Below are 42109 nucleotides of genomic sequence, written 5' to 3'. Positions count from 1 at the left end.
GCGGGCTTGCTCGCGAAGGCGGTGGGTCAGTGATGGATTTGGTGGCTGATACACCGCATTCGCGAGCAAGCCCGCTCCCACATGTGGATCTCCATTTGGGCTGGAGAATCGCGATCTGCTCTGGAAAAAACAGCGCTTTTGATTCAACCACTCAGGTCGGCTACTAGGCCGCCGTGCTTTAGATTTTGATCTTGATCTGAGGCGCCCTTTAACCACGATTAACCACGATGGCCGCACGCAGGCACACCGAGCCACAGCGAGTGCCGAGTGGTGGGGCGAGGACTTTTTGGTTACTTTTGGCTGGGCCGGCTTCCGGTCCTTCCAAAAGTGACCCGCTGTAAGAGCGGAACCCATCTCAGCCCTCACCCAACCAACGGATATACACCCAAAAACTCACCCCTTAACAGCCCCAGCCCCAGCCCCAGCCTGAGCCTTGGCCCGCATCTTATCCGCCATCAGCGCCATCTCGTCATACAACAACCCAGGATTCTTCTGCTTCAACCCCCAGGCCATCCGCCCCTGCTCATGGGGCAAAATCATAAACTCCCCCTCAGCCACCCGCTGATAGATGTAGTCAGCAATATCAGCCGCCGAAATCGGCGAACTCTCAAGCAACTTACCCACCTGCGCCTTCATCGCCGGCGTAGGCCCACGGAACGAGTCCAGCAAATTGGTCTGGAAAAACGAAGGGCACACCACATGCACCGCCACTTCCTGCTGCCTGAGTTCCACCAGCAAACTCTCCGACAACGCCACCACGCCCGCCTTGGCTACGTTGTAATTACTCATGGCCGGCCCCTGCATCAGCGCCGCCATCGAAGCAATGTTGATGATCCGGCCCTTGCTCTTCTCCAGCAACGGCAGGAACGCCTTGCACCCCTTGACCACGCCCATCAAGTTAATCGCAATTTGCCAGTCCCAATCCTCCAGCGACAACTCGGCAAAAAACCCACCCGACGCCACACCCGCGTTGTTGACGATCACATCAATGCCACCCAGCTTCACCTCACACGCCTGGGCAAACGCCGTAAGCTGGCTGTAGTCCCGCACATCACAGCGCTGCACAAACCCATCGCCGCCGGCCTCGCGCACCAACTTGAGGGTTTCGTGCAAGCCCGGCTCGCTGACGTCCGACAAGGCCAACTGCCAACCCTCGCGGGCCCAGCGCAGCGCGATTTCACGACCCAGGCCCGACCCGGCGCCGGTAATCATCATGCGATTTTGCATAGGAACATTGCCTTGTGGTTCACAGAAGAAGTGATCGGCAGTGTAGCGAAGGTTTTTCCCGCACCCACTCACCATCCAATTGATGAATGCCTCGGGCAAACCGTGAGCCGGGTGCGAGGCTGGCTTACAGCGTAAGTTCAATCTTTTTCAACTAAAGCCGGGTATTTTCGAACGCATTAAAAGAAATAAGCATGTTTGCGAAATGCTTTAAGGAATCATGGAATTTTTTACGAAGTGGCACAGTCGGAGTTGTTAAGGCGTCCGTATTTAAACCCACGGGCCTGTCGTTAAATAACCGGTCTCTACAGAAGGCCTACAAGGAAAAAACCATGAGCCTCATTCTGATCATCATCCTGATTCTGCTGCTGGTCGGCGGCCTGCCCGTATTCCCGCACTCGCGTAACTGGGGTTATGGCCCGTCGGGTATTCTGGGTGTTGTACTGGTCGTTCTGCTGGTACTGTTGTTGCTCGGCCGGATATAAACGCCGGACAAAAAAAGAGGCCTCCTGGAGGCCTCTTTTTTTATGCCCGACGACTAAGTTAGTCCGGCTTGCCGTTGATCACACCGGCGGTGTTATCCAACAGGCTCTTGGTCGCCGTCTGCAGGAACGACTCAAGCTTCTGCTTCAGCGCTGCTTCGTCCGGCGATTCAGGAATTACCTTACCGGTCGGGTTAGCACCCAGTTCGTATTCCCACAGTTTCGGTGGCATCTCCTTCGGCAATACCAGAATGCGGTCTGCGGTGACCAAGGCTACCGTCTGGTCGCTGCCCGAGGGCTTGATCACACCAAAGCCTTTGTCGCCTTCCGGCAGGTTCAGCAGGTCGCGGCCCCAGCATTGGTGCAGGGTATCGCCACCCAGGCGGCCCATGATGGTCGGCACGATGTCGATCTGGGTGCCCACGGTGTGGTCACGCTCGCCGAATTTTTCCTGCACGCCCGGTGCAATGATCAGCATCGGCACATTGAAGCGGCCCAGGTCCATTTCGGTAATTTGTTGCTCGTTACCGAAGCCGTGGTCACCCACGACCACAAACAGGGTTTCCTTGAAGTACGGCTCTTTGCGGGCCTTTTCAAAGAACTGGCCCAAGGCCCAGTCGGAGTAACGCATGGCCGTCAAATGCTCGTTGAGGCTGCCACGGTCGGTGACTTTCTCGACCGGCAATGGCGTCGGCAACGCGTACGGCGTGTGGTTGGACAGGGTTTGCAGCAGGGCGTAGAACGGCTTGCCGCCTTCGCGGGCTTTCAGCTCTTCCAGGCCACGGTTGAACATGTCCTGGTCGGACACGCCCCACGTCGGGTCGGAGAATACCGGGTTGACGAAGTCGTTACGCCCGATGAAGTTGGTCATGCCCTGGTTGCTGAAGAAGCCCGACTGGTTGTCCCAGGCGAAGTCGCCGTTGTAGACATACACGTCGTCAAAGTCGCGTGCGCTGAGTAGTTGCGGCAGGCCCGACAGCTTGTGGCTGCCTTCCGGCGTCTGCATCAGGTATTCAAAGCCCGGCAGGTTCGGGAAGCAGGCCATGGTGGCGAACATACCCTGGTGGGTGTGAGTGCCGTTGGAGAAGAAACGGTCGAACAGCAGGCCTTCCTTGGACAGCTTGTCGAAGTAAGGCGTGATGTTGCCCGGGCGACCCAGGGCGCCGACCGAGTGACCGGCGAAGCTTTCCATCAGGATGACGACGACGTTCTTGATCGGCAGGGTTTTCTCGGCCGGTGGCGTGTAGTCACGGCGCACAGCGGCGATGTCGGCATCTACCAGTTTTTCTTGCGGCAACACCAGCATGTCACGCACGGTCTGGGTCGCCAGCGGCTGCTCCAGGGTGGCTTTCCAGATGTTGGAACGCTCTTCGGAGAAGCGCGACTTGGCTGCTGCGATCAACGACAGGGTACCGTTCAAGCCCAACTGGTTGGCGAAGTTCGAGTCGGTGGTGTAGACATCGCCCCAACGCAGTGGCGGGCCCTGGCGCAGGGTGCCACGGATGGCGACGACAGCGATCAGCAGGCAGACCACAAACACGGCGGTGCGCGTGTACCACGGCGCCACCTGGCGTGTGCCGATGCTGCCGCCGCTGAACGGCCCGCGTGGGCGGGTTGCGCGGTCGGCGCCTTTGAACGCCATGCTCAGGATCAGCGTGCCGACGGCCCAGGCCAACAGGTAACGCACCACTGGGAAACCGTACCAGAGCATGCTCATCACGGTTTTCGGGTCTTCCTTTACATACTGGAAGACCAGGCCGTTGAGGCGCTGGTGGAACTCGCGGTAGAAGTCCATTTCCATCAGGCCCAGGAACAGGGCAATGCTGGACGCGACGGTCAGCCACAAACGGAAAAACCCGCGTGCCGCCATGGCCCGAACGCTGAACAACGCCAGCAGCAACGGGACCAGCAGGTACATCACCAGGCGGATATCCAGGCGCAGGCCGTTGGCGAACGCTTCAAGGAAGGTCGAGGCCGGCGTGTCGAGGATCATCTCGCGGTTGTAGACCAGCAGCGCCAGGCGCAGCAGGGAGAACATCACCATCATGACCAGTGCGCAGAGCGCCGTGTACGCCAGATGGGATTTGACGGTCGGTTGCAGCAGGCGATTAGAAGCTCGCTGCTGACTCAGGGCGTCCGGGTTTGCCATGTCGTTTCAGGACCCATTGGAAGTTTAAGTTGCGAAATAATGCAGTTGCGTCCGTCCCTCGCCCAGGCTTGCTGGGGTAGGCGGTTATCGCGGTGGCGCAAATGGTGCCCGATCAATGGCATCAACGCCATTAATTACTGAACGTGTGCGGTTGCGCAGCCTTTAACGGTACTCGAGTTAGAGCCTTGGCAGCGCTGTAAAAGCGGGCGAATTGTCTTGGAAAAGATGTGAAAATTCTGTGCAGCGAATATTTTCGAAACACAAATCTCATGGCTGCACTGAAACCAATGTGGGAGCGGGCTTGCCCGCGATAGCGTTCTTACAATCAGCATTGCTGTGACTGAAAGATCGCTATCGCGGGCAAGCCCGCTCCCACATTTAGTACGGTGCCCACTTCAAATTGAATGAAGTGTTTAGATCCGCACGTTACCCCGTGGCCCGGCAATTGCCCAAATGATCAGGCCCAATACTGGCAGCAACAGGATCAACAAAATCCACAGCACTTTGGCGCCTGTGCTGGCACCGCTTTTAAATACGTTGATGATCGCCCATATATCCAGCGCCAGAATGATCAAGCCAATAAGGCCGTTAAAGGTAGAACCCATGGTGTCGCTCCTAAGTGAGGTCATGCACTTGTAGGATAGCCAGCCCTGGCTGGGGTTCCGTTTTATTTCAGACGTGAATGGCGACGCGCAGGGCTTCCAGGGACGGCTCGGCCTTGATGCCCACTTCGGCGCACAATTCAAGCACACGCGGCAGGTCCTTGCCGTACACCAACACTGCTTGAATCTCATCGTCGAGCAACTGGCTGAAGTTCAACAACACGTAACCACCGTCTTGCGGGCTGAGGGCGCTCATCTGGATCTGGATGCGGTTCAGCGCCGTGAGGTCTTCAGTCTTGGCCAGTTGCTTGGGCTTGAGGTTGAACGCCACACCCGGGCCGAACGAGGCGACGATCTGTGCAAACAGTTCGCTGTAGGTGTCGGCCTGGAACAGCACGGTGTCTGGCAAGCTGCCGACCACGACCCACTCGCCCAATGGGATAGGGAACGTGTCGTCGTAGTTGATATCCGGGTTCGCTGCCAGAAAGGCCACAGGGTCCGCGTAGGCCTGGGCGGCTTCTTCAGCGATACGCGCCACCTCGTCTTCGCCCATGACGCCGGCGCTTATTTTGCTGATGAGTTCGACGAGGGCGGTTTTCATGGGGGAGATCCTGTCACGGGCTGGCTTTTGAGGGCGCGTAGCCTACACCAGTTTTTGCAATAGCGCCGTCGTATCCACTGCGCCCATGGTCTGTGCCGCCGCCAGCGCGGTTGCGCCCTGCGCGTCGGTGGCCTTCGGGTTGGCGCCCTGGCCGAGCAGGTAGTCGAGCATTTCGACGCGATTGAACATGGCAGCCATCATCAGCGCCGTACGGCCGTCAGAAGATGCAGCATCCACCGGCGTGCCACCTTCGATCATCGCTTTGACGACGGGCAGGTTGCCCTTGAACGCCGCACCGGCCATCGGCAGTTGGTTCTTGTCATTGGCGATCTGCGGGTCGGCCTTGAATTCGAGCAGCACTTTCACCGCTTCGACATGGCCGTGGTAGGCGGCGAGCATCAGCAAGGTGTCGCCATTATGGTTGCGCAGGTTGGGCGGCAGGCCCTTGGCCAGCAGCGCAGCGAGCATGGCCGCATCGCCTTTGCGGGCCACGTCGAAGACTTGCTCGGCAAATTCGGCAGCTTCATCGTCGGTCATCTGTTTGGGCTGGTCTGACATGTGGGGCTCCTTGTCTGGTGTGCCTTAATAGGCGCCCAGTGTCGCGATGGAGTTCCCCACTGTCATGCCTTTTTTGTGAAAAGTGGCCATAGGCAGAATCAATAGCGCTGCATTTCAGTAACGAAAGAACCCACCTTGTATCTGTGCCAACAACGGGCCGGTCACCGGTACGTAGCAATCCGAACCCGGTAGCCACGCGAAGACGGGATCGACACCGGCCTTGCCTGGGTCGAACGCCTCCTCCTTGAGCTTCACTTTCTGGTACTTGAAGGTGCCGGTGGTTTCCATCTTCACCTTGATGCGCAGAAACAACGGCACCGCATAGTGCGGCAACTGGGCGTGTGCGAACTGCAGCAGTTCGCGCATATCCAGGGCGGCCAGGGATTCACTCGGGGTGATGGCGACCATGCCGGCACGGCCATTGATGTTTTCGATCTCGACGCCGTAGGCCACCACCTCGGCGATCTGCGGGTGCTGCAGCAGCACGTTTTCGACTTCCGTGGTCGAGACGTTTTCGCCTTTCCAGCGATAGGTATCGCCCAAACGGTCGACGAATTGCGCATGACCGAAGCCAATGCTGCGCAACAAGTCGCCGGTGTTGAAATAACGGTCGCCTTTCTCGAACACGTCGGTGAGCACCACCTTGCGGTTTTTTTCCGGGTCGGTGTAGCCGTCAAACGGCGACTTGTCATCGATCCTGGCTAACAACAGCCCCTGCCCGCCCGTGCGTACCTTGCGCATGAACCCATCGCTGCCACGGACCGGCTCGCCCGTGTCATGGCTGTAGTCCACCAGCGCCCAGTGCTGCAGGCAAAAGCCGATGGTGTTGTCGAAATTCAGCACGTTGGTGAAGCCGATATTGCCGTCGCTGGCGGCGTAGAGTTCGCAGATGTGTTCAACGCCATAGCGTCGCTTGAACTGTGCCCAGACCCCAGGGCGCAGGCCATTGCCGACCATCTTGGTCACACGGTTATCGAGGTCTTGCGCACCTGCTGGCTGATCAAGCAGATAACGGCACAGCTCACCGACATACCCCAAGGTAGTCGCCTTGAACGTGCGCGCATCATCCCAGAACTGGCTCGCGCTGAATTTGCGCCGAATGGCAAACCCCGACGCACCGACAATTGCCGAGCCCCAACACACGCACAAGCCCGTGGCGTGGTAGAGCGGCAAGGTGCAATACAGAACGTCGGACGGCCCCATGTTCAGGGCGATGCTGCCGAAGCTGACGGCGGTTTTGGTCCAACGCCCGTGTTTCATGATGCCGGCCTTGGGCAGGCCGGTGGTGCCAGAGGTGTAGATATAGAAGCAGGGGTCGTTGAAATAGATCTGCGCGGTGCTGGCGGGGTTGCCCTCCTCGCATTCGGCGCTGGCGACCAGCAGGTCGATATAACCTTGCGGTGCCGGGCTGGTCTGTTGATCGGCCACCCACCAGGTTCTGTCCGCGCTGATCGCGACCTGGTCGCGCACCGCCGCGTAGGCGCTGACCAATTCCGCCCCCACCACAATCGCCACCGGGTTCACCAGAGTGAGGCTGTGCAGCAACGCCGCTTGGGTCTGTGAAGTATTGAGCATGGCGCAGATGCCGCCCAGCTTGCCCACGGCCAGCACGTTCAATAACAGTTCGGGGCGGTTTTCCATAAACAGTGCAACCACATCGCCTTTGCGAAGGCCCTGCGCCTGCAGGTGATGGGCAATGCGGTTGGCGCGCCGATTGGCTTCGCCGTAGCTCAGCACGCTGTCGCCGTACAACAGCGCTGCGCCTTGCGGGTTGCGCAGGGTCGCTTGCTCGAAGTGCCAACCCAGGCCGCAGGGTTGGCCGGGATCGGTGACATTCGCCGCGCGCATGCCGCGCACCACCCGAGGCAGGGCTCGAACAATGGAGGGCACCTTACGCAGCATCATGCCCCAGGTGATCATCTCGTCTCGCGGATGGCTCATTCAGGAACGTCCTTTTTCTTATTCTTCGTCTGATCCGAAAGCATCGGCGGCCCGGTCGGCAATACGCCGACTGCCTTGCAGGAAAATACGCCTGCGGTTCTTTGGCTGTACACGCAGGATTTGAAAAGTTTTGTATCCCGAGGCGAGCATCCTTACGTAACGGAATTTTGCAACGCCGCAGCGGTCATTATCTGTAACAACGATGTGAAAAGGCCGGCTTCGATAGCGCAAAATGCAGGATGCACGATGGCCATTCATGCAAATTGCACGAAAACGAAAAATCCTGAATTTTTTAACTCTTTGATTTATAACGATTTTTTTCGATAATCAATACTGGCACAATCACTGCACCTATCACTCCATGCTTGCCAACTTGAGCCAACGGAGCTGATAGACATGAGCCTGATCCAAGACAAATTCGCTTCTGTATTTTCCCAATACGATGTCACCACTCAGCCGCGTCCTGATGGCGGTATCCTGCTGACCCTGCGCAACAGCGAAGGCAAACAGGTAAAACGTTCGATCTCGTATCAACAACTGCACACGGCCGATCAACTGACCTGGGTCATCAGCGCCATTCGCCGCGACCTGGCCGAACAAGCCAGTGACCTGCCGCAAATTTCCATGCTGCAAAGCCAGAACCGCTTTGCGCTGCCGACCTACCACTCGGCCTAAATAACAGACCCAAAAAGGGCCGCGACACTACCCAGTGTCGCGGCCCTTTTTTATGCGTTCAGCACAGCCCTTGGCGGGATGCCTCATTCATTGCTTGCACCCGATTGGTCACTTCCAATTTGCCGTAGATATTGCGCAGATGGAACTTCACCGTGGCCTCGGAAATATCGCGAATCTGGCTGATTTCCCAGACGGTCTTGCCTTCTGAAGCCCATCGCAGAATTTCCAGCTCCGTGGGTGTCAAGGGTTTGCCGGACAAGCTCAGGCGCTGTCTTGGCAGCCTGGACCCGCTGACCGATTCGTTCGACGGTGGTCCCAACTCCTCTGTGCTGCTCATATCTCTCTCCCTTAGGGTGACTTCGCAATACCGACCTTCGGAGTTTTCCTATTGACAGTCGGTATAAACATTGAGGCCAGAGAGAGTTACATAACCTTGATAACCAGAATGTAAGGCTGATGATAAACAGCCAGGCCTTACATTAACTTAAGGCGCTTCCCACAATAAATTCCAACTTGCCGGGATTGAACAATTTCTATAGATGGATATCACCCCTTAATTAACCACTTCACTGCGAATCGCCTGGGTGACGATACGTGCCAGGCGCTCGGTCAGTTGGTCAGGGGCGGCCTGTCGCCGGTGCAGGGTCAGCGCGATACTGGGCAAAGGCGGCAACCCCCGCTCGGCGGCCGCCAGTACCGCTGTTCCCGCCTGCATACCCAGGGATGTCCTGATGGTGTAGCCCAGCCCCGCCTCGGTGGCCGCCGACAACCCGTTGAGGCTGGAACTGGTGAACGATAACAGCCACGGAATGCCCCTGTCGGTCAGGGCTTGCGTCGCCATTGAATGAAAGGGGCACGGCGCGTCAAAGGCAATGATCGGCAAGGGCTCGCCTGAATCGGCGGTCCAATTCAGGTATTCATGGGAGGAACCGATCCACTGCATAGGCAACTGCGCCACGCGTCCCTGGTACCCGCCTCTACGCTCGTCTCCCCACACCACGGCGAGGTCGAGTGAGCCATTGTCGATTCGACTGAGCAGGTCAGCGTTACGCGCGATCCTGGCTTCTACCCGAACCTGCGGATGGGCCCTGGCGAAGCGGCCCAATACCGTGGGCAGGAAACCACTCAAGTCTTCCTGCAGGCCGAGGCGCACCCAGCCCTTGAGCTTGAGCTCGGACACGGCAGTCACCGTTTCGTCATTAAGGCTTAACAAGCGCTTGGCGTAGTTAAGCAGCACCTCCCCCGTCTCCGTCAGCGCCAGCCCTCGACCGGCCTTGGTGAACAAGGGCGAACCCGCCTGTGCCTCAAGCTTTTTGAGTTGGGCGCTGATCGCCGAAGTCGAGCGGTCGAGCTTCTGCGCCGCCTTGGCAAAACTGCCCAGTTCAACGCCCGTGACGAAGCTGCGCATAACGTCCAAATCGAAATTCACCGGTCGCATGATCATCCTGATTTTCGGGACTATTGAGCTAAATAATTTGATATTCGGAACGATGCGCCCGTGAGAGCCTTTTGCCAACGAATTATTGGTCTTTTTTTGGAGTGTTTATGCCAGTCGATAACGGTCACCGCTGGAAAGTGCTTGGGGTCGGCGTTGCGGCCAATGCCAGCTTTTCCAGTGTCGTCGGGGGGCTGCCGGCAACCGCTATTTATATGCGCGCCACCTACCAACTCGACACGACGCAGTTGGGCCTGGTACTGGGCGTGCTGGGGCTGGGCATTGCCATCAGCGAAATTCCTTGGGGCCTGCTGACGGATCGTTGGGGCGATCGCCCGGTGTTGCTCACCGGCCTGCTGAGTTCAGGTATCGCCCTGGCACTGTTGGCGGTGCTGGCACTCTACACACCCACTCTGGCGTTGCTGGCTATCGGGCTGTTCATCGTCGGCCTGCTCGGCAGCAGCGTCAACGGAGCCAGCGGCCGAGCGATCATGGCGTGGTTCAAAGAAGGCGAACGGGGCCTGGCCATGAGTATCCGGCAAACGGCCGTCCCCGGCGGCTATGCGCTGGGGGCATTGATCCTGCCGTACCTGGCGCATACCTACGGCTTCGTTCAAGTGTTTGGCGCCAGCGCGCTGTTTTGCCTGGTGGCCAGCTTCTTTGCGTGGCTATGGCTATACGAGCCGGACTTCGACGGAGCAACCGCTAAAAAATCCGGCGCAACGCCCGGCAGCAGCCCGTTGAAAGACTCACGGGTGTGGCGCATCGTCCTGGCCATCGGCCTGCTGTGTGCCCCGCAGTTCGCGATTCTTACCTACGCAGCAGTGTTCTTCCACGACTTCAGCCACGTGGACATCACCCTGGTCTCGGCGACCCTGGCAGTTATCCAGATCGGCGCGATCGTCAGCCGTATCTGGAGCGGACGCTGGACCGACAAACACAAAAATCGCCGCAGCTACCTTAAAGCCTGTGCATGGCTCAGTGCCCTGACCTTCCTGCTGCTGGGCGCAACCGTATCAATCGCCAGCACTTATGGGATAAGCCAAACACCACTGGCCAGCACCCTGATCATCGCCGTGATGGTGATCGCCGGTATCAGCGTCTCCGCCTGGCATGGCGTGGCCTACACCGAACTGGCGACCCTGGCCGGTGCTAGCCGCGCGGGTACCGCACTGGCGATGGGCAATACCTGCGTGTTTGTGGTGCTGTTCGCTACGCCCATCGCAGCGTCAGCCCTGATGACGCATTTCTCCTGGGGCACGGTGTGGCTGGCCGCAGCCTTCTGTGCACTGCTGACCGTGCCGCTGTTTCCCCGTGTGGATAAAGCCGCAAGGGGCATGCGCCTCTTCGCGCGGGTCAGCCATCCAGCCCCGGAAACCCGGTGCCAGCCTCTCCCGTGAATTCAGGCAGTGGCCCTTGCGGTGTGCGGGACAGGCGCAAGGTCACGCAATGCGGGTTCTCACCGATATCAAAGCCATGCGCCAGACCCGCCGGAATCACCAGCAGATCGTTTTTCTCACAGCGTACGGCGTACACATAGTCGCCCACCCGCAGGTTGAACAACCCCTGCCCCGCGACGAAAAAGCACGCATGATCTTCAGCGTAGCGACGCTCGTCCCGGTACCTGGCACGCAATTCGTCTTTCTGAGGATGATCGGTACTGACACGCTGCACTTCAACCGCGCCGTAACCCAAAGCATCGATCTGCGCGCTGTAGGCCGCAATCATCTGCGCCTCAGTGGCGCCTTGCTCCAGCGCCATGGCCGGCTGCCATCGCTCGAAACGCACGCCCTGTGCCTCCAGGGTGGCGGCGATGTCGTCGAGGTGGGTCAAGACTTTGTTCGGCGTATCCGGTGAGGCGACGGGGTAGACAGCGACATAACTCATTGAACGGTTCCTTTGTGCTCCGGCAATCGAAGGCCGATGATAAGGGCGGCGACCAGCGCGGCGACGCTGGCGATACTGAACGTCAGCGTGGGGCCCAACAGGTTCCAACTGTAACCGGCGTACAACGCACCCAGTGCTCCGCCGGTTCCGGCGAGTGCGGCATACAGCGCCTGGCCCTGGCCTTGCTGGCGATCACCAAAACTGCGCTGCACAAAGGCAATCGCCGATGCGTGAAAGCTGCCAAAGGTGGCGGCGTGCATCACTTGCGCCAACAGCAGCACCCACAGGTATTCGGCAAATGAGCCCAGCAGCAGCCAGCGCAGCGCCGCCAACAGGAAACTGGCCAACAGCACGCGGCGTATCGAAAAGCGCATGAGGAGCCGGCTCATGGCCAGGAACATCAGCACTTCCGCAACTACGCCCACGGCCCAGAGCATGCCGATGACGCCGCGGCTGTAACCGAGGTGTTCAAGGTGCAGGGTCAGGAAGGTGTAATACGGGCCGTGGCTCAATTGCATCAGCGCCACACAGGCATAAAACGCGAGCACGCCGGGGCTGCGCAGTTGCTTGAGGAAACCGTCGGCGGCCAGGCGGTTGCCATGGGTGGCGGGTTGCGCATTCGGCACCCACAGGCTGGCGCCGATGATGCCGGCCATGATCATCACGACCACCACCGGGTAGATGTCCAGGCTCAGCCAGTCGAACAGGCGGCCCATGATGACCACGGTGAGGATGAAACCGATGGAGCCCCACAGGCGGATTTGGCTGTAGCGCGCGGTCTGTTTTTGCAGGTGGGCCAGGGTGATCACTTCAAATTGCGGCAGCACGGCGTGCCAGAAAAATGCATGCAGGGCCATGACCAGAGCCAGCCAGGCGTAGGTTTTACTGAAGAAAATCAGCGAAAAACTGGCCAGGGTGCACACCGCGCCGAAGCGCACGATGGCCAGGCGTCGGCCGGTGTAGTCGCCCAGCCAGCCCCACAGGTTGGGCGCCACGCAGCGCATCAACATGGGGATGGCGACCAGCTCGCCGATGCGCGCGCTGGAGAAGCCCAGGTGATCGAAGTACAGCGCCAGGAACGGCGCTGTCGCCCCCAGCAGGGCGAAGTAGAAGAGGTAGAAGCTGGAGAGGCGCCAATATGGGAGGGGGCTGGTCATTGGATTGTATGGGGCTGCTGCGCAGCCCAGCGGGAGCAAGCTCCCTCGCCACAGCAAGCTCGCTCGCCACAGGTCACAGCTGGCCCAGTACCGGCGTGCTCACACGCACATCGGCATTTTGCCCACGGTTGCGCAGCAGGTGGTCCATCAACACGACGGCCATCATGGCTTCTGCAATCGGCGTGGCGCGGATGCCGACGCATGGGTCGTGGCGGCCCTTGGTGATCACGTCCACCGGGTTGCCGTGCACATCGATCGAACGGCCCGGGGTGGTGATGCTCGACGTGGCTTTGAGCGCCAGGTGCGCAATGATCGGCTGGCCGGAAGAAATACCGCCGAGGATGCCGCCGGCGTTGTTGCTGAGGAAGCCTTCAGGGGTCAGCTCGTCACGGTGCTCGGTGCCGCGCTGGGAGACACACGCAAAGCCTGCGCCGATTTCAACGCCCTTCACTGCGTTGATGCTCATCAGCGCGTGGGCCAGTTCGGCGTCGAGGCGGTCGAAGATCGGCTCGCCCAGGCCGGGTTTCACGCCTTCGGCGACTACAGTGATCCTGGCGCCGACGGAGTCTTGATCGCGGCGCAACTGATCCATGTAGGCTTCAAGTTCCGGCACCTTGGCAGGATCAGGGCTGAAAAAGGCGTTGTCGTCGACGCTGTCCCAGGTCTTGAACGGGATTTCGATCGGGCCCAACTGGCTCATGTAGCCGCGCACCACGATGCCCTGGGTGGCCAGGTATTTCTTGGCGATGGCGCCGGCGGCCACGCGCATGGCGGTTTCGCGCGCCGAGCTGCGGCCACCGCCACGGTAGTCGCGCTCGCCGTATTTGTGGTGGTAGGTGTAGTCGGCGTGGGCCGGGCGGAACAGGTCCTTGATCGCCGAGTAGTCCTTGGACTTCTGGTCGGTGTTGCGGATCAGCAGGCCGATGGCGCAACCGGTGGTGCGGCCTTCGAACACGCCGGAGAGGATCTCGACTTCGTCGGGCTCCTGGCGCTGGGTGGTATGGCGGCTGGTGCCAGGCTTGCGGCGGTCGAGGTCACGCTGCAGGTCTTCCAGCGAGAGCTCAAGCCCGGGCGGGCAGCCGTCGACAATGGCGACCAACGCCGGGCCATGGCTTTCGCCCGCGGTGGTGACAGTGAACAGCTTGCCGAAGGTATTGCCGGACATGCAGGGCGCTCCGTGAAATCAGTTGAATCAACTCAACCGTAATAACTTAAGGCGGCCAGTATACGCAGGCTAACCGACTAGTTCATCCTCGAAACCTTACCGGCAGACATCTGTCCAACCGGCACCTTTCTAATGATGGCGCGATGATGCTGCGAGTTTTGCTTTTGACCCTCACCCTGTTTTCCAGCCTTGGCTTCGCCGCCTCCCCTGTCGTGCTGCAACGGCCCATCAGCCTGGACACCGGCAGCGGCGAGCTGTTTGGCTCGCTCCTGCTGCCCAAATCCGACAAGCCGGTGCCCGTGGTATTGATCATCGCCGGCTCCGGCCCCACCGACCGCAATGGCAACAGCGCCGACGGCGCGCGCAACGACAGCCTCAAGCGCCTGGCCTGGGTGCTGGCGCGCAACAACATCGCCAGCGTGCGCTACGACAAGCGCGGGGTTGCCGCCAGCCTCGCCGCCACGCCCGACGAACGCAACCTGACGCTGGACGCCTACGTGTCCGACGCGGTGGCGTGGGGCAAACTGCTCAAGGCCGACCCACGCATGGGCCCGCTGATCGTGCTGGGCCACAGCGAAGGTGCATTGGTCGCAGCGCTCGCTGCTCCGCAACTCGACCCGGCCGGGGTGATTTCCCTGTCCGGCAGTGCCCGGCCGGTGGACCAGGTGATCCGACAGCAACTGGCGGCCCACCTGCCACCAGCCCTGTTGTTGCGCAGCAATGAAATCCTTGACCACCTCAAGGCCGGCCAGGTGGATGCCGATGTGCCTGGCCCGCTGGAGGGAATTTTCCGGCCCACTGTGCAGCCTTATCTGATCAGCCTGTTTCGCGCTGACCCGTCGGCCGCTTTTGCCAGGCTGAATATGCCGGCACTGATTATTCAGGGCACTAACGATATTCAGGTCGGCGTCGCCGATGCTCAGCAATTGAAAAGGGCCAAGCCCGACGCGCAGTTGACTGTGATCGAAGGCATGAACCACGTGATGCGCATCGTGCCCAGGGATGTAAAGGAGCAACTGGCCTCCTACAACGATCCGAAACTGCCGCTGGCCGCCGAACTGGGCACGCGCATCGTGCGCTTTATAGACGGACTTCAACCCCGTTAAGCGACTATTTGCCTCCAGTCCCCCGGGAAGCGGCCGATAAGCCGAAAGTCGACAGCAAAAAGGCTGTCGACTCGCAGGGCTTGGACAGGATCGCGCCGCATGACTACCACCGAAGCAACATCAGAACCTACTGCCGACACCGCGGCTGAAAAACCCGAGGCCGTCGAGGCAGCGGCACTGCCGTGGGCGGACGTACAGGCCGAACATTTCAAGATGCTGCGCCTGGCCCCCCTCGCCACCGACCGTGCCACGGGCGTACGCCCGCTGCGGTTTGTGCAGTTCGGGTATACCGAGCGCAACGATAAACACCGCAGCCTGTTGCGCATGGTCATTCAGTTGCCGGGCCAGCGCGTGCGTCGCGAGCAGAATCACCTGGATATCTGGGTCGATCACGATACACACCGCGTGCACTTCGGCCCGGGTAACAGCCTGGAGATTGAACCGGCCAACCGTGGCATCGGGCGTTTCCTGGTGGCCCAGGGCGCCGCGTGGGCGAAAAAACGCTGGTCGCACTATCGCGTTGACGGCGCAGACCTGGCCAACAAGGACGCGCTCAACGAAGCCACACGCTTGCGCCGCGACCATTTCCTGCGCGTTCAAGGCTTCGATGTCGCTTACGCCGATGTGCAGCACCTGAAAGGCAATGTGCAGCCGGGCAAGGTCAGCGACGTGCTGGACAGCTGGAACACCGAGAAGGTGCAGTTTGTGGAAATCCTCGAAGCCGCGCAGATGCTGCAACAGGCTGAGCACAACCTGGCGGAGCAGGAAGTGAAGCTGCGCAAGGAAGAGGATAAGGTCACCAAGTTCAAGCGCGAGGACAGTGGGTTGCGCTTTACCATTACGTGCCTGGTGGCGTTTACGGTATTTCAGGCAGGGTTGTTGATCTGGATTGCGACACACCGCTAGTCGATTGGAATGCACCCTGAGTTGTGGGAGCTGGCTTGCCTGCGATAGCGGTGGGTCAGCATGCAGTTCTGCTACTGATACACCGCTATCGCAGGCAAGCCAGCTCCCACATTGACCGTGTCCCTGCTTTTAAACCCTGGCGGCAAAGACGGCCTGATGTGCCCGGCACTGCTCAGCGGTCAACATGAACACGCCGTGCCCACCGCGCTGGAAGTCCAGCCAGGCAAAGTCCACTTCCGGGTACAACGCCTCAACGTGCACCTGGCTGTTGCCCACTTCAACAATCAGCAAGCCCTTCTCGGTCAGGTGGTCTGCCGCTTCGGCCAGCATGCGCCGCACCAGGTTCAAGCCATCATCACCGCACGCCAGGCCCAGCTCCGGCTCATGCTGGTACTCGTCCGGCATGTCGGCGAAGTCTTCGGCGTCCACGTAAGGCGGGTTCGACACGATCAGGTCAAACCGCTGACCCGGCAGGCCGTCGAAGCCGTCGCCTTGCACGGTGTACACGCGCTCGTCGACGCCGAGGCGCTCGATGTTCTGGTTGGCCACTTCCAGCGCTTCAAAGGACAAGTCGCCCAGCACCACTTCGGCGTCCTGGAACTCGTAGGCGCAGGCAATGCCGATGCAACCGGAACCGGTGCACAGGTCAAGGATGCGTGCCGGCGGGTTGGCCAGCCAAGGTGCAAAGCGGCTTTCGATCAACTCACCGATCGGCGAGCGCGGAATCAACACACGTTCATCCACGATAAACGACATGCCGCAGAACCACGCCTCCTTCAACAGGTAAGCGGTGGGCACGCGTTCGTGGATACGCCGATGCAGCAAGCGCTGAACGTGGGAAATCTCCTCTTCTTCGAGGTTGCAGTCCAGGTAACTGTCGTTGATCTCCCAAGGCAAGTGCAGGGCACCGAGTACCAGTTGCCGGGCTTCATCCCAGGCGTTGTCGGTGCCATGCCCGAAAAACAGGTCTTCCCCATGGAAACGGCTGACAGCCCAACGGATATGGTCGCGCAGTGTGCGCAGGCGGGATGTGATCACGGGGGCAGAACTCCTGGAAAAAACGACTGGCAATTCTAACAGCGTTCGCCTGTCCGTTCGATGTACGAAATGCCCTCACCGTACGTCGGAATTCATCTAATTTGCCATCAATGCGATAAACAAGCCGCCCACTTGACATGGCTGCACGCCAACAACGGCGTACCTTACGATGGTAGCGATTCACAGAACCGCTCAGCCAGTGGACAATGTCACAAAAGCCCCCCTCACAGGAGCCCCAGAATGTCCGTTCCAAAGACGATGTTTCAACTCAGCGGTCGCGGTTACGCAGCAGCCAACCTGAACCACGCGACCCTTGTGATCATCGACGCCCAGAAGGAATACCTCAGCGGCCCACTCGCTCTGTCCGGCATGGACGCGGCGGTCGATAACATCCAGCAGCTCGTCGCAGCGGCCCGCAACGCCGGGCGCCCGATTGTGCATGTGCGTCACCTGGGCACTGTCGGCGGCCTGTTTGACCCACAGGGCGAGCGCGGCCAATTCATTCCTGGCCTGGAACCCCTGGGTGACGAAACCATCATCGGCAAGTTGCTCCCCAGCGCTTTCCACGGCACCGGCCTTGAAAAACACTTGCAGGACCTCGGCTCTCTGGACCTGATCGTCTGCGGCTTCATGAGCCACTCCAGCGTCAGCACCACCGTGCGCGCCGCCAAGAACCTGGGCTTTCGCTGCACCCTCGTGGAAGACGCCTGTGCCACCCGCGACCTGCCTCACAAAGGCGGCGTGCTGAGTGCCGAACACGTGCAGCAAACTGAAATGGCCATCATGGCGGATAACTTCGCGACCCTCGCCCTGACCAAAGATCTGATCTGATCGCCCCTCTGATGAGCGGCGCGTTTATAGCTCCGCTCATCTGCGAAGCCCTTTCATTTGGCGCATTTACCCCTCCACCCGGAACAACCTGTGTATCTTCCGGTCGAAGGGCCGATACCCTGGAGGAAAGGTCGGAATGAAGATATCCGATGGTTTTGATGCTCGTCGCTTGCGTCCCAAGGGCCCGAGCAACTGGCGTCTGCGCCTGGTAGCCGGCTTTGCCGCGCTGCTGGCAATCGTAGGTTTGTTGTTGGCCGGTGCTGGTGGTGCCGGCCTGTTAGGTCATTCACCCGCCCTCGGCGAACTGAACGCCAGCCCCGGCGGCTCGGCGATTTTACTGGTGAGCGGCCTGCTGGTGGTGTGGCTGGGCGTGTGGTTGTGGCGTCGCAGCCGTCGGCGCATGCGCCAGCCGCTGTCGCTGAACATCGCTTCGCACCTGATGAAAAAGCACGACTGATGGCGCCTGGATAGCGTTTCCTGCGCCCTGGCCGCCGCGATTAGGTAAACTGCCCGCCCTTCGCGGAGGCTGACATGCAAGACGACGATTTTTCCCTGTTCAAAAACGAGCTGCGCGGCGTCAAGCCGATCAAGCACGACCGCGCCGACACTGGCAAACCCAAGGCTGACCGGGCGCAGATCGCCAAATTGCGCCAGGCCGCGACCGTGCGCACCGATGCCACCACCGTGGATGGCCTGTCGGATCAGTTCGTGATCGATGTAGGCCCCGAAGACGAGTTGATGTGGGCCCGCGACGGCGTGCAGGAAAGCCAGATGCGCAAGCTCAAGATCGGCCAGATCCCATTCGAAGGCAGCCTTGACCTGCACGGCATGAACGTGGAAAAAGCCCGCGAAACCCTCTGGGCCTTTCTCGCCGAAGCCACCAAATTCGAAATTCGCTGCGTGCGTGTCACCCACGGCAAGGCTGTGCGGCTGGATGGCAAGCGCCCGATGATCAAGAGCCACGTCAACACCTGGCTGCGCCAGCATGCCCAGGTGTTGGGGTTTACCTCGTGCCAGGCCCGCCACGGCGGCGCCGGTGCGGTGTATGTGATGCTCAAGCGCACCATGATGGAAGGCCGCGACGAGTAACAAGTGCCATCGTCAGGCTTGCAGCGATGTGTCCGCCACCGTAACCTTGCGCTTTGCGAAAATCCCACAGGTAGTTTCATGTCCCTGGAACAGAATTACACGGCGATCCTCGGCCAACTCGGCGAGGACGTTTCCCGCGAGGGCCTGCTCGACACGCCAAAGCGTGCCGCCAAGGCAATGCAGTACCTTTGCCGCGGTTATGCCCAGACGCTGGAAGAAGTCACCAACGGTGCCTTGTTCAGCTCTGACAACAGCGAAATGGTGCTGGTCAAGGACATCGAGTTGTACTCGTTGTGCGAGCACCACCTGCTGCCGTTTATCGGCAAGGCTCACGTTGCGTATATCCCGAGCGGCAAAGTGCTGGGCCTGTCCAAGGTCGCACGCATCGTCGATATGTACGCGCGCCGCCTGCAGATCCAGGAAAACCTCAGCCGCCAGATCGCCGATGCGGTAATGCAGGTGACCGGTGCACTGGGTGTTGCGGTGGTGATCGAAGCCAAGCACATGTGCATGATGATGCGCGGTGTAGAAAAACAGAATTCGTCGATGATCACGTCGGTGATGCTGGGTGAGTTCCGCGAAAACGCGGCCACCCGCAGCGAGTTCCTCAGCCTGATCAAGTAAACAGGCTGCGCAGGAAAAAGCCGGCGTTCATCGCCGGTTTTTTTTCGTCCGCAAAATTCAGGTAAGCTGCGGCCCCTTCTGTATCGGGCAAGAGGTTTTAGCCATGTTCGTCAAAGCACTTCGAGTGGGCCTTGGCCACGTCATCATCGCGGGCGACTTTCTGACCCGTCCACGCAAAAAGCAGCGCCCTGCCGAGCAGCAAGCTCAGGTGAATGCCGCGGCCAAGGCATTGACGCTGTATCAGTTCCACGCCTGCCCGTTCTGCGTGAAGACCCGCCGCACCCTGCACCGCCTGAATGTACCGGTGGCGCTGAAGGACGCGAAGAACAACGAGCAGGACCGCCAGACCCTGCTGGAGCAAGGCGGCAAGATCAAAGTGCCGTGCCTGCGGATTGAAGAGAATGGCCAGACCACCTGGATGTATGACTCCAAGGTGATCATTGATTACCTGGACAAGCGGTTCGCTGCAGTCTGACCTGTGGGAGCTGGCTTGCCTGCGATTGCATCACCTTGGTGTGCCTGAAGCACTGAGTTGCCTGCATCGCAGGCAAGCCAGCTCCCACATTCAGTTCGGCATTATCAAATCAAGATCCAGTAACGCCGAACCCAGGCACTTGCCATGGGCATCCAGCGCCAGCGAGCGCGTCACCCCGCCGCGCAGGATGCCCGGCAGCACGAAGTTCAGCGCCTGCACATTCGGCAACTCATAGCGACGTACGGGCGCCGCGCCGGGCTCCAGCAAACCGGCAAAGAACTCGGCCACGCGCTCTGCGGTGAGCTGTTCGCACAACACCGCATAATCCTCAGCACGATAAGCAATGATCGAGATGTTCGACGTGTCGCCCTTATCCCCGGTCCGGGAATGGGCCAGCGAGTGCAGTTTCATGCTTCGATCCTCGGGTTGACCACGCCACGGGGCAGCAGTAACGACGCCACCGCCACCACCTGCCGCACGCTTTTACTGGCACCGCCGCCGCCGGACGGGCCGTTGGTGTAAAGGGTTTCCACCTCATTGCCAACGCGCACCGCCTCACTGCGATCCTCACAACGCGCCGCCACACGCAGGCGTACTTCCCAGGGTTCGACGCCACTGCGCGGGCCGTGCAACGAGTCCATGCCGATCAACTCGGCACGCACGTCCTGCATCTTCACGCCCATCAATTCGAGGCGCTTGAGCACGACATCCCGCGCTAACTGCGCCCGTGCGACAGCGCCCGGGCCGCCGTAGGACATCTGCCCCTCACCAATCCAACCGTCGAGATAACCGACGCTGACTTTCAACCGTTCAGGCCGTGCCCGGCCGCTGGCACCGCTGGCGCGAACGCGATCTACACCCTCCTCCACAAAACCCACCCGGGAAAAGTCTGCCGTCACGTCCGGCGTCAAATACGCCGCAGGGTCATGCACTTCGTAAAGCATTTGCTCAGTGCAGGTAGCGCGGCTGACTCGACCGCCAGAGCCTGCGACCTTGGTGATCACTGCCTCGCCGTGGGCATCAATTTCCGCCAGCGGAAAGCCCAGCCGCGCCAGGTCCTCCACATCCTTGAAACCCGGATCGGCAAAATACCCCCCGCTCACCTGCCCCGCGCATTCCAGCAAATGCCCCACCAACGTGCCGCGCCCCAAGCGCTGCCAATCGTCCGCCGCCCAGTTGAATTCAAACATCTGCGGCGCCAGGAACAGCGACGGGTCAGCCACGCGGCCGGTGATCACCACATCCGCCTCTGCGCGCAAGGCCTCGATAATGCCCTCGACACCCAGGTAGGCATTCGCGGAAATCAACCGCTCACCCAGTGAGCTGAGGGTCTGGCCGTTATCCAGCACCTGCTCGGGCTGCAAGACATCCAGCACGTCATCGCCCACCACGGCCACAACCTTGAGCTTCAGGCCCAACTCATCGGCGATGCGGCGCACTTCAATGGCCGCCGACACCGGATTGGCCGCGCCCATATTGGTGATCACCCGCAGGCGGCGACGGCCTTCCTGCCCCCCCACAAACGGCAACACACGGCGCATGCGCTCACTCAACAACGGGTCATAACCGCCCTGCGGATCGCTGATACGCGCCTGTTGCGCAAGGGCGATGGTGCGTTCGGCCAGGCATTCGAACACCAGGTAATCCAGGTCGCCCTGTTCGGCCAATTCCACGGCAGGTTCAATACGGTCGCCGGAATAGCCGGCGCCGGAACCGATGCGCAAGGTTTTCATCTCAAAACACTCCCAGGAGCAACGCGGTCAGGGTCATTAACACCGACGCGGCAAACAGAAAAGGAATGGTGAAGCGCTGGTGATCGGCCAGTTCGACCTTGCACAAACCCACCAACAGGAAGGTCGCGGGGGTCAGCGGGCTGACCGGGAAACCGGTGGTGTGCACGCCCAGCAAAGAGGCCTGGGCCACTTGCAGCGGGTCGACGCCCAGCGCCTTGCCGACTTCGGCGATCACCGGCATCACGCCGAAATAGTAGGAGTCGGGGTCAAACAGCAGGCTCAACGGCATGGAAATAAAGCCCACCACTGCCGGGATCAACTTGCCATGGCCCGCCGGGATCTGCGCCACCGCTACTTCGGCCATGGCCTTGAGCATGCCGGTGCCTTGCATGATGCCGGTGAACACCCCGGCAGCAAGCAGGATGCTGGCCATGGTCAGCGCGGTCTTGGCGTGGGCGTCGATGCGCGTACGCTGGGCGTCGACATTCGGGTAGTTGATGCACAGCGCCACCACGGTGCCGAGCATGAACATCACCACCGGATCCACCCAGCCGGCAATCATCACCACCATGACCACCACGGTGAGGAGCAGGTTGATCCAGAACAACCGAGGGCGACGCAGCGCCAGGTCATCGTCGCTGAGCACCCGTTGCGGCACCGCATCCACCGTGGAACCGGCGCCCAGGCCCAGGCGTTTTTCTTCGCGACGGCCCAGCCACCAGGCGCAGGCGAAGACAAACACCAGTCCGACGATTTGCACCGGGATCAGCGGCTGGAACAGCTCCGCCACCGGCACGTGCAACGCGGCAGACGAGCGCAACACCGGGCCGGTCCACGGCAGGAAGTTAACCCCGGCGGCCATGGCGCAGACGCAGGCGAGGATGCGTTTGTCGATGCCCAGCCGCGTGTACAGCGGCAACATCGCCGGCACCGTCACCAGAAAGGTCACCGCACCCGAACCGTCCAGGTGCACCAACAGCGCGAGGGTCGCGGTGCCGACGACAATTCGCGTAGGACGCGTACCCACCGTGCGCAGGATGCGGTCGATGATCGGGTCGAGCATGCCGGCGTCGGTCATGATCCCGAAAAACAGAATCGCGAACACAAACATGCCCACCACGGGGGCGACGTTCTTGATACCGGAAATGATGAAGGCACTGGTTTGCAGGCCGAAACCGCCGAGCAGCGCGGCAATGATCGGCAAGGCGATCAGGGCCACCAGCGGCGAGAGGCGTTTGCTCATGACGGCAGCGAGCAGGCACAGGATGGTGATGACACCCAGGGTTGCGAGCATGGGGTACTCCAGAGCGGCCTTGTTGGCCGGTTATTGTTTTCCCCCGAGTATTGGAACCGCGTTAGTCTTTGTAAATTGGAATATTCAGCCGATCACGTTCGGAAAAACAAAATGAAGAACAGTATCCAACATATTCAGGCGTTCCTTGCCGTCGCCCGCACCGGCAGCTTCACCAAAGCCGCCAACGAGCTGCACCTCTCGCCCTCGGCGCTGACCGTGCAGGTGCAGCAACTCGAAGACTGGCTCGGCGTCGCGCTGCTCGACCGCAGCCCGCGCCACGTGAGCATCACCGTCGCCGGCCAGGAGGCGCGTGGCCCCATGGAAAAACTGCTGCTGGACCTGGACAACATCGTCACCGGTTCGCGCGACCTGGCGCAGTTGCGCCGGGGCGTGGTCACCATTGCCGCCCTGCCCTCGGTGTGCGCCGGAGCCCTGCCCCCGGCGTTGCGCCTGTTTCGCGAACGCTTTGCCGGCATCGAAGTGCGCCTGCACGACCTGGTCGCCCACCGGATTCATGCCCAGGTGCGCTCCGGCGAAGTGGATTTCGGCATCGGCGTGCGTGCACGGCTGAGCCATGGCCTGGAGTTTTTGCCCGTGCTGAATGATCGGCTGTGCGCCTTCGTGCCGCTGGATCATCCCCTTACCCGGCACACTGCATTGACGCTGGAGCAACTGGCCGACCAGCCGATCATCCTCACCGGACGCGACAGCAGCGTGCGCGAACACGTGGAGGCGCTGTTTGATGAAACGCGGCTAACGATGAACGCCGGGATGGAGGCGAATTACATGTCGACGGTGCTGGCACTGGTGCGCCAGGGGTTGGGGATCAGTGTGCTGCCGGAGTCGGCGGCGGACAGTTTGGAGGGGTTGGTGCGCATCGCGATCGACCATCCAGGCGTCAACCGGGAGATTGGGTTGATCAGTCGCAGCGGGATGGGACTCAGCCCGGCGGCACAGCGCTGCTTCGACCTGCTCAGGGAAGAACTGTCTGACACAACACCAAGCTAAATGTGGGAGCGGGCTTGTGTGGGAGCCGGGCTTGCCCGCGATGCAGACACCTCGGTGTATCAGTTACACCGGGGTGATGCTATCGCAGGCAAGCCAGCTCCCACAGGTTTGACCGAGTGAGTCAGTCCAGCATCGCTATATGTTTTGGATGACTGGCCACTCGCGCCAACCAAGCCTGCACAGCCGGATACGGCGCCAGGTCAAACCCGCCCTCATGCGCCACGTGCGTGTAGGCATACAACGCAATGTCCGCAATCGAATACTGCTCGCCCACCAGATACGGCGTGGCTTGCAGCTGACGCTCCATGACCCTCAACGCCTTGTAACCGCCCTTGTGGGTGGTTTTGTATTCCTCAAGGCGATCTTCCGGCATGTTCAGGTAGAACTGGATAAACCGCGCCACGGCGATATACGGCTCGTGGCTGTATTGCTCGAAGAACTGCCACTGCAACACTTGTGTGCGCAGGCGCGGCTCGCCCGGCAGAAACTCGCTGCCATCGGCGAGGAAGTTCAGAATCGCGTTGGACTCCCACAGGCAGGTGCCGTCTTCCAGCTCCAGCACCGGGATCTTGCCGTTGGGGTTTTTGGCCAGGAATTCGGCGGTCTGCGTGTCACCCTTGAGGATGTCGACATCGATCCATTGATACGGGATGCCCAGCAGGTTGAGCATCAATTTGACCTTGTAGCAGTTGCCCGACTTGTAATCGCCATAAACCTTGTACATGGGGCTCCCCTTATGCCGCTCTCGCGTGCTGTGCTTGACGGACCACTGCGGCCAGGCGTTTGAGACCTTCGTCCAAACGGGCCGGGTCGATGTGGCTGAAATTCAGCCGGAACGAACCCAGGTGCCGGTCCGGCTCGGAAAAGAACGGTTCACCGGGCATGAACGCGACGTTCCTGTCGAGCGCTGGAGCCAACAAGGTGCGGGTATCCAGCGGCTGTTTCAAGGTCAGCCAGAAGAATAAACCGCCTTGGGGTGTCTGCCAGTCGGCCAGGTCGCCGAAATGAAGCTCCAGCGCGGACTGGAAGGCATCGCGACGCTCGCGGTAAAAACTGCGCAGCTCAACCAAATGATTCTGATAAGTCTCGGTGCCGATCCACTGCATGGCTTGCCACTGGCCCACGCGGTTGGTGTGCAGGTCGGCCGATTGCTTGAGTTTTAACAGGTGTGGATACAGGTCGGGGCTGGCAATCAGGTAACCGACCCGCAGGCCCGGCAGCAGGGTTTTGGACACCGTGCCGGTGTAGATCCAGCTGGCTTTTTTCAGGCGCCCGGCAATCGGCTGCGCACTGGCGCCGTCAAACGTCAGCTCGCGGTAGGGCTCGTCTTCGATCAGGGTCACCTCGAATTCATCGAGCAAGGCGGCGACGGCTGCACGCTTGGCTTCGCTGTAACGCACGGCTGACGGGTTCTGGAAGGTCGGGATCAAGTAGATGAAAGCCGGGCGATGGCGTTCGAGGCCGGTGCGCAAGGCTGCCAGGTTCGGGCCGTCGGCTTCCAGTTGCACGGTGAGGCAATCGGCGCCAAACAGCTGGAAGATCTGCAACGCCGCCAGGTAGGTCGGGCCTTCGAGCAGAATCTGCGTGCCTTTATCGATGTACAGCTTGGCCGCCAGGTCCAGGGTTTGCTGCGAGCCGCTGACCACCAGCACCTGGCTGGCCTGGCAGGGAATACCCAAGGCGCGCGCTTCGACGGCGAGCAGTTCACGCAGCTGCGGCTCGCCTTCGCTCATGCCGTATTGGCCGATGTTCGGCGGCATGCCATCCCAGTTGAGCGCGGGCAACATGGCTTCGGCCGGCAGGCCACCGGCGAACGACATCACTTCCGGACGCTGGGCCGCCGCGAGGATTTCACGGATCAAGGAGCTTTTGAGGCGCGTAACACGTTCTGAGAAGGCCATAAGGTCACCGGTAGCGAAGCCTGTGGGAAATACGTCAAACTGGTTGACCGAAATTACGACGACCTCAGGGGATACGTCAACATGCTTGACCTTAAAAACCCGACCAGCCAGCAGCAAGCCATGGAAGCGTTTTTCTTCGGCTACCAGGCGTTCACCGCCAAGGCCGACGAAATGCTCGAGCGCCGTGGCCTCAGCCGTGTGCACCAGCGCATCGTATTTTTCATCGCGCGTTACCCGGCCCTGAGCGTGAAGCAACTGCTGGAATTGCTCGGCGTGAGCAAGCAGGCACTGAACATGCCGTTACGCCAACTGCAGGAAATGCACTTGGTGAGCAGCGTTGCGTCCGAGACCGACAAGCGCAAACGCCTGCTGGAACTGAGCGACGAAGGCCTGCGTTTCGAGCAGTCACTGCGCCGTGAACAGGTGAAGTTGTTGCAGCGCGCCTTCGCAGACGCCGGGGAAGAGGCAGTGGCGGGATGGCTGGCGGTCAATCAGGCACTCGCCAACCCTTGATGGGTGCAGCGCTCGCTGTTGTGGCGAGCGGGCTTGTTGTGGCGAGCGGGCTTGCCCCGCGTTGGGGCGCGAAGCGGCCCTGATCCAGGCACTCCATTCTTTCAGTAAAAACTCGGTAGCAGGTTTTGGGGCTGCTTCGCAGCCCAACGCGGGGCAAGCCCGCTCGCCACAACACCTTTTGAATCAGCCTTTCATCCCCTTTCGCGCACATAATCGAAAACATTATTTGCTTTATTTGTATACAAAAGCATAATTCGCTTCGTGCGAGTTCCTGACCTTTTGGTCAACAAAACCCGCCAGTACCTCAAAGCGCTGTTGCCCACTGATGTGACCGGCGCTGGAAATAACAATAAAACTCCTGAGGAGTACTCGCTGTGGAAAGCCGCAAATCCGAAGCCCCTACGCTGGAAATCGCCCGGCCCAACAACAGTTGGCTGGAACGCCTGTTCAAACTCAGCTTGCATGGCACCACAGTGAAGACCGAGCTGATCGCTGGCCTCACGACTTTTATCACCATGGCCTACATCATCTTCGTCAACCCGAACATCATGGCCGACGCCGGCATTGATCACGGCGCGGCGTTTGTCGCCACCTGCATCGCGGCGGCACTGGGTTGCCTGCTGATGGGCCTGTACGCCAACTGGCCAGTCGGCCTGGCGCCGGGCATGGGCCTGAACGCTTTTTTTACTTACACCGTGGTCGGCACCATGGGTTACACCTGGGAAACCGCGCTGGGTGCAGTGTTCATTTCCGGCGTGCTGTTTATGGGCCTGACCCTGTCCCGCGTGCGTGAATGGCTGCTCAACAGCATTCCCGTGAGCCTGCGCCATGCCATGGGCGCAGGTGTCGGTTTGTTCCTCGGTGTGATCGGCCTGAAGACTGCGGGCATTATCGTTGACAGCCCGGCAACCCTGATCAAGCTCGGTTCGCTGCATGAACCGGCGCCCTTGCTCGCCGCCGTGTGCTTCCTGTTGATCGCCATCCTCAGCTACCACCGGGTGTTCGGCGCCATCCTGATCAGCATCATCGCCGTGACCCTCGCCGGTTGGGGCCTGGGCCTGGTGCATTACAACGGCATCCTCTCCGCCCCGCCGAGCCTGGCGCCCACATGGATGGCCATGGACGTTAAAGGTGTATTCAATGTCAGCATGATCAGCGTTGTGTTTGCCTTTCTTTTTGTACACATGTTCGACACCGCAGGTACACTGATGGGCGTCGCGCAGCGCGCCGGGCTGGTCAACGCTGACGGCAAAATCGATAACCTGTCGCGCGCGTTGAAAGCCGACAGTGCTTCCAGTGTGTTCGGTGCCATGGTGGGCGTGCCGCCGGTTACCAGCTACGTGGAAAGTGCTGCTGGCGTGGCCGCTGGCGGTCGCACCGGGCTCACGGCTGTCACCGTGGGCATTCTGTTTGTGGCCGCGATGTTCTTTGCACCGCTGGCGGGGATGATCCCGGCGTACGCCACAGCGGGTGCGCTGATTTACGTCGCCATGCTGATGATGGCGAGCATGGCGCATATCAACTGGGATGAAGCAACCGACAGCATTCCGGCGATTGTCACTGCGATCATGATGCCGCTGACGTTCTCGGTCGCCGACGGTATCGCCCTGGGTTTTATCACGTATGTGGCGCTCAAGGCCGGTACCGGCAAATACCGCGAAATTTCAGTCAGTTTGTGGGTGCTGTGCGCGATCTTTATCGCCAAATTCATATTTTTGTAGAAGGAGTAAGGCATGACGCTGGAAACCTGGTTGCTGTTCAGTGGCGCTGCATTGATCGTGATTCTGATCCCCGGCCCGCTGTCGTTGCTGATGATCAGCAACAGCCTCAATTTTGGGCTGCGCCGCGCCTATCCAGCGTTTCTCGGCGGGGTGTTTGCCTCGATCTGTTTGTTGAGCGCCTCGGCACTGGGTCTGGGCGCACTGTTGCTGGCCTCCGAACAGCTGTTCAGCGCGCTGAAGATTGTCGGCGCCCTCTACTTGTTTTACCTCGCATGGCAGAGTTGGCAGCAATCGCGTCAACCGTCTCAGGGCGCGGTGGTGCCTCAGGCCGCCGCCACGCCGCGTTTTCGGGCCTTGTTTGGCCGCGCCTTCGTACTGGGCGCGAGCAACCCCAAGGACATTCTGTTCTTTGCCGCCTTCCTGCCGCAGTTTCTCAGCAACGACCTGCCGTTCCTCCCGCAATTGTTGGTCATGATCGTGACCTGGACCCTGCTCGACCTGCTGTGCAAGCTCGCCTACGGCCTTGGCGCCCACGCTGCGGCGCGCTACCTGCGCACCGGCAAGGGCCAGAGTTGGTTCAACCGCGTCAGTGCCGGCTTGTTCGGCTGTGCTGGCCTGGTGTCGCTGATGAGGGCGAGAGCCTGATTTGACGTTGTAAAAGCGTGCAGCGTCGCCCTTCCCGCTCCGCCATTTCTCCCTATCCACCGCGCCGCGCAGTCTCTGACTGCGCGGATAAAGGCCGTCTGTGCCGCTGGCGCAAGGGACGGCCACGCGCGAACGACACGCAAAAAAAAGCCCGCAGTGTGGGCGGGCAAAAAACCAACGAAGAGCTTTGGGGGTGTGAAGCGAGGTGACGCTCAGCTACCGCGATAAGTGGAGTAGCTGTAAGGCGAAATCAGTAGCGGGACATGGTAATGATCCTGTTCGGCGCTGATGCCGAAGCGCAGTACCACCACATCCAGAAAAGCCGGTTCGGGCAATTGCACGCCACGGGCGCGGTAATAGTCGCCGGCGCTGAATTGCAGTTGGTACACACCGCTGCGGTAGTCATCGCCTTGCAGCAGTGGCGCGTCGCAACGGCCGTCGCTGTTGGTCACCGTGGCAGCAACCAGTTCGAGCTGCGCACCGTCGACGCGGTACAGCTCAACCTTGATTGCGCTGCCAGGGCAGCCGTGTGCGGCGTCCAAAACGTGTGTGGTCAAACGTCCCATGGCGTCTACGCGCCTCCCGAAGTCAGTAGATAAGAAGTCCGCACTTTTTCAGAGCATCAAAAAAGCCGGCGATGGCTGATTAAGACACTTTTTAAAAAAATTGTACACAATAAAAATTACAAAACTGTGGATCTGCTTTCCTGCGATGCTCCACAGAGCAAATGATGAGTAATCCTTGCTTTTAAAAGACCTTTTTTCCATTTACTGACCAGTCAGGCAAGTTTCTTGCTAGACCATTCACAGAGGGGTTTATGGAAAAAATCCAGAAATGCAGGCTTACAAAGTCGTCGATAAGTTGTATACAATCACTCATCGCTGTGACGCCACCCGGTCATTTCATCCCCTGGCCGCCACATGAATGATCACGAACAAGAAGGAAGACTGCAGTGAGCGCTGACTACCCACGCGACCTGATCGGTTACGGCAGTAACCCTCCTCACCCCCACTGGCCGGGCAAGGCACGCATCGCGCTGTCGTTCGTACTCAACTACGAAGAAGGCGGTGAGCGCAACATTTTGCACGGCGATAAAGAGTCCGAAGCCTTCCTCTCGGAAATGGTCTCGGCCCAGCCGCTGCAAGGCGCGCGCAACATGAGCATGGAGTCACTGTACGAATACGGCAGCCGTGCCGGCGTGTGGCGCATCCTCAAGTTGTTCAAGCAATTCGATATCCCGCTGACCGTCTTCGCCGTGGCCATGGCCGCCCAGCGCCACCCGGACGTGATCCGCGCCATGGTCGATGCGGGCCATGAGATCTGCAGCCACGGTTACCGCTGGATTGACTACCAGTACATGGACGAGGCCGAGGAACGCGAGCACATGCTCGAAGCCATCCGCATCCTCACCGAGCTGACCGGCGAACGCCCGTTGGGCTGGTACACCGGCCGCACCGGCCCCAACACGCGCCGGTTGGTGATGGAGGAAGGCGGCTTCCTGTATGACTGCGACACCTACGACGATGACCTGCCCTACTGGGAACCCAACAACCCCACCGGCAAGCCGCACCTGGTGATCCCCTACACCCTGGACACCAACGACATGCGCTTCACCCAGGTGCAGGGTTTCAACAAGGGTGATGACTTTTTCGACTACCTCAAGGACGCCTTTGACGTGCTCTACGCCGAAGGGGCCGAGGCGCCGAAAATGCTTTCCATCGGCCTGCATTGCCGCCTGATCGGCCGCCCTGCCCGCCTCGCCGCCTTGAAACGGTTTATCGAATACGCCAAAAGCTTTGAGCAGGTGTGGTTCACTCGCCGCGTCGACATTGCCCGTCACTGGCACCAAACCCACCCGTACACGGGAGCAGCGAAATGACTGCGTTTCACACCCTCAAGCCGTCGACCCTGAGCCGCGATGAATTCGTCGCAGCCTTCGCCGACATCTACGAACATTCTCCATGGGTGGCCGAAAAGGCCTTCGACCTGGGCCAGGACAGCTCGATCGATGAGATCGAAACCCTGCACCAGCGCATGAGCGACATCCTGTTGAGCGCCGATCATGCCAGCCAACTGGCCCTGATCAATGCTCACCCGGACCTGGCCGGCAAAGCTGCCGTCCAGGGCCAATTGACCCAAGCCAGCACCGATGAACAAGCCGGCGCGGGTATTCACCAATGCACGGCCGAAGAGTTCTCACGCTTCACCGAGCTGAACGATGCCTACAAAGCCAAGTTCAAGTTTCCCTTCATCATGGCGGTAAAAGGCAGCAACCGGCATCAGATCCTCGCCGCGTTCGAAACGCGCATCCACCACTCGGCAGACGCCGAGTTCAACTGCGCGCTGGCCGAGATCAACAAGATCGCGTTGTTCCGATTACTGACCCTCTGAATGACCATCCCCAGCCACTCTATCCAAGGCAGACAAGAAGAATGAAAGCTTACGCCGTACCTTTCGAGAAGTTCGTCAACCTGGCCGACGCCCGTCTGGGCACCAAGATCCTTTCGGTGACCGATGACTGGTTCGCTGACGCCAACCGCCTGTTCCAGCCGACCCCGGCCGTGTGGAAGGAGGGCGTTTTCGATGACAACGGCAAGTGGATGGACGGCTGGGAGTCGCGCCGCAAGCGCTTCGAAGGCTACGACAGCGCGGTGATCCGCCTGGGCGTACCGGGCTCGATCAAAGGCGTGGACATCGACACTTCATTCTTCACCGGCAACTACCCGCCGTCGGCCTCCCTGGAAGCCTGCTTCCTGGCCTCGGGCGACCCGGATGAAAACACCCAGTGGGTGGAAGTGCTGTCGGCCGTCGAGCTGCAGGGCAACAGCCATCATTACCACGAGATCAACAACGACCAGGCTTACAGCCACCTGCGTTTCAACATCTACCCGGATGGCGGCGTGGCGCGTTTGCGTGTGTACGGCGTGCCGTTCCGCGACTGGTCCTCAGTGGGCGACAACGAACAAGTCGACCTGGCCTCGGCCCTCAACGGTGGCCGCGCACTGGCCTGCTCCGATGAACACTTCGGCCGCATGAGCAACATTCTCAACCCGGGCCGTGGCATCAACATGGGCGACGGCTGGGAAACCGCGCGTCGTCGTACGCCGGGCAATGACTGGGTGATCGTCGCGCTGGGCCACCCTGGCGAGATCGAGAAGATCATCGTCGACACTCTGCACTTCAAGGGCAACTACCCGGACACATGCTCCATCCAGGGCGCGTTCGTGAAGGGCGGCACCGACAGCCAGATCGAAACCCAATCACTGTTCTGGCGCGAACTGCTGCCAGCGCAGAAACTGGAAATGCACGCCGAACACACCTTCGCCGAGCAGATCAAGGCGCTGGGGCCGATTACCCACATCCGCCTGAACGTGTTCCCGGATGGGGGTGTGAGTCGCCTGCGAGTGTTGGGCAAGGTCGTCAAGTAAGCGCTGAACCCGATCGCAGGCAAGCCAGCTCCCACAGGGGAATGCATTCCAGGGTGGGAGCTGGCTTGCCTGCGATGACAATAGTTCAAACAACACAGAATCCGGATAAGAGACAGCCATGCGCACACTGATGATCGAACCCCTGACCAAAGAAGCCTTCGCCCCTTTCGGAGACGTTATCGAAACCGATGGCAGCGATCACTTCATGATCAACAACGGGTCGACCATGCGTTTTCATAAACTGGCGACGGTCCAAACCGCCACGCCGGAAGACAACGCAATCATCAGCATCTTCCGCGCCGACGCGCAGGACATGCCGCTGACCGTGTGCATGCTGGAGCGACACCCGCTGGGCAGCCAGGCGTTTATACCGCTGCTCGGCAACCCCTTTCTGATCGTGGTCGCGCCCCTTGGCGATGCACCTGTATCAGGCTTGGTCCGCGCCTTCGTTACCAACGGCAGGCAGGGCATTAATTACCATCGCGGCGTTTGGCACCACCCGGTGCTGACGATCGAAAAGCGGGATGACTTCCTGGTGGTTGATCGCAGTGGCACAGGCAATAACTGCGATGAGCATTTTTTCAAAGAGGATGAGCGGTTGATCCTCGCCCCCCACCAATAAGAGAAGGCCGGATCACCCGACAACAAGGGTGACAGGCGAGAGGTAAAGACTGTGGAAGCACATCTGTTGGAATGGCTGAACCTGAGCGTACGCTGGGTTCACATGATCACTGGCGTCGCGTGGATCGGCGCTTCCTTCTATTTCGTCTGGCTGGAAAACAACCTCAACCGCGTCAACCCCAAAAACGGCCTGGCCGGTGACTTGTGGGCGATTCACGGTGGCGGTATCTACCACCTGGAAAAATACAAACTGGCCCCACCGACCATGCCGGACAACCTGCACTGGTTCAAATGGGAAGCCTATTTCACCTGGATGTCGGGCGTCGCGCTGCTGTGCGTGGTGTTCTACCTCAACCCCACGCTGTACCTGCTCGCCCCCGGCAGCACGCTCAGCGGCACCGAAGGCGTATTGCTGGGCATCGGCTCACTGTTTGCCGGCTGGTTCATCTACTCCTTCCTGTGCGACTCGGCCCTGGGCAAGCGCCCTGCCCTGCTCGGTTTGATCCTGTTTGTGCTGTTGATTGCGGCGGCTTATGGCTTCAGCAAGGTGTTCAGCGGCCGTGGCGCGTACCTGCACGTGGGTGCGGTGATCGGCACCATCATGGTCGGTAACGTGTTCCGCATCATCATGCCCGCCCAGCGCGCGCTGGTGGCGGCCATCGCGCAGAACCGCACGCCGGACCCGGCACTGCCGGCCAAAGGCTTGCTGCGTTCGCGTCACAACAACTACTTCACCTTGCCGGTGCTGTTCATCATGATCAGCAACCACTTTCCGAGCACCTACGGCAGCCAATACAACTGGCTGATCCTGGCGGGTATCGCGGTGGCGGCGGTGTTGGTGCGTCACTACTTCAACACCCGGCATAACAGCCAGAAGTATGCGTGGACCTTGCCGGTGGGCGCGTTGGCGATGATTTGCCTGGCGTATGTGACCGGCCCCAAGCCGGTGGCGGAAGTGGCCAAGGCACCTGCGGCCATCGAATATCAGCCGTTACCGGAAACCGCGTTGGGCGGTGGCTTGAAACCTGCCGCTCCGGCTGCGCCTGCTGCTGCACCAGCAGCGGCACCTGCCCAGGCGACGATTGATTTCGAGAAGGTGCATGGGGTTATCCAGGAACGCTGCGCGGTTTGCCATTCGGCCAAGCCGACCAGCCCGCTGTTCAGCACCGCGCCAGCTGGGGTGATGTTCGACACGCCCGTGCAGATCCAGCAGCAGGCCGCGCGCATTCAAGCGCAGGCCGTGGCCAGCCAGATCATGCCGCTGGGCAACATTACCCAGATGACCCAGCAGGAGCGGGATTTGATTGGTACCTGGATCAACCAGGGGGCGCGCACCAACTGACTGCTCCAGATCAAATGTGGGAGGTGCTTGTGTGGGAGCTGGCTTGCCTGCGATGGCGGTAAGTCAGCAACCCATCCGGTGGCTGACACACTGCTATCGCAGGCAAGCCAGCTCCCACACTTGAGACCTGCAGCGTTTTGAAGATTGCATTCCACACAACACAAAAATAAAAAGATCCGAGGTGTTGCATGTCCCCGTTAGAAACGCAGACTCCTGCCGCGCCCGCCATGGTGCGGCTGCCCCTCTTGCAACTGATTCTGGTAGGCCTGCAACACGTCTTGCTGATGTACGGCGGCGCCGTCGCCGTGCCGCTGATTATTGGCCAGGCCGCCGGCCTGAGCCGTGAAGAAATCGCCTTTCTCATCAACGCCGACCTACTGGTCGCCGGCATCGCCACCCTGGTGCAGTCATTCGGCATCGGCCCGGTGGGCATTCGCATGCCGGTGATGATGGGCGCCAGTTTCGCCGCCGTCGGCAGCATGGTCGCCATGGCCGGCATGCCCGGTATCGGCTTGCAGGGCATTTTCGGCGCGACCATCGCTGCCGGGTTCTTCGGCATGCTGATCGCGCCGTTCATGTCCAAGATCGTGCGCTTTTTCCCGCCGTTGGTAACCGGCACCGTGATCACCGCAATTGGCCTCTCGCTGTTTCCGGTCGCCGTAAACTGGGCCGGTGGCGGCAGTGCCGCTGCAACGTTTGGTTCGCCGATCTACCTGGCGATTGCCGCGCTGGTACTCGCCACCATCTTGCTGATCAACCGCTTCATGCGCGGCTTCTGGGTGAACATCTCGGTACTGGTCGGCATGGGCCTGGGTTACGCCTTGTGCGGCCTGCTTGGCATGGTCGACCTCAGCGGCCTGGCCCAGGCGCCGTGGCTGCAGGTGGTGACGCCGTTGCACTTCGGCATGCCCAGGTTCGAGTTGGCGCCAATCCTGTCGATGTGCCTGGTGGTGGTGATCATCTTTGTCGAATCCACCGGGATGTTCCTCGCGCTGGGCAAAATCACCGGCCAGGATGTCACGCCAAAGATGCTGCGCCGTGGTTTGTTGTGTGATGCCGGCGCGTCGTTCTTCGCCGGTTTTTTCAACACGTTTACCCACTCCTCCTTCGCGCAAAACATCGGCCTGGTGCAAATGACCGGCGTGCGCTGCCGCTCGGTGACGATCATGGCCGGGGCCTTTCTGATTGTGCTGAGCCTGCTGCCCAAAGCTGCGTACCTGGTGGCGTCGATTCCACCGGCGGTGCTGGGCGGTGCAGCGATTGCGATGTTCGGCATGGTGGCGGCCACCGGGATCAAGATCCTGCAGGAAGCCGATATCGCCGACCGGCGTAACCAGCTGCTGGTGGCGGTGAGCATCGGCATGGGCCTGATCCCGGTAGTGCGCCCGGAGTTCTTCGCGCAGCTACCGTTGTGGATGAGCCCGATTACCCACAGCGGCATCGCGATGGCCACCCTCAGCGCGTTGTCGCTGAATATCCTGTTCAACATTCTCGGCGGCTCTGAACGACCTGCCGTCGCTCCTACGCATTGATTCCTTCGTTCTTACAAAAACAATAACGAAACCGGGAACCACGACATGCACGCCATTCACCTGGGGCCGGCCACAAGCCGTGCCCCATTCTCGCCCCACGCGCTCTGTTACAGCGCACTTGAGCCCAGGCATAAGAGCCAGTATTCTCCGCGCCCGCTCGAATCGACTCAAAAAAAAACAGCGAATGTAAAAGCTGACTGCAAGGCCAACTTATCCCGGCCTTATGTCTGCGGCCAAAGTGCGCAAAAGTCCCCTGAATTCGACTGCATCCTATGCAGCCGACGGGGATTTTTTGGCTTTTTAAACACCTTGGCGCAGCTCTTGCTAAATGCACTAAAGCTGACCGAACAGACTATTTTTGCAGCTGACCAAAAGGCGCCACACCAGAGCGCCTGCGTAGAAGAAAAACCATAAAACTTTAACTCGGGAGCAACCGAATGAAACCTATGTTCAAAGGCCTGATGCTGGCGGGATCCCTGCTGGCCGGTGGCCAAGCCGTGGCCGGTGACTTGTTGCAATGGCAGAACAACAGCCTGACGTATCTGTGGGGCAAGAACTTCACCGTCAACCCGCAGATCCAGCAAACCGTCACCTTCGAACATGCTGACGCGTGGAAGTACGGCGACAACTTTTTCTTTGTCGACCGCATCTTTTATAACGGCAAAGAAGATGGCAACGTCGGCCCAAGCACTTACTACGGTGAGTTCAGCCCGCGCCTGTCGTTCGGCAAGATCTTCGACAAAGACCTTTCATTCGGCCCGATCAAAGATGTATTGCTGGCCTTCACTTACGAGTTCGGCGAGGGCGATAACGAGTCGTACCTGCTCGGCCCGGCCTTTGACTTGAACATCCCGGGGTTCGACTACTTCCAGTTGAACTTCTACCAGCGCCAGACCGAAGGCAATCGGCCGGGTGACGGCGTGTGGCAGATCACTCCGGTGTGGTCGTACACGATTCCGGTGGGCAATTCGAATGTGCTGATCGACGGCTTCATGGACTGGGTGGTGGACAACGACAAAAACGCTCGTGGTACTTACCACGCCAACTTGCACTTCAACCCACAGGTCAAATATGACTTGGGCAAGGCGCTGCATTGGGGCGACAAGCAGTTGTATGTGGGTATTGAATACGACTACTGGAAGAACAAGTATGGGATTCAGGACAGCGGTGCGTTTGAGACTAACCAGGACACGGCGAGCCTGTTGGTCAAATACCACTTCTAACTAACACTGCCGCTCTCTTGTGGGAGCTGGCTTGCCTGCGATAGCGATCTGCCTATGACTCATAGGTTGGCTGACACACCGCTATCGCAGGCAAGCCAGCTCCCACATTCAGTTCGGTGTGAGCCCCAGGAATTTCGACAATTCCTCACGCTTGGCCATCGCATCACGCCGCCCCAACTCGATCAACTCGCTGCAATACCCCGCCTCGAACAGCAGGTAGCTCAACACCCCCGCCCCGCTCGTTTTGGTAGCCCCCGGCCCGCGCAGAAACACGCGCAACGCCGCCGGCAATTCCTGACGATGCCGCGCTGCGATTTCATCAATCGGCTGGCTCGGCGCAATCACCAGCACGTCCACCGGTGCCAGGCCCTGAATGGCCGCATCGGCCGGCAGCACGTGGCTGAAGTGGTTCAAGCGCTCCAACAGCTCGATATCACTCTCTAGGCTGTCAATGAACGTGCTGTTGAGCATATGCCCACCGATCTGCGCCAGCGTCGGCTGCTGGCCGGTGTAGGTGCGCTGGGTCAACGGCTCGTTACCTCGTGGGTTGCCACTGACGCCCACCACCAGCACCCGACTCGCGCCCAGGTGCAACGCAGGGCTGATCGGCGCCGACTGACGCACGGCCCCGTCGCCGAAATATTCCTGGCCAAGTTTGACCGGGGCAAACAGCAAAGGAATCGCCGAACTGGCCAGCAGGTGCTCAACCGTCAGCTGCGTGGGCACCCCGATACGCCGATGGCGCAGCCAGGGTTCAAGGGTGCCGCCGCCCTGATAAAAGGTCACCGCTTGCCCTGACTCATAACCGAACGCCGTGACTGCCACCGCGTGCAGACGGTTCTGGCGAATGGCCTCGTCGATGCCTTCCAGATGCAGTTTGTCGTGGAGTAAATCGCGCAAGGGCGAGCTGTTCAGCAGCGCCACCGGCAGTTGCGTGCCAAAGCCCAACAGGCTGTGGGTTAAAAAGCGGCTCGCCTGGCGCACCACGCCGGGCCAATCGCTGCGCAACACCAAGTGACTGCGAAAGCCTTGCCAGAACGCAGTTAGCCGTTCGATGGACGCGGTGAAATCCAGTGCGCCACTGGCCAGGCTCACCGCGTTGATCGCACCGGCCGAGGTGCCGACGATTACCGGAAACGGATTCGGCGCCCCCGGCGGCAACAGCTCGGCAATCGCCGCCAACACGCCCACCTGATACGCCGCCCGCGCCCCGCCGCCGGAAAGAATCAAGCCTGTGACCGGTTCAGCTGGGCGCATTGCGTCACTCCATGTAGTGAAAACAGGTGTTATCGACGGCGTTTTTCGTACAACTTGGGCTCACCCGGTGGGCGGCTCTTGAAGCGGCGGTGCGTCCACAGGTATTGCTCGGGGCAGTCGCGTACCGAGGCTTCAACCCATTGATTGATGCGCAGGCAATCGATCTCATCGGTTTCGCCCGGGAAGTCAGTCAGCGGCGGGTGGATCACCAGGCGGTAACCGCTGCCATCGGCCAGGCGCTGTTGAGTAAACGGCACGACCAGCGCCTTGCCCAGCTTGGCAAACTTACTGGTGGCGGGCACAGTCGCGGCCTGGATGCCAAACAGTGGCACAAAAATACTTTGCTTGGCGCCGTAGTCCTGGTCCGGTGCGTACCAGATAGCGCGACCGGCGCGCAGCAGCTTGAGCATGCCTCGCACGTCGTCACGCTCAACCGCCAGGGAGTCCAGGTTATGCCGCTCGCGGCCACGGCGCTGGATGAAGTCGAACAACGGGTTGCCGTGCTCGCGGTACATGCCATCGATGGTATGTTTTTGCCCAAGCAGGGCGGCGCCGATTTCCAGGGTGGTGAAATGCAGGGCCATCAGGATCACGCCCTTGCCATCCAGCTGCGCCTGCTTGAGATGTTCCAGGCCTTCCACATGGGCCAGACGCGCCAGGCGCTGACGTGACCACCACCAGCTCATGGCCATTTCAAAAAAGGCGATGCCGGTGGACGCGAAGTTTTCCTTGAGCAGGCGTTTACGCTCGTTGGCGGATTTTTCCGGGAAGCACAGCTCCAGGTTGCGCGCGGCGATGCGGCGGCGCTCGCCGGCCACTTGGTACATCCCGACACCGAGTAATCGACCAATGGTCAACAGCGCCCGATACGGCAACTGAGTAACCAGCCACAGGAGGCCGAGCCCCAGCCATAGCAGCCAAAAACGCGGGTGAAGAAATGCAGCACGAAAACGCGGGCGATCCATTACAGATTCCGGTAAAGACAAGGGCCGCGCATTCTACAACGGATCGACTCGGCTTGCGGCCCGGGGATGTTCTCGTTATAAGTCTCGACACTTTTCGTGACAAGCCGCTTTTGCCGACCATGAGCCAAACCGAACCGCTAGACCAAGATCCCGTGTTCCAGCTGAAAGGCAGCATGCTCGCCATCACCGTGCTGGAGCTGGCCCGCAATGACCTCGAGGCCCTGGACCGCCAACTGGCCGCCAAGGTCGCCCTGGCGCCGAACTTTTTCAACAATGCCCCGCTGGTGCTGGCCCTGGACAAACTCCCGGCCGGCCAGGGCGCGATTGATTTGCCCGGTTTGATGCGCGTCTGCCGTTCCCACGGTTTGCGCACCCTGGCGATTCGCGCCAGCCGCATTGAAGATATCGCCGCAGCCATCGCTATTGAACTGCCAGTACTGCCGCCGTCCGGAGCCCGCGAGCGTCCGCTCGAGCCGATGGAAGGTGAACTGAAGAAAAAACCGGAAAAACCGCCGGAACCGACGATCAAGCCTACAAAGGTCATCACCTCCCCCGTACGCGGCGGGCAGCAAATTTACGCCCAGGGCGGCGACCTTGTGGTGATCGCTTCGGTAAGCCCGGGCGCGGAACTTCTCGCCGATGGAAACATCCATGTATACGGCCCGATGCGCGGACGTGCCCTCGCCGGCATCAAGGGTGATACCAGGGCCCGTATTTTTTGCCAGCAGTTGACCGCTGAGCTAGTGTCCATCGCAGGCCAGTACAAGGTTTCAGAAGATTTGCGCCGTGATCCGCTGTGGGGGGCCGGGGTCCAAGTCAGCCTGTCGGGCGATGTGTTGAACATCACCCGTCTTTAACGGATACTGCCGCATTTTCCAAGCATCTCTAGACTCTGATAGCACAGCGAAACCGGCAAGACTTGCGTAGGAATAATTGGAAGTTGGCGTTTTTCTCGCGCAAACCAGATTCTTTCCTACAAAGGCTGTCCGCCTGCAGCGAGTTTCAAGAGATGTTTTTCAGGGACCGAAAAGTCCTTTTTCCTTAGGGGTGAAACACCTTGGCCAAGATTCTCGTGGTTACATCCGGCAAGGGTGGTGTGGGTAAGACCACCACCAGCGCCGCTATCGGTACCGGCCTCGCACTGCGCGGCCACAAAACAGTTATCGTCGACTTCGACGTTGGTTTGCGTAACCTCGATTTGATCATGGGCTGCGAACGCCGCGTGGTGTATGACTTCGTCAACGTGGTAAACGGCGAAGCCAACCTGCAACAGGCCCTGATCAAGGACAAGCGCCTTGAGAACCTGTACGTGCTGGCCGCCAGCCAGACCCGTGACAAAGACGCGCTGACCAAAGAAGGCGTGGGCAAAGTTCTCGCCGAGCTGAAAGAAACGTTCGAATACGTGGTGTGCGACTCCCCGGCCGGTATCGAAACCGGTGCTCACCTGGCGATGTACTTCGCCGACGAAGCCATCGTCGTGACCAACCCGGAAGTCTCCTCGGTACGTGACTCGGACCGCATGCTCGGCCTGCTGGCCAGCAAGTCCCAGCGCGCCGAAAAAGGCGAAGATCCGATCAAGGAGCACTTGCTGCTCACCCGTTACAACCCTGAGCGCGTCAGCAATGGCGAAATGCTCGGCGTTGAAGACGTCAAAGACATCCTCGCAGTGACCCTGCTGGGTGTGATCCCGGAATCCCAGGCTGTACTGAAGGCTTCCAACCAGGGCGTCCCGGTAATTCTTGACGACCAGAGCGACGCCGGCCAAGCGTACAGCGATGCAGTTGATCGCTTGCTGGGCAAGACCGTGGAACATCGCTTCCTCGATGTTAAGAAGAAGGGATTCTTCGAGCGTATCTTTGGGGGCAACTAAACAATGAAATTTCTCGACTTCTTTCGCGCCAACAAAAAACCAAGTACCGCGTCGGTAGCGAAAGAGCGTCTACAGATCATCGTGGCGCACGAACGCGGCCAACGCAGCACGCCGGACTACCTGCCAGCCTTGCAGAAGGAACTGGTCGAGGTGATCCGCAAGTACGTCAATATCGGTAACGACGACGTACATGTCGCCCTCGAAAACGACGGCAGCTGCTCGATTCTGGAACTCAATATCACACTGCCTGATCGTTAATCGAAAAGGCGGTTGCCACGGCGGCTCGGCCACCTTGATCCCTTATCGGGAACCGGGTGAGCGAGCCGCCGTTGGCGTTTGTTACGAGGCTGTTTAATGCCGCTGTCCAATATCCATATCCTGCATGAGGACGCCGCCGTCCTGGTGGTGAACAAGCCGACCCTGCTGCTCTCGGTGCCTGGCCGCGCCGATGACAACAAGGACTGCCTGATCACCCGCCTGCAGGAAAACGGCTACCCCGAAGCCCGCATCGTCCATCGCCTGGATTGGGAAACCTCCGGGATCATCCTGCTTGCCCGCGACGCCGATTCCCACCGCGAACTGTCGCGTCAGTTTCATGACCGTGAAACGGAAAAGGCTTATACCGCCCTGGCTTGGGGTCAACCTGAGCTGGACAGCGGCAGTATCGACTTGCCCCTGCGTTACGACCCGCCGACCAAGCCGCGTCATGTGGTCGACTATGAGTTTGGCAAACATGCCCTGACCTTCTGGAAGGTGCTGGAGCGGTGTGGCGATTGGTGTCGTGTGGAGCTGACGCCGATTACCGGGCGCTCGCACCAGCTGCGGGTGCATATGCTGTCGATCGGGCATCCGCTGTTGGGGGATGGGTTGTATGCGCATGAGCAGGCTTTGGCTGCGTGGCCACGGTTGTGCCTGCATGCGAGTATGTTGAGTTTTACGCATCCGCAGAGTGGGGAGCGGTTGCGGTTTGAGTGTTCGGCGCCGTTTTAGGGGGTTGGGTTGGGTACATATCCGTTGGTGCGGTAACGGCTGAAATCGGTTCCGCTCTTACAGCGGGTCACTTTTGGCAAACGCCCCAAAAGTAACCAAAAGGTCTGTGCCCCACCACTCG

At 60.1% G+C, this 42109-nt stretch carries 46 protein-coding genes; 26 read left to right on the top strand and 20 right to left on the bottom strand.

Annotated elements, in window-relative coordinates:
* Positions 1-393: 393 nt before the first annotated feature.
* On the bottom strand, positions 394-1227 hold the full coding sequence (locus ACP7A2_RS07755) for an SDR family oxidoreductase (protein WP_426133743.1): 834 nt from the start codon (positions 1225-1227) through the stop codon (positions 394-396).
* A 329-nt stretch (positions 1228-1556) separates the two neighbouring features.
* Here ACP7A2_RS07755 and ACP7A2_RS07750 point away from each other — a divergent pair, with 329 nt between their 5' ends.
* Positions 1557-1709, top strand: a complete 153-nt coding sequence (locus ACP7A2_RS07750; RefSeq protein WP_015885095.1) for a DUF3309 family protein — start codon at positions 1557-1559, stop codon at positions 1707-1709.
* Positions 1710-1767: 58 nt separating this feature from the next.
* Here ACP7A2_RS07750 and ACP7A2_RS07745 read toward each other — a convergent pair whose 3' ends face one another.
* The 5 genes from ACP7A2_RS07745 to ACP7A2_RS07725 all read right to left on the bottom strand — a co-directional run bounded on the left by ACP7A2_RS07745 (position 1768) and on the right by ACP7A2_RS07725 (position 7557).
* Positions 1768-3855, bottom strand: coding sequence for an LTA synthase family protein (locus ACP7A2_RS07745; RefSeq protein WP_375070788.1), 2088 nt, complete (start codon positions 3853-3855; stop codon positions 1768-1770).
* Between the two features lie 413 nt (positions 3856-4268).
* Complete coding sequence (locus ACP7A2_RS07740; protein WP_003172956.1) at positions 4269-4460, bottom strand: PLDc N-terminal domain-containing protein; 192 nt, start codon at positions 4458-4460, stop codon at positions 4269-4271.
* Positions 4461-4527: 67 nt separating this feature from the next.
* Positions 4528-5058 (bottom strand): hypothetical protein, encoded by a 531-nt coding sequence (locus ACP7A2_RS07735; RefSeq protein ID WP_426133742.1) that lies wholly within the window; start codon positions 5056-5058, stop codon positions 4528-4530.
* 42 nt (positions 5059-5100) lie between these two features.
* A complete protein-coding gene (locus tag ACP7A2_RS07730; RefSeq protein WP_426133741.1) occupies positions 5101-5616 on the bottom strand; it encodes an ankyrin repeat domain-containing protein in 516 nt (171 codons plus the stop codon).
* 114 nt (positions 5617-5730) lie between these two features.
* A complete protein-coding gene (locus ACP7A2_RS07725) occupies positions 5731-7557 on the bottom strand; it encodes a long-chain-acyl-CoA synthetase (protein ID WP_426133740.1) in 1827 nt (608 codons plus the stop codon).
* A gap of 396 nt (positions 7558-7953) precedes the next feature.
* Here ACP7A2_RS07725 and ACP7A2_RS07720 point away from each other — a divergent pair, with 396 nt between their 5' ends.
* The gene (locus ACP7A2_RS07720; RefSeq protein ID WP_048721059.1) at positions 7954-8232 is read left to right on the top strand and encodes a DUF3509 domain-containing protein; all 279 of its coding nucleotides are present in this window, start codon (positions 7954-7956) and stop codon (positions 8230-8232) included.
* A gap of 58 nt (positions 8233-8290) precedes the next feature.
* Here the strand turns inward: ACP7A2_RS07720 and ACP7A2_RS07715 are convergent, their stop codons facing one another.
* Both ACP7A2_RS07715 and ACP7A2_RS07710 read right to left on the bottom strand, forming a co-directional pair.
* Positions 8291-8569: a response regulator transcription factor gene (locus tag ACP7A2_RS07715; RefSeq protein ID WP_426133739.1), complete on the bottom strand. Its 279-nt coding sequence runs from the start codon at positions 8567-8569 to the stop codon at positions 8291-8293.
* 216 nt (positions 8570-8785) lie between these two features.
* Entirely contained in the window at positions 8786-9670 is an 885-nt protein-coding gene (locus ACP7A2_RS07710) for a LysR substrate-binding domain-containing protein (protein ID WP_426133738.1), read from the bottom strand.
* A gap of 107 nt (positions 9671-9777) precedes the next feature.
* On the opposite strand from ACP7A2_RS07710, the gene ACP7A2_RS07705 reads away from it, so the two are divergent.
* Positions 9778-11067 (top strand): MFS transporter, encoded by a 1290-nt coding sequence (locus tag ACP7A2_RS07705; RefSeq protein WP_426133737.1) that lies wholly within the window; start codon positions 9778-9780, stop codon positions 11065-11067.
* Here ACP7A2_RS07705 and ACP7A2_RS07700 read toward each other — a convergent pair.
* The 3 genes from ACP7A2_RS07700 to aroC form a co-directional block, all read right to left on the bottom strand.
* Positions 11024-11554: an acireductone dioxygenase gene (locus tag ACP7A2_RS07700; protein WP_426133736.1), complete on the bottom strand. Its 531-nt coding sequence runs from the start codon at positions 11552-11554 to the stop codon at positions 11024-11026. The two genes, ACP7A2_RS07705 and ACP7A2_RS07700, sit on opposite strands and share 44 nt — an antisense overlap.
* The gene (locus ACP7A2_RS07695; RefSeq protein WP_426133735.1) at positions 11551-12711 is read right to left on the bottom strand and encodes an MFS transporter; all 1161 of its coding nucleotides are present in this window, start codon (positions 12709-12711) and stop codon (positions 11551-11553) included. The genes ACP7A2_RS07700 and ACP7A2_RS07695 overlap by 4 nt, the downstream gene beginning before the upstream one ends.
* A gap of 73 nt (positions 12712-12784) precedes the next feature.
* Positions 12785-13876: a chorismate synthase gene (aroC, locus tag ACP7A2_RS07690; protein WP_426133734.1), complete on the bottom strand. Its 1092-nt coding sequence runs from the start codon at positions 13874-13876 to the stop codon at positions 12785-12787.
* Between the two features lie 143 nt (positions 13877-14019).
* Between aroC and ACP7A2_RS07685 the strand changes: the two genes are divergently transcribed.
* Positions 14020-14982 carry an alpha/beta hydrolase gene (locus ACP7A2_RS07685; RefSeq protein ID WP_426133733.1) on the top strand — a complete coding sequence of 321 codons (963 nt, stop codon included), beginning with the start codon at positions 14020-14022 and terminating at the stop codon, positions 14980-14982.
* A gap of 99 nt (positions 14983-15081) precedes the next feature.
* On the top strand, positions 15082-15888 hold the full coding sequence (locus tag ACP7A2_RS07680; RefSeq protein ID WP_426133732.1) for a hypothetical protein: 807 nt from the start codon (positions 15082-15084) through the stop codon (positions 15886-15888).
* Between the two features lie 129 nt (positions 15889-16017).
* On the opposite strand, the gene prmB is transcribed toward ACP7A2_RS07680, so the two are convergent.
* A complete protein-coding gene (gene prmB, locus ACP7A2_RS07675) occupies positions 16018-16926 on the bottom strand; it encodes a 50S ribosomal protein L3 N(5)-glutamine methyltransferase (RefSeq protein ID WP_426133731.1) in 909 nt (302 codons plus the stop codon).
* A 240-nt stretch (positions 16927-17166) separates the two neighbouring features.
* Here prmB and ACP7A2_RS07670 point away from each other — a divergent pair, with 240 nt between their 5' ends.
* From ACP7A2_RS07670 to ACP7A2_RS07650, 5 genes are all read left to right on the top strand, one after another.
* Entirely contained in the window at positions 17167-17757 is a 591-nt protein-coding gene (locus tag ACP7A2_RS07670; RefSeq protein ID WP_426133730.1) for a cysteine hydrolase family protein, read from the top strand.
* Between the two features lie 136 nt (positions 17758-17893).
* Entirely contained in the window at positions 17894-18214 is a 321-nt protein-coding gene (locus ACP7A2_RS07665) for a hypothetical protein (RefSeq protein WP_426133729.1), read from the top strand.
* 74 nt (positions 18215-18288) lie between these two features.
* Positions 18289-18846 (top strand): Smr/MutS family protein, encoded by a 558-nt coding sequence (locus ACP7A2_RS07660; RefSeq protein ID WP_017137833.1) that lies wholly within the window; start codon positions 18289-18291, stop codon positions 18844-18846.
* A gap of 78 nt (positions 18847-18924) precedes the next feature.
* Positions 18925-19470, top strand: coding sequence for a GTP cyclohydrolase I FolE (gene folE / locus ACP7A2_RS07655; protein ID WP_016773769.1), 546 nt, complete (start codon positions 18925-18927; stop codon positions 19468-19470).
* 103 nt (positions 19471-19573) lie between these two features.
* Positions 19574-19945 (top strand): glutathione S-transferase N-terminal domain-containing protein, encoded by a 372-nt coding sequence (locus ACP7A2_RS07650; protein WP_348059803.1) that lies wholly within the window; start codon positions 19574-19576, stop codon positions 19943-19945.
* 90 nt (positions 19946-20035) lie between these two features.
* Here ACP7A2_RS07650 and ACP7A2_RS07645 read toward each other — a convergent pair whose 3' ends face one another.
* The 3 genes from ACP7A2_RS07645 to ACP7A2_RS07635 are packed head-to-tail and all read right to left on the bottom strand — an operon-like array spanning position 20036 to position 22972.
* Positions 20036-20356: an AtuA-related protein gene (locus ACP7A2_RS07645; RefSeq protein WP_426133728.1), complete on the bottom strand. Its 321-nt coding sequence runs from the start codon at positions 20354-20356 to the stop codon at positions 20036-20038.
* Positions 20353-21678 carry an acyclic terpene utilization AtuA family protein gene (locus ACP7A2_RS07640; protein WP_426133727.1) on the bottom strand — a complete coding sequence of 442 codons (1326 nt, stop codon included), beginning with the start codon at positions 21676-21678 and terminating at the stop codon, positions 20353-20355. Before ACP7A2_RS07640 ends, ACP7A2_RS07645 begins: the two co-directional genes overlap by 4 nt.
* 1 nt (position 21679) lies before the next feature.
* Positions 21680-22972: a CitMHS family transporter gene (locus ACP7A2_RS07635; protein ID WP_426133726.1), complete on the bottom strand. Its 1293-nt coding sequence runs from the start codon at positions 22970-22972 to the stop codon at positions 21680-21682.
* A 111-nt stretch (positions 22973-23083) separates the two neighbouring features.
* On the opposite strand from ACP7A2_RS07635, the gene ACP7A2_RS07630 reads away from it, so the two are divergent.
* Positions 23084-23980 carry a LysR family transcriptional regulator gene (locus ACP7A2_RS07630; RefSeq protein WP_426133725.1) on the top strand — a complete coding sequence of 299 codons (897 nt, stop codon included), beginning with the start codon at positions 23084-23086 and terminating at the stop codon, positions 23978-23980.
* Between the two features lie 121 nt (positions 23981-24101).
* Here the strand turns inward: ACP7A2_RS07630 and ACP7A2_RS07625 are convergent, their stop codons facing one another.
* Complete coding sequence (locus tag ACP7A2_RS07625; RefSeq protein ID WP_348062388.1) at positions 24102-24704, bottom strand: glutathione S-transferase family protein; 603 nt, start codon at positions 24702-24704, stop codon at positions 24102-24104.
* 10 nt (positions 24705-24714) lie between these two features.
* Positions 24715-25881, bottom strand: a complete 1167-nt coding sequence (locus ACP7A2_RS07620) for a PLP-dependent aminotransferase family protein (RefSeq protein ID WP_426133724.1) — start codon at positions 25879-25881, stop codon at positions 24715-24717.
* 81 nt (positions 25882-25962) lie between these two features.
* Here ACP7A2_RS07620 and ACP7A2_RS07615 point away from each other — a divergent pair, with 81 nt between their 5' ends.
* The 3 genes from ACP7A2_RS07615 to ACP7A2_RS07605 all read left to right on the top strand — a co-directional run bounded on the left by ACP7A2_RS07615 (position 25963) and on the right by ACP7A2_RS07605 (position 28760).
* Positions 25963-26394, top strand: coding sequence for a MarR family winged helix-turn-helix transcriptional regulator (locus ACP7A2_RS07615; protein ID WP_426133723.1), 432 nt, complete (start codon positions 25963-25965; stop codon positions 26392-26394).
* A 374-nt stretch (positions 26395-26768) separates the two neighbouring features.
* Positions 26769-28115, top strand: coding sequence for an NCS2 family permease (locus tag ACP7A2_RS07610; protein WP_426133721.1), 1347 nt, complete (start codon positions 26769-26771; stop codon positions 28113-28115).
* Between the two features lie 12 nt (positions 28116-28127).
* On the top strand, positions 28128-28760 hold the full coding sequence (locus ACP7A2_RS07605) for a LysE family translocator (RefSeq protein ID WP_426133719.1): 633 nt from the start codon (positions 28128-28130) through the stop codon (positions 28758-28760).
* 212 nt (positions 28761-28972) lie between these two features.
* On the opposite strand, the gene uraH is transcribed toward ACP7A2_RS07605, so the two are convergent.
* Entirely contained in the window at positions 28973-29326 is a 354-nt protein-coding gene (gene uraH, locus ACP7A2_RS07600; RefSeq protein WP_426133717.1) for a hydroxyisourate hydrolase, read from the bottom strand.
* Between the two features lie 386 nt (positions 29327-29712).
* Here uraH and puuE point away from each other — a divergent pair, with 386 nt between their 5' ends.
* The 8 genes from puuE (at position 29713) to ACP7A2_RS07560 (ending at position 36906) form a co-directional block, all read left to right on the top strand.
* The gene (gene puuE, locus ACP7A2_RS07595) at positions 29713-30639 is read left to right on the top strand and encodes an allantoinase PuuE (protein ID WP_426133715.1); all 927 of its coding nucleotides are present in this window, start codon (positions 29713-29715) and stop codon (positions 30637-30639) included.
* Positions 30636-31151 (top strand): 2-oxo-4-hydroxy-4-carboxy-5-ureidoimidazoline decarboxylase, encoded by a 516-nt coding sequence (uraD, locus tag ACP7A2_RS07590; protein WP_426133713.1) that lies wholly within the window; start codon positions 30636-30638, stop codon positions 31149-31151. The genes puuE and uraD overlap by 4 nt, the downstream gene beginning before the upstream one ends.
* A gap of 41 nt (positions 31152-31192) precedes the next feature.
* Complete coding sequence (alc, locus tag ACP7A2_RS07585; RefSeq protein ID WP_426133711.1) at positions 31193-32188, top strand: allantoicase; 996 nt, start codon at positions 31193-31195, stop codon at positions 32186-32188.
* 118 nt (positions 32189-32306) lie between these two features.
* Complete coding sequence (locus tag ACP7A2_RS07580; RefSeq protein WP_375070746.1) at positions 32307-32810, top strand: ureidoglycolate lyase; 504 nt, start codon at positions 32307-32309, stop codon at positions 32808-32810.
* 51 nt (positions 32811-32861) lie between these two features.
* Positions 32862-34151, top strand: coding sequence for a urate hydroxylase PuuD (locus tag ACP7A2_RS07575; protein ID WP_426133710.1), 1290 nt, complete (start codon positions 32862-32864; stop codon positions 34149-34151).
* A 188-nt stretch (positions 34152-34339) separates the two neighbouring features.
* The gene (locus tag ACP7A2_RS07570; RefSeq protein ID WP_426133709.1) at positions 34340-35683 is read left to right on the top strand and encodes a nucleobase:cation symporter-2 family protein; all 1344 of its coding nucleotides are present in this window, start codon (positions 34340-34342) and stop codon (positions 35681-35683) included.
* 45 nt (positions 35684-35728) lie between these two features.
* On the top strand, positions 35729-36097 hold the full coding sequence (locus ACP7A2_RS07565; protein WP_426133708.1) for a hypothetical protein: 369 nt from the start codon (positions 35729-35731) through the stop codon (positions 36095-36097).
* 23 nt (positions 36098-36120) lie between these two features.
* On the top strand, positions 36121-36906 hold the full coding sequence (locus ACP7A2_RS07560; protein WP_426133707.1) for an outer membrane protein OmpK: 786 nt from the start codon (positions 36121-36123) through the stop codon (positions 36904-36906).
* Between the two features lie 108 nt (positions 36907-37014).
* Here the strand turns inward: ACP7A2_RS07560 and ACP7A2_RS07555 are convergent, their stop codons facing one another.
* The gene (locus tag ACP7A2_RS07555) at positions 37015-38163 is read right to left on the bottom strand and encodes a patatin-like phospholipase family protein (protein ID WP_426133706.1); all 1149 of its coding nucleotides are present in this window, start codon (positions 38161-38163) and stop codon (positions 37015-37017) included.
* Between the two features lie 29 nt (positions 38164-38192).
* The gene (locus tag ACP7A2_RS07550; protein ID WP_426133705.1) at positions 38193-39128 is read right to left on the bottom strand and encodes a lipid A biosynthesis lauroyl acyltransferase; all 936 of its coding nucleotides are present in this window, start codon (positions 39126-39128) and stop codon (positions 38193-38195) included.
* A 119-nt stretch (positions 39129-39247) separates the two neighbouring features.
* Here ACP7A2_RS07550 and minC point away from each other — a divergent pair, with 119 nt between their 5' ends.
* The 4 genes from minC to ACP7A2_RS07530 all read left to right on the top strand — a co-directional run bounded on the left by minC (position 39248) and on the right by ACP7A2_RS07530 (position 41988).
* Entirely contained in the window at positions 39248-39985 is a 738-nt protein-coding gene (minC, locus tag ACP7A2_RS07545; RefSeq protein WP_426133824.1) for a septum site-determining protein MinC, read from the top strand.
* A gap of 200 nt (positions 39986-40185) precedes the next feature.
* Entirely contained in the window at positions 40186-40998 is an 813-nt protein-coding gene (gene minD, locus ACP7A2_RS07540) for a septum site-determining protein MinD (RefSeq protein WP_017737535.1), read from the top strand.
* A 3-nt stretch (positions 40999-41001) separates the two neighbouring features.
* Positions 41002-41256, top strand: a complete 255-nt coding sequence (gene minE / locus ACP7A2_RS07535) for a cell division topological specificity factor MinE (protein ID WP_003175252.1) — start codon at positions 41002-41004, stop codon at positions 41254-41256.
* A gap of 96 nt (positions 41257-41352) precedes the next feature.
* A complete protein-coding gene (locus tag ACP7A2_RS07530; RefSeq protein WP_426133704.1) occupies positions 41353-41988 on the top strand; it encodes an RluA family pseudouridine synthase in 636 nt (211 codons plus the stop codon).
* Positions 41989-42109: the final 121 nt, after the last annotated feature.

The organism is Pseudomonas sp. PWP3-1b2, assembly GCF_049896045.1.
GTDB lineage: Bacteria > Pseudomonadota > Gammaproteobacteria > Pseudomonadales > Pseudomonadaceae > Aquipseudomonas > Aquipseudomonas antarctica_B.
The sequence above is the reverse complement of the archived record's forward strand: the minus strand, read 5'-3'. Positions and strand labels throughout refer to the sequence as shown.

What these genes read in the sequence shown, in the direction of transcription:
- ACP7A2_RS07755 (WP_426133743.1), bottom strand. Translation starts at nt 1,227, where the DNA reads ATGCAAAATCGCATGATGATTACCGGCGCCGGGTCGGGCCTGGGTCGT.
- ACP7A2_RS07750 (WP_015885095.1), top strand. Translation starts at nt 1,557, where the DNA reads ATGAGCCTCATTCTGATCATCATCCTGATTCTGCTGCTGGTCGGCGGC.
- ACP7A2_RS07745 (WP_375070788.1), bottom strand. Translation starts at nt 3,855, where the DNA reads ATGGCAAACCCGGACGCCCTGAGTCAGCAGCGAGCTTCTAATCGCCTG.
- ACP7A2_RS07740 (WP_003172956.1), bottom strand. Translation starts at nt 4,460, where the DNA reads ATGGGTTCTACCTTTAACGGCCTTATTGGCTTGATCATTCTGGCGCTG.
- ACP7A2_RS07735 (WP_426133742.1), bottom strand. Translation starts at nt 5,058, where the DNA reads ATGAAAACCGCCCTCGTCGAACTCATCAGCAAAATAAGCGCCGGCGTC.
- ACP7A2_RS07730 (WP_426133741.1), bottom strand. Translation starts at nt 5,616, where the DNA reads ATGTCAGACCAGCCCAAACAGATGACCGACGATGAAGCTGCCGAATTT.
- ACP7A2_RS07725 (WP_426133740.1), bottom strand. Translation starts at nt 7,557, where the DNA reads ATGAGCCATCCGCGAGACGAGATGATCACCTGGGGCATGATGCTGCGT.
- ACP7A2_RS07720 (WP_048721059.1), top strand. Translation starts at nt 7,954, where the DNA reads ATGAGCCTGATCCAAGACAAATTCGCTTCTGTATTTTCCCAATACGAT.
- ACP7A2_RS07715 (WP_426133739.1), bottom strand. Translation starts at nt 8,569, where the DNA reads ATGAGCAGCACAGAGGAGTTGGGACCACCGTCGAACGAATCGGTCAGC.
- ACP7A2_RS07710 (WP_426133738.1), bottom strand. Translation starts at nt 9,670, where the DNA reads ATGCGACCGGTGAATTTCGATTTGGACGTTATGCGCAGCTTCGTCACG.
- ACP7A2_RS07705 (WP_426133737.1), top strand. Translation starts at nt 9,778, where the DNA reads ATGCCAGTCGATAACGGTCACCGCTGGAAAGTGCTTGGGGTCGGCGTT.
- ACP7A2_RS07700 (WP_426133736.1), bottom strand. Translation starts at nt 11,554, where the DNA reads ATGAGTTATGTCGCTGTCTACCCCGTCGCCTCACCGGATACGCCGAAC.
- ACP7A2_RS07695 (WP_426133735.1), bottom strand. Translation starts at nt 12,711, where the DNA reads ATGACCAGCCCCCTCCCATATTGGCGCCTCTCCAGCTTCTACCTCTTC.
- aroC (WP_426133734.1), bottom strand. Translation starts at nt 13,876, where the DNA reads ATGTCCGGCAATACCTTCGGCAAGCTGTTCACTGTCACCACCGCGGGC.
- ACP7A2_RS07685 (WP_426133733.1), top strand. Translation starts at nt 14,020, where the DNA reads ATGATGCTGCGAGTTTTGCTTTTGACCCTCACCCTGTTTTCCAGCCTT.
- ACP7A2_RS07680 (WP_426133732.1), top strand. Translation starts at nt 15,082, where the DNA reads ATGACTACCACCGAAGCAACATCAGAACCTACTGCCGACACCGCGGCT.
- ACP7A2_RS07670 (WP_426133730.1), top strand. Translation starts at nt 17,167, where the DNA reads ATGTCCGTTCCAAAGACGATGTTTCAACTCAGCGGTCGCGGTTACGCA.
- ACP7A2_RS07665 (WP_426133729.1), top strand. Translation starts at nt 17,894, where the DNA reads ATGAAGATATCCGATGGTTTTGATGCTCGTCGCTTGCGTCCCAAGGGC.
- ACP7A2_RS07660 (WP_017137833.1), top strand. Translation starts at nt 18,289, where the DNA reads ATGCAAGACGACGATTTTTCCCTGTTCAAAAACGAGCTGCGCGGCGTC.
- folE (WP_016773769.1), top strand. Translation starts at nt 18,925, where the DNA reads ATGTCCCTGGAACAGAATTACACGGCGATCCTCGGCCAACTCGGCGAG.
- ACP7A2_RS07650 (WP_348059803.1), top strand. Translation starts at nt 19,574, where the DNA reads ATGTTCGTCAAAGCACTTCGAGTGGGCCTTGGCCACGTCATCATCGCG.
- ACP7A2_RS07645 (WP_426133728.1), bottom strand. Translation starts at nt 20,356, where the DNA reads ATGAAACTGCACTCGCTGGCCCATTCCCGGACCGGGGATAAGGGCGAC.
- ACP7A2_RS07640 (WP_426133727.1), bottom strand. Translation starts at nt 21,678, where the DNA reads ATGAAAACCTTGCGCATCGGTTCCGGCGCCGGCTATTCCGGCGACCGT.
- ACP7A2_RS07635 (WP_426133726.1), bottom strand. Translation starts at nt 22,972, where the DNA reads ATGCTCGCAACCCTGGGTGTCATCACCATCCTGTGCCTGCTCGCTGCC.
- ACP7A2_RS07630 (WP_426133725.1), top strand. Translation starts at nt 23,084, where the DNA reads ATGAAGAACAGTATCCAACATATTCAGGCGTTCCTTGCCGTCGCCCGC.
- ACP7A2_RS07625 (WP_348062388.1), bottom strand. Translation starts at nt 24,704, where the DNA reads ATGTACAAGGTTTATGGCGATTACAAGTCGGGCAACTGCTACAAGGTC.
- ACP7A2_RS07620 (WP_426133724.1), bottom strand. Translation starts at nt 25,881, where the DNA reads ATGGCCTTCTCAGAACGTGTTACGCGCCTCAAAAGCTCCTTGATCCGT.
- ACP7A2_RS07615 (WP_426133723.1), top strand. Translation starts at nt 25,963, where the DNA reads ATGCTTGACCTTAAAAACCCGACCAGCCAGCAGCAAGCCATGGAAGCG.
- ACP7A2_RS07605 (WP_426133719.1), top strand. Translation starts at nt 28,128, where the DNA reads ATGACGCTGGAAACCTGGTTGCTGTTCAGTGGCGCTGCATTGATCGTG.
- uraH (WP_426133717.1), bottom strand. Translation starts at nt 29,326, where the DNA reads ATGGGACGTTTGACCACACACGTTTTGGACGCCGCACACGGCTGCCCT.
- uraD (WP_426133713.1), top strand. Translation starts at nt 30,636, where the DNA reads ATGACTGCGTTTCACACCCTCAAGCCGTCGACCCTGAGCCGCGATGAA.
- alc (WP_426133711.1), top strand. Translation starts at nt 31,193, where the DNA reads ATGAAAGCTTACGCCGTACCTTTCGAGAAGTTCGTCAACCTGGCCGAC.
- ACP7A2_RS07580 (WP_375070746.1), top strand. Translation starts at nt 32,307, where the DNA reads ATGCGCACACTGATGATCGAACCCCTGACCAAAGAAGCCTTCGCCCCT.
- ACP7A2_RS07570 (WP_426133709.1), top strand. Translation starts at nt 34,340, where the DNA reads ATGTCCCCGTTAGAAACGCAGACTCCTGCCGCGCCCGCCATGGTGCGG.
- ACP7A2_RS07565 (WP_426133708.1), top strand. Translation starts at nt 35,729, where the DNA reads ATGCACGCCATTCACCTGGGGCCGGCCACAAGCCGTGCCCCATTCTCG.
- ACP7A2_RS07560 (WP_426133707.1), top strand. Translation starts at nt 36,121, where the DNA reads ATGAAACCTATGTTCAAAGGCCTGATGCTGGCGGGATCCCTGCTGGCC.
- ACP7A2_RS07555 (WP_426133706.1), bottom strand. Translation starts at nt 38,163, where the DNA reads ATGCGCCCAGCTGAACCGGTCACAGGCTTGATTCTTTCCGGCGGCGGG.
- ACP7A2_RS07550 (WP_426133705.1), bottom strand. Translation starts at nt 39,128, where the DNA reads ATGGATCGCCCGCGTTTTCGTGCTGCATTTCTTCACCCGCGTTTTTGG.
- minC (WP_426133824.1), top strand. Translation starts at nt 39,248, where the DNA reads ATGAGCCAAACCGAACCGCTAGACCAAGATCCCGTGTTCCAGCTGAAA.
- minE (WP_003175252.1), top strand. Translation starts at nt 41,002, where the DNA reads ATGAAATTTCTCGACTTCTTTCGCGCCAACAAAAAACCAAGTACCGCG.
- ACP7A2_RS07530 (WP_426133704.1), top strand. Translation starts at nt 41,353, where the DNA reads ATGCCGCTGTCCAATATCCATATCCTGCATGAGGACGCCGCCGTCCTG.